56 protein-coding genes (1 of these 56 cut by a window edge) are annotated in these 54,895 nt (G+C 65.7%); 28 read left to right on the top strand and 28 right to left on the bottom strand.

The window, feature by feature from the left end; translation table 11 throughout:
- Positions 1-540, bottom strand: the 5' portion of a protein-coding gene (locus tag GGC30_RS09235) for a DnaJ C-terminal domain-containing protein (RefSeq protein ID WP_153923579.1). It extends 207 nt beyond the left edge of the window; the window shows 540 of its 747 coding nt (coding positions 1-540); its start codon is at positions 538-540; its stop codon lies beyond the left edge, outside the window.
- Positions 541-650: 110 nt separating this feature from the next.
- On the opposite strand from GGC30_RS09235, the gene pdxH reads away from it, so the two are divergent.
- A complete protein-coding gene (gene pdxH / locus GGC30_RS09230) occupies positions 651-1,325 on the top strand; it encodes a pyridoxamine 5'-phosphate oxidase (protein ID WP_153923602.1) in 675 nt (224 codons plus the stop codon).
- 7 nt (positions 1,326-1,332) lie between these two features.
- On the opposite strand, the gene queA is transcribed toward pdxH, so the two are convergent.
- Both queA and GGC30_RS09220 read right to left on the bottom strand, forming a co-directional pair.
- Entirely contained in the window at positions 1,333-2,418 is a 1,086-nt protein-coding gene (gene queA, locus GGC30_RS09225) for a tRNA preQ1(34) S-adenosylmethionine ribosyltransferase-isomerase QueA (protein WP_153923578.1), read from the bottom strand.
- A 345-nt stretch (positions 2,419-2,763) separates the two neighbouring features.
- Entirely contained in the window at positions 2,764-4,050 is a 1,287-nt protein-coding gene (locus GGC30_RS09220; protein WP_153923577.1) for a D-amino acid dehydrogenase, read from the bottom strand.
- Positions 4,051-4,185: 135 nt separating this feature from the next.
- Between GGC30_RS09220 and GGC30_RS09215 the strand changes: the two genes are divergently transcribed.
- From GGC30_RS09215 to GGC30_RS09190, 6 genes are all read left to right on the top strand, one after another.
- The gene (locus GGC30_RS09215; protein ID WP_039246401.1) at positions 4,186-4,635 is read left to right on the top strand and encodes an Lrp/AsnC family transcriptional regulator; all 450 of its coding nucleotides are present in this window, start codon (positions 4,186-4,188) and stop codon (positions 4,633-4,635) included.
- A gap of 41 nt (positions 4,636-4,676) precedes the next feature.
- Entirely contained in the window at positions 4,677-5,153 is a 477-nt protein-coding gene (locus tag GGC30_RS09210) for a hypothetical protein (protein WP_091747886.1), read from the top strand.
- Between the two features lie 61 nt (positions 5,154-5,214).
- Entirely contained in the window at positions 5,215-5,559 is a 345-nt protein-coding gene (locus tag GGC30_RS09205) for a RidA family protein (RefSeq protein WP_017504571.1), read from the top strand.
- A gap of 41 nt (positions 5,560-5,600) precedes the next feature.
- Positions 5,601-7,283 (top strand): lysine--tRNA ligase, encoded by a 1,683-nt coding sequence (locus tag GGC30_RS09200; RefSeq protein WP_153923576.1) that lies wholly within the window; start codon positions 5,601-5,603, stop codon positions 7,281-7,283.
- Positions 7,284-7,343: 60 nt separating this feature from the next.
- Positions 7,344-7,733: a hypothetical protein gene (locus tag GGC30_RS09195; protein ID WP_153923575.1), complete on the top strand. Its 390-nt coding sequence runs from the start codon at positions 7,344-7,346 to the stop codon at positions 7,731-7,733.
- Between the two features lie 77 nt (positions 7,734-7,810).
- Positions 7,811-8,284: an SH3 domain-containing protein gene (locus GGC30_RS09190; RefSeq protein ID WP_153923574.1), complete on the top strand. Its 474-nt coding sequence runs from the start codon at positions 7,811-7,813 to the stop codon at positions 8,282-8,284.
- 61 nt (positions 8,285-8,345) lie between these two features.
- Here GGC30_RS09190 and GGC30_RS09185 read toward each other — a convergent pair whose 3' ends face one another.
- From GGC30_RS09185 to GGC30_RS09165, 5 genes are all read right to left on the bottom strand, one after another.
- Entirely contained in the window at positions 8,346-8,981 is a 636-nt protein-coding gene (locus GGC30_RS09185; RefSeq protein ID WP_153923573.1) for a helix-turn-helix transcriptional regulator, read from the bottom strand.
- 42 nt (positions 8,982-9,023) lie between these two features.
- Positions 9,024-9,464, bottom strand: coding sequence for a hypothetical protein (locus tag GGC30_RS09180; protein WP_153923572.1), 441 nt, complete (start codon positions 9,462-9,464; stop codon positions 9,024-9,026).
- A gap of 90 nt (positions 9,465-9,554) precedes the next feature.
- Positions 9,555-9,905 carry a hypothetical protein gene (locus GGC30_RS09175; RefSeq protein WP_153923571.1) on the bottom strand — a complete coding sequence of 117 codons (351 nt, stop codon included), beginning with the start codon at positions 9,903-9,905 and terminating at the stop codon, positions 9,555-9,557.
- A 176-nt stretch (positions 9,906-10,081) separates the two neighbouring features.
- Positions 10,082-10,477 (bottom strand): PaaI family thioesterase, encoded by a 396-nt coding sequence (locus GGC30_RS09170; RefSeq protein ID WP_153923570.1) that lies wholly within the window; start codon positions 10,475-10,477, stop codon positions 10,082-10,084.
- Entirely contained in the window at positions 10,474-10,974 is a 501-nt protein-coding gene (locus GGC30_RS09165; RefSeq protein ID WP_228763689.1) for a PaaI family thioesterase, read from the bottom strand. The genes GGC30_RS09170 and GGC30_RS09165 overlap by 4 nt, the downstream gene beginning before the upstream one ends.
- A 46-nt stretch (positions 10,975-11,020) precedes the next feature.
- On the opposite strand from GGC30_RS09165, the gene GGC30_RS09160 reads away from it, so the two are divergent.
- Positions 11,021-12,052, top strand: coding sequence for a ligase-associated DNA damage response exonuclease (locus GGC30_RS09160; RefSeq protein ID WP_153923569.1), 1,032 nt, complete (start codon positions 11,021-11,023; stop codon positions 12,050-12,052).
- Between the two features lie 3 nt (positions 12,053-12,055).
- Here GGC30_RS09160 and GGC30_RS09155 read toward each other — a convergent pair whose 3' ends face one another.
- On the bottom strand, positions 12,056-13,678 hold the full coding sequence (locus GGC30_RS09155) for a response regulator (RefSeq protein ID WP_153923568.1): 1,623 nt from the start codon (positions 13,676-13,678) through the stop codon (positions 12,056-12,058).
- Positions 13,679-13,870: 192 nt separating this feature from the next.
- Between GGC30_RS09155 and queC the strand changes: the two genes are divergently transcribed.
- The 3 genes from queC to GGC30_RS09140 are packed head-to-tail and all read left to right on the top strand — an operon-like array spanning position 13,871 to position 15,602.
- Entirely contained in the window at positions 13,871-14,602 is a 732-nt protein-coding gene (queC, locus tag GGC30_RS09150; protein WP_153923567.1) for a 7-cyano-7-deazaguanine synthase QueC, read from the top strand.
- The gene (gene queE / locus GGC30_RS09145) at positions 14,599-15,234 is read left to right on the top strand and encodes a 7-carboxy-7-deazaguanine synthase (RefSeq protein WP_066554954.1); all 636 of its coding nucleotides are present in this window, start codon (positions 14,599-14,601) and stop codon (positions 15,232-15,234) included. Before queC ends, queE begins: the two co-directional genes overlap by 4 nt.
- On the top strand, positions 15,234-15,602 hold the full coding sequence (locus GGC30_RS09140) for a 6-carboxytetrahydropterin synthase (RefSeq protein WP_153923566.1): 369 nt from the start codon (positions 15,234-15,236) through the stop codon (positions 15,600-15,602). The genes queE and GGC30_RS09140 overlap by 1 nt, the downstream gene beginning before the upstream one ends.
- A 1-nt stretch (position 15,603) precedes the next feature.
- Here GGC30_RS09140 and GGC30_RS09135 read toward each other — a convergent pair whose 3' ends face one another.
- Both GGC30_RS09135 and GGC30_RS09130 read right to left on the bottom strand, forming a co-directional pair.
- The gene (locus GGC30_RS09135; RefSeq protein ID WP_153923565.1) at positions 15,604-15,882 is read right to left on the bottom strand and encodes a hypothetical protein; all 279 of its coding nucleotides are present in this window, start codon (positions 15,880-15,882) and stop codon (positions 15,604-15,606) included.
- 55 nt (positions 15,883-15,937) lie between these two features.
- Entirely contained in the window at positions 15,938-16,786 is an 849-nt protein-coding gene (locus GGC30_RS09130) for a thioesterase family protein (RefSeq protein WP_066552004.1), read from the bottom strand.
- Positions 16,787-16,966: 180 nt separating this feature from the next.
- Here GGC30_RS09130 and GGC30_RS09125 point away from each other — a divergent pair, with 180 nt between their 5' ends.
- From GGC30_RS09125 to GGC30_RS09115, 3 genes are all read left to right on the top strand, one after another.
- On the top strand, positions 16,967-17,455 hold the full coding sequence (locus GGC30_RS09125; RefSeq protein ID WP_153923564.1) for a helix-turn-helix domain-containing protein: 489 nt from the start codon (positions 16,967-16,969) through the stop codon (positions 17,453-17,455).
- 49 nt (positions 17,456-17,504) lie between these two features.
- Entirely contained in the window at positions 17,505-18,206 is a 702-nt protein-coding gene (locus GGC30_RS09120; RefSeq protein WP_370451934.1) for a helix-turn-helix transcriptional regulator, read from the top strand.
- 61 nt (positions 18,207-18,267) lie between these two features.
- Positions 18,268-18,618 carry a VOC family protein gene (locus GGC30_RS09115; protein WP_153923563.1) on the top strand — a complete coding sequence of 117 codons (351 nt, stop codon included), beginning with the start codon at positions 18,268-18,270 and terminating at the stop codon, positions 18,616-18,618.
- A gap of 6 nt (positions 18,619-18,624) precedes the next feature.
- On the opposite strand, the gene GGC30_RS09110 is transcribed toward GGC30_RS09115, so the two are convergent.
- From GGC30_RS09110 to GGC30_RS16555, 8 genes are all read right to left on the bottom strand, one after another.
- Positions 18,625-19,314, bottom strand: a complete 690-nt coding sequence (locus GGC30_RS09110) for a response regulator (protein ID WP_194943569.1) — start codon at positions 19,312-19,314, stop codon at positions 18,625-18,627.
- Positions 19,315-19,478: 164 nt separating this feature from the next.
- Positions 19,479-21,812 (bottom strand): TonB-dependent receptor, encoded by a 2,334-nt coding sequence (locus tag GGC30_RS09105; RefSeq protein WP_153923561.1) that lies wholly within the window; start codon positions 21,810-21,812, stop codon positions 19,479-19,481.
- Positions 21,813-22,005: 193 nt separating this feature from the next.
- Positions 22,006-23,931, bottom strand: a complete 1,926-nt coding sequence (locus GGC30_RS09100; RefSeq protein WP_153923560.1) for a S9 family peptidase — start codon at positions 23,929-23,931, stop codon at positions 22,006-22,008.
- An 85-nt stretch (positions 23,932-24,016) separates the two neighbouring features.
- Positions 24,017-25,228 carry a tRNA 2-thiouridine(34) synthase MnmA gene (gene mnmA, locus GGC30_RS09095; RefSeq protein WP_153923559.1) on the bottom strand — a complete coding sequence of 404 codons (1,212 nt, stop codon included), beginning with the start codon at positions 25,226-25,228 and terminating at the stop codon, positions 24,017-24,019.
- 91 nt (positions 25,229-25,319) lie between these two features.
- Positions 25,320-25,604: a DUF1153 domain-containing protein gene (locus tag GGC30_RS09090; RefSeq protein ID WP_026108337.1), complete on the bottom strand. Its 285-nt coding sequence runs from the start codon at positions 25,602-25,604 to the stop codon at positions 25,320-25,322.
- A gap of 172 nt (positions 25,605-25,776) precedes the next feature.
- Entirely contained in the window at positions 25,777-27,534 is a 1,758-nt protein-coding gene (gene flgE / locus GGC30_RS09085) for a flagellar hook protein FlgE (RefSeq protein WP_194943568.1), read from the bottom strand.
- A 48-nt stretch (positions 27,535-27,582) separates the two neighbouring features.
- Complete coding sequence (locus GGC30_RS09080) at positions 27,583-28,311, bottom strand: flagellar hook assembly protein FlgD (protein ID WP_153923558.1); 729 nt, start codon at positions 28,309-28,311, stop codon at positions 27,583-27,585.
- Between the two features lie 4 nt (positions 28,312-28,315).
- A complete protein-coding gene (locus GGC30_RS16555; RefSeq protein WP_228763688.1) occupies positions 28,316-30,226 on the bottom strand; it encodes a flagellar hook-length control protein FliK in 1,911 nt (636 codons plus the stop codon).
- Between the two features lie 407 nt (positions 30,227-30,633).
- On the opposite strand from GGC30_RS16555, the gene flgK reads away from it, so the two are divergent.
- The 9 genes from flgK (at position 30,634) to GGC30_RS09030 (ending at position 41,166) form a co-directional block, all read left to right on the top strand.
- A complete protein-coding gene (flgK, locus tag GGC30_RS09070; RefSeq protein WP_228763687.1) occupies positions 30,634-32,733 on the top strand; it encodes a flagellar hook-associated protein FlgK in 2,100 nt (699 codons plus the stop codon).
- Positions 32,730-33,695, top strand: a complete 966-nt coding sequence (locus tag GGC30_RS09065) for a flagellin (RefSeq protein WP_153923556.1) — start codon at positions 32,730-32,732, stop codon at positions 33,693-33,695. The genes flgK and GGC30_RS09065 overlap by 4 nt, the downstream gene beginning before the upstream one ends.
- Positions 33,696-33,761: 66 nt before the next feature.
- Positions 33,762-35,000 carry a putative DNA modification/repair radical SAM protein gene (locus tag GGC30_RS09060; protein ID WP_153923555.1) on the top strand — a complete coding sequence of 413 codons (1,239 nt, stop codon included), beginning with the start codon at positions 33,762-33,764 and terminating at the stop codon, positions 34,998-35,000.
- Entirely contained in the window at positions 35,000-36,454 is a 1,455-nt protein-coding gene (locus GGC30_RS09055; RefSeq protein WP_153923554.1) for a UdgX family uracil-DNA binding protein, read from the top strand. Before GGC30_RS09060 ends, GGC30_RS09055 begins: the two co-directional genes overlap by 1 nt.
- A gap of 228 nt (positions 36,455-36,682) precedes the next feature.
- Positions 36,683-37,798: an ABC transporter permease gene (locus tag GGC30_RS09050; protein WP_153923553.1), complete on the top strand. Its 1,116-nt coding sequence runs from the start codon at positions 36,683-36,685 to the stop codon at positions 37,796-37,798.
- On the top strand, positions 37,795-38,571 hold the full coding sequence (locus tag GGC30_RS09045) for an ABC transporter ATP-binding protein (RefSeq protein WP_153923552.1): 777 nt from the start codon (positions 37,795-37,797) through the stop codon (positions 38,569-38,571). Before GGC30_RS09050 ends, GGC30_RS09045 begins: the two co-directional genes overlap by 4 nt.
- Positions 38,572-38,583: 12 nt before the next feature.
- Entirely contained in the window at positions 38,584-39,522 is a 939-nt protein-coding gene (locus GGC30_RS09040; protein WP_039246448.1) for an MlaD family protein, read from the top strand.
- Positions 39,519-40,169, top strand: coding sequence for an ABC-type transport auxiliary lipoprotein family protein (locus tag GGC30_RS09035; protein ID WP_370451933.1), 651 nt, complete (start codon positions 39,519-39,521; stop codon positions 40,167-40,169). The genes GGC30_RS09040 and GGC30_RS09035 overlap by 4 nt, the downstream gene beginning before the upstream one ends.
- Before the next feature lie 94 nt (positions 40,170-40,263).
- Entirely contained in the window at positions 40,264-41,166 is a 903-nt protein-coding gene (locus tag GGC30_RS09030; protein WP_153923551.1) for a hypothetical protein, read from the top strand.
- Positions 41,167-41,169: 3 nt separating this feature from the next.
- Here the strand turns inward: GGC30_RS09030 and uvrA are convergent, their stop codons facing one another.
- From uvrA to GGC30_RS09015, 3 genes are all read right to left on the bottom strand, one after another.
- Positions 41,170-44,115, bottom strand: coding sequence for an excinuclease ABC subunit UvrA (gene uvrA, locus GGC30_RS09025; RefSeq protein ID WP_153923550.1), 2,946 nt, complete (start codon positions 44,113-44,115; stop codon positions 41,170-41,172).
- 110 nt (positions 44,116-44,225) lie between these two features.
- Positions 44,226-44,720, bottom strand: a complete 495-nt coding sequence (locus GGC30_RS09020; protein WP_153923549.1) for a group III truncated hemoglobin — start codon at positions 44,718-44,720, stop codon at positions 44,226-44,228.
- Between the two features lie 25 nt (positions 44,721-44,745).
- Positions 44,746-45,180, bottom strand: a complete 435-nt coding sequence (locus GGC30_RS09015) for a hypothetical protein (RefSeq protein WP_153923548.1) — start codon at positions 45,178-45,180, stop codon at positions 44,746-44,748.
- Positions 45,181-45,355: 175 nt separating this feature from the next.
- Between GGC30_RS09015 and GGC30_RS09010 the strand changes: the two genes are divergently transcribed.
- Positions 45,356-46,966: an ABC-F family ATP-binding cassette domain-containing protein gene (locus GGC30_RS09010; protein ID WP_153923547.1), complete on the top strand. Its 1,611-nt coding sequence runs from the start codon at positions 45,356-45,358 to the stop codon at positions 46,964-46,966.
- 6 nt (positions 46,967-46,972) lie between these two features.
- On the opposite strand, the gene GGC30_RS09005 is transcribed toward GGC30_RS09010, so the two are convergent.
- The 4 genes from GGC30_RS09005 to GGC30_RS08990 form a co-directional block, all read right to left on the bottom strand.
- Positions 46,973-48,550 carry an EAL domain-containing protein gene (locus GGC30_RS09005; RefSeq protein WP_153923546.1) on the bottom strand — a complete coding sequence of 526 codons (1,578 nt, stop codon included), beginning with the start codon at positions 48,548-48,550 and terminating at the stop codon, positions 46,973-46,975.
- 90 nt (positions 48,551-48,640) lie between these two features.
- On the bottom strand, positions 48,641-49,078 hold the full coding sequence (locus GGC30_RS09000; protein WP_153923545.1) for a flagellar basal-body protein FlbY: 438 nt from the start codon (positions 49,076-49,078) through the stop codon (positions 48,641-48,643).
- Entirely contained in the window at positions 49,075-49,377 is a 303-nt protein-coding gene (locus GGC30_RS08995; protein WP_153923544.1) for a rod-binding protein, read from the bottom strand. The genes GGC30_RS09000 and GGC30_RS08995 overlap by 4 nt, the downstream gene beginning before the upstream one ends.
- A 2-nt stretch (positions 49,378-49,379) precedes the next feature.
- Complete coding sequence (locus GGC30_RS08990; RefSeq protein WP_091747795.1) at positions 49,380-50,501, bottom strand: flagellar basal body P-ring protein FlgI; 1,122 nt, start codon at positions 50,499-50,501, stop codon at positions 49,380-49,382.
- Positions 50,502-50,684: 183 nt separating this feature from the next.
- On the opposite strand from GGC30_RS08990, the gene GGC30_RS08985 reads away from it, so the two are divergent.
- The 3 genes from GGC30_RS08985 (at position 50,685) to gltX (ending at position 53,135) form a co-directional block, all read left to right on the top strand.
- Entirely contained in the window at positions 50,685-51,110 is a 426-nt protein-coding gene (locus GGC30_RS08985) for a flagellar assembly protein FliX (protein WP_153923543.1), read from the top strand.
- Positions 51,111-51,289: 179 nt separating this feature from the next.
- Positions 51,290-51,724 (top strand): RNA polymerase-binding protein DksA, encoded by a 435-nt coding sequence (gene dksA, locus GGC30_RS08980; protein WP_017504616.1) that lies wholly within the window; start codon positions 51,290-51,292, stop codon positions 51,722-51,724.
- Positions 51,725-51,800: 76 nt separating this feature from the next.
- On the top strand, positions 51,801-53,135 hold the full coding sequence (gene gltX, locus GGC30_RS08975; RefSeq protein WP_153923542.1) for a glutamate--tRNA ligase: 1,335 nt from the start codon (positions 51,801-51,803) through the stop codon (positions 53,133-53,135).
- A 15-nt stretch (positions 53,136-53,150) separates the two neighbouring features.
- On the opposite strand, the gene GGC30_RS08970 is transcribed toward gltX, so the two are convergent.
- A complete protein-coding gene (locus GGC30_RS08970; protein WP_017504618.1) occupies positions 53,151-53,444 on the bottom strand; it encodes a hypothetical protein in 294 nt (97 codons plus the stop codon).
- A 105-nt stretch (positions 53,445-53,549) separates the two neighbouring features.
- Positions 53,550-54,155, bottom strand: coding sequence for a TIGR00730 family Rossman fold protein (locus GGC30_RS08965; RefSeq protein ID WP_153923541.1), 606 nt, complete (start codon positions 54,153-54,155; stop codon positions 53,550-53,552).
- A 111-nt stretch (positions 54,156-54,266) separates the two neighbouring features.
- Between GGC30_RS08965 and GGC30_RS08960 the strand changes: the two genes are divergently transcribed.
- Positions 54,267-54,895 (top strand): hypothetical protein (locus GGC30_RS08960; protein WP_194943567.1); only part of this gene is annotated, 629 nt, incomplete at its 3' end.

Raw genomic sequence — 54,895 nt, 5'->3', positions numbered from 1 at the left:
AGGGGTCTCGATCTCCACCCGCCCCCCGTCGGCCATCAGGCGACGCTCGACGGCCCAGGTCATGAACAGGTCGTCGCCGACGACCGACAGCCCGTCCTCGGGTCGGATCAGCACCGACAGATAGAGATCGCTCCCGTCCGCCGCCCCGCGCCTGAGCCGCAGATGATCGCCGCTGCGCAGGCCCTTGGGCGCCGTGACCCGCACCACCCGCGCGCCCAGCCGGACCTCGACCTGACCACCGGCCAGGGCCTGCATCGGCGACAAAACCAGAACCGGCGTCGGCGCGGGCCGCGCGGCGGGCGCCGACAGGGCGGGGCGGGGGGGCTGGTGCGCCTGGATCAGCCGATAGGCCGCAATCACGCGCCGGAACCGCTCGGCGTCCCCGCCGGCCTGATCCGGCCGCGCTGCCTTCACCGCCGTTCGGAAGGCGGCCTTCAGCGTCGACGCATCGACATCGCCGCGCACATCCGTTTCCAGGCCCAGGATCGAGAGGGCCTCGCGGACGCCGGACACATCTGAAGTCGGAACAGGCGCGCTCATGCCGTCACCGTTCGCGCATCAGGGTCAATGGGCGGTTAACCCTGACGGCGACACGCCCGTTTTTGACCTCGATCATTTCCAGCCGCGCCCGCACCGACTACATCACTCGCATGACCGCATCCGTGATCCCGCCCAGCCCGTCGCGTGAAGAATACGCCCGCGATTATGCCGCCGCCCTGGCCGCCAATGGCGACGAGACCATCTTCGACCGGCCCGAACCGATCGGCCTGTTCGTCGAATGGCTGGCGGACGCGAGGGCGCACGAGCCGAACGATCCCAACGCCATGACCCTGTCGACCATCGACGCCGACGGCCTGCCCGATGCGCGGATCGTTCTGCTGAAGGACGTCGATGCGCGGGGCTTCACCTTCTACTCGAACAGCGAGAGCGCCAAGGGCGTCGAACTGGCCGGTTGCGCGGCCGCCGCCCTGACCTTCCACTGGAAATCCCTGCGCCGCCAGGTGCGGGTCCGCGGCGCGGTCGAGCCGGTCACGCCGGCCGAGGCCGACGCCTATTTCGCCAGCCGCGCGCGCGAAAGCCGCATCGGCGCCTGGGCCTCGGACCAGTCCCGCCCCCTGTCGGATCGCACGGTGCTGGAAGAGGCCGTGGGCCGCGAAACCGCGCGTTTCGATGGTCAGGAGGTGCCGCGCCCGTCCCACTGGACCGGTTGGCGCGTCGTGCCGCGCTCGGTCGAGTTCTGGCGCGATCGCCCGTTCCGTCTGCATGACCGACTGCGTTTCGACCGCGACGGCGAGGCCTGGCGCTCAGGCCGCCTCTGGCCCTGACCCGCGATCAGTCGCGGAACAGCAGCGATCCGTCGCCGTAGGAATAGAAGCGATAGCCGTCGGCGACCGCATGGGCATAGGCCGCCTTCATCGTCGCCGTGCCCGCAAAGGCGCTGACCAGCATGAACAGCGTCGACTTCGGCAGGTGGAAGTTGGTCATCAGCACATCGACCGCCCGGAACCGATAGCCCGGCGTGATGAAGATGGCCGTGTCGCCGTGGAACGGTTTGATCTCTCCGTCCTCGGCCGTCGCGCTTTCCAGCAGCCGCAGGGAGGTGGTGCCGACGCAGACGATGCGCCCGCCCTTTGCATGGACGGCGTTCAGGGCGGCGGCGGTTTCAGGCGACACCTCGCCCCACTCGCTGTGCATCTTGTGGTCGGCCAGGTCGTCGGCCTTGACCGGCAGGAAGGTGCCGGCCCCGACATGCAGCGTCACCGCATGGGTCGAGACGTCCTTGGCTCGAATGGCGTCCAGCAGGGCCGGGGTGAAATGCAGCCCCGCCGTCGGCGCCGCAACCGACCCGTCATGCTCTGCGAACACAGTCTGATAGTCCGACCGGTCGCGGTCGTCCTCGGGCCGTTTGGCGGCGATGTAGGGCGGCAGGGGCATGACCCCGACATCACGGATCGCGTCGTCTAGCGCCGGTCCCGCCAGGTCGAAGCTCAGGGTGATCAGGCCGTCTTCACCCTTTGCCGTGACCGTCGCGTCCAGTCGACCGAGGTCGCAGGCGGCGGCGCTCGCATTTCCAAAACGAACCCGATCACCCGGCTTGATCCGCTTGCCCGGCTTCATGAAGGCGGACCAGACGTCGGGCGCATCGCGGTGATGCAGCGTCGCCTCCACCTCGACCGTCAGGGTTTCGCCCGCGGCCCCGATCCGCTGACGCACGCCCGACAGACGGGCGGGAATGACCCGCGTATCGTTGAACACCAGGGCGTCGCCCGGCTCCAGGAAGTCCGGCAGATCGCGAATGATCCGGTCTTCCAGCGCGCCGCCTTTCACCACCAGCAGCCGCGCGGAATCCCGCGGATCGGCCGGGCGCAACGCAATCCGGTCTTCGGGCAGGTCGAAATCGAAATCGGCGGTCTTCATCGCGCGCTCTATAGGGCGCTCCGACGCGCCGCGCCACGTCGCGGCGTGCTGCCAGCGCATCGTCGGCGCGCCGCTGCCTGATTCACAACGGGTTTTCGCGCCCGAACGTCGTCTAACCGACCGCGCCCCGGCCGCATGCTAGACTGGCGTGGATCTTTGACAGCGTAAGTTCAGGCGGAAGGGATGGCGAAATCCCGCCTGCGCCTCACCGGGATGACGCCGGCGGATTAGACGAATTAGACACTTTAGACGGTGAATTCCCGTCCGCGGCCCAAGGGCTCACAGCGCGAGCAATTAGACGAACTAGACTCTTTAGACGGTAAAATTCCCCGCAGACGTCTGATCTCAGCTGTAGCCCGGCGCGAACGCCCCCGCCCACGCGCCATAGCGGTTCAGCGACAGGTCGCGGGTCTCGATCTCGGGCGCCTTGCCGTCGACCATGTCGGCCAGAACCCGCGCCGAGCCGCACGCCATGGTCCAACCCAGGGTGCCGTGGCCGGTATTCAGATAAAGTCCCGGAACCTTGGTCGCGCCGATCACCGGCGTGCCGTCCGGCGTCATCGGACGCAGGCCCGACCAGTAACTGGCCCCCGCCAGGTCGCCGCCGCCCGGAAACAGGCTGCCGACCGAATGGGCCAGGGTCTCGCGACGCAGGGCGGGCAGGGTGTTGTTGTAGCCCGACAGTTCGGCCATGCCGCCCACGCGGATGCGGTCGCCCAGGCGCGTGATCGCCACCTTGTAGCTCTCGTCCATGACGGTGGAGACCGGCGCGCGGTCTTCGTTCACGATCTTGGCCGTGATCGAATAGCCCTTCACCGGATAGACCGGCAGATCGAGACCCAGCGGCTTGGCCATCATCGGCGAATAGGAGCCGAGCGCCAGGATCACCAGATCGGCCGTCATGGCGCCCTTGCTGGTCAGGGCGCCCGTCGCGCGGCCGTCCGTCATGGTGATCGACTGGATCTCGGTCCCGGTATGGAAGACCACGCCGCGCTCCGCCGCCAGCTTCGCCAGGGCGTTGGTGAACAGGAAGCAGTCGCCGGTCTCGTCATGCGGCAGACGAAGACCCCCGACGAAATCGACGTCGGAGGCGGCCAGGCCCGGCTCGGCCGCGATACAGCCCGCGCGGTCCAGAATTTCGCACGGCACGCCGGCGGCCTTCAGCACATCGACGTCCTTGTGCACGTCGGCCAGCTGCTTTTCGGTACGGAACAGCTGCAGCGTGCCCTGCTGGCGACCGTCATAGGTGATGCCGGTTTCGCGGCGCAGCATGTCGATCTGGTCGCGGCTGTATTCGGCCAGACGCACCATACGGCTCTTGTTCAGCGCATAGCGGTCGTGGGTGCAGTTGCGCAGCATGGCGACGGTCCAGCGCACCATAGCCATGTCCAGACGCGGGCGCACGATCAGCGGGGCGTGCCGCATCAGCAGCCACTTCATCGCCTTGACCGGGATCGACGGCGCAGCCCAGGGCGCGGAATAACCCGGCGAAATCTGCGCGGCGTTGGCGAAGCTGGTTTCCAGCGCCGGACCGGCCTGCCGATCCACCACCGTGACCTCATGCCCGGCCTGGCTGAGATACCAGGCGGTGGTGACGCCGATGACGCCCGACCCAAGCACCAGAACCCGCATGTGACGTTCCCAAGCCCAATGTTGTTATTCGTCGCAAGCTAGCGCCGCATGGATCGACGATCCTGCCTGTTTGCGCAACGATCGGTCGCTGATAGAAGTCTGACGCAATAATCTGCGGCTGAATGGCGGAAACTTGTGTCCCTGCTTGATCCCCTCGACCAACGCCTCCTTCAACGGCTCCGCGCCGATGGGCGCATCAGCAATGCGGACCTGGCCTCCGCCGTCGGTCTGTCGCCTTCCGCCTGCCTGCGGCGCGTGCGGCGGCTGGAAGAGCGCGGGGTGATCCGGGGCTATGCCGCCGTCCTGGCCAACGACAGCGACGACGGCGTCGTCGCCTATGTCGAGATCACGCTGGAGAAGCAGACTGACGACCACATGCGCCGGTTCGAGGCGGCCGTCCGCAACCACCCGGAAATCCGCGACTGCTATCTGATGGCGGGCGAGGCCGACTACATCGTCCGCGCGGTCGCGCCCGACATCGCCGCCTATGAGGTGATCCACAAGGACGTCCTGTCGCGTCTCCCGGGCGTGTCGCGCATCCACTCCAGCCTGGCGATCCGCAATGTCCTGGCGGCCCGCGGCTGAAACGGGCTGAACCTTCCGCCCCGGTCGGGTGTTGTGGCGGCATGAAAGCCCTCGACCTCCTCCCGTCCGCCCTCATCGGCGCTGTCGCCAGCGCCCGCTCCATGACCCCGATGGCGGCCCTCGCCACCGCCGAACTGGCGCACAAGCCCTTGCCCGGCCGCGTCTTCCTGCTGAACCGGCCGCTGTTCAAGTTCGGCGCCCTGGCCATGGGTGTCGGCGAACTGCTGGGCGACAAGATGAAGACCGCGCCCGATCGCACCGTCTTCCTCGGCCTATTGGCCCGGGTCATGAGCGCGGGCATCGCCGGCGCCGCCCTGGCACCTCGCGGCAAGGAGAAGTTGGGCGCAGGCCTGGCGGTCGGCACGGCCGTGCCGCTGGCCTATCTGACCCTTTCGGGGCGCAAGAAGGCCATGGCCCGCATCGGCCAGACCAAGAGCGGCTTGATCGAGGACGCCCTGATCGTCGGCGCCGGCGCCCTGGTCGTCGGCCTGACCGTCTCGCGGTTCAACCGCCGCTAGCCGCTCGACAGCCGGGCCCCGGCGGCGATAGGTGAGGGACGTTTTCGAAGGACCCTAGCCCATGATCACCCGCATCCAGCCCGGCGCCCGCATGAGCGAGGCCGTCGTCCACGGCGACACCATCTATCTGTCGGGCCAGGTCGGCGAACCCGGCGACGACGTGGCGACGCAGACCCGAACGGCGCTGGCCGAGATCGAGGCGCTGCTGGCCGAAGCCGGCAGCGACAAGTCCAAGATCCTGATGGCCCAGATCTGGCTGGCGGATATCGCCGACTTCGAGGCGATGAACGGCGTATGGGACGCCTGGGTCGACACCGCCAACCCGCCGGCCCGCGCCACGGGCGAAAGCCGGCTGGCTTCCCCCGACTACAAGGTTGAGATCATCGTAATCGCCGCCAAAGCCTGATCGCGGTTGACCGGGCGGGATGCAGACTGCAAACCGCCGCCATGCTTCAGAACCTCGAAACCCTCGCCCGCGAGGCCAAGTCCTGGCCCTTCGAACAAGCCCGCAACCTGCTGGCCCATGTTCTGAAGAAACGGCTGGGCGAGACCGAGCGAGCCGAAGCGCGCGCCCTGATCGACGCCGGCAAGGCGGATCAAGCCTTGGTGGCCTTTCCCGCCTTGCAGCGCCCAGTGATCCTGGAGACCGGCTATGGCCCGTCGGGCCTGCCGCACATGGGCACCTTCGGCGAGGTCGCCCGCACCACCATGGTGCGCAACGCCTTTCGCGCCCTGACCGGCGACCACTGGCCCACGCGCCTGATCGCCTTCTCCGACGACATGGACGGCCTGCGCAAGGTGCCGGAGGGCGTGCCGAACCCGGAGATGCTGCGCGAGGACCTGCATCTGTCGCTGACGCGGGTGCGCGATCCCTTCGGCACGCACGACAGCTTCGGCGCGCACAACAACGCCCGCCTGCGCGCCTTCCTCGACAGCTTCGGCTTCGACTATGAGTTCATGTCATCGACCGAGACCTACAAGTCGGGCCGGTTTGACGCGACGCTGCTGACGCTTCTGGAACGGTTCGACGCGGTCCAGGCCATCATGCTGCCGACCCTGGGCGAGGAGCGCCGCGCCACCTATTCGCCCTTCCTGCCTATCAGCCCGATCACCGGCCATGTGCTGCAGGTCCCGACCCTGGCGCGCGACGTCGAGAAGGGCACGATCACCTTCGAAGACCCCGCCGGCGAACCGGGCAACCGCACCGAGGTGCCGGTCACGGGCGGCCATGTGAAGCTGCAATGGAAGCCCGACTGGGCCATGCGCTGGGTCGCGCTGGATATCGACTACGAGATGTCGGGCAAGGACCTGATCGAGAGCGTGCGCGAAAGCTCAAAGGTCTGCCGCGCCCTGGGCGGCACCCCGCCTGAGGGCTTCAACTACGAGCTCTTCCTCGACATCGAGGGCAAGAAGATCTCCAAGTCCAAGGGCAATGGCCTGACGATGGACGAGTGGTTGCGCTACGGTACGCCCGAGAGCCTGTCGTGGTACATGTTCCAGTCGCCGAAGTCGGCCAAGAGCCTGCACTTCAACGTCATTCCGCGCGCCATCGACGACTATCTGGCCTTCATCGAAAGCTACAAGACCCAGGAGCCGGCCAAGCGGATCGACAACGCCGTCTGGTCGATCCACGCGGGCGATCCGCCGACCCACACGTCGCCGGTGTCCTTCGCTTTGCTGCTGAACCTGGTCGGCGTGGCCAACGCCTCGACCAAGGACCAGCTGTGGGCCTATTTCGCCAAATACCTGCCTGACGCCACGCCGCAGAACGAGCCGTTGCTGGACCGGCTGATGGACCACGCGCTGAACTACTACGATGACTTCGTGAAGCCCTCGAAGTCCTATCGCCTGCCGGATGACAAGGAGAAGGCGGCGCTGCTGGACTTGGCCGAACGACTGAAGGCGCTGCCGGTCGACACCACCGATGGCGAACTGATCCAGAACGAGGTCTATGCCGTCGGCAAGGCGCATGCGTTCGAGCCGCTGCGGGCGTGGTTCGGCGCGCTCTACGAGGTGCTGCTGGGCGCCAGCCAGGGGCCGCGCTTCGGTTCGTTCGCCGCTATCTACGGCCTGCCGCAGACGATCGCCCTGATTGAGGCGGGCGCAAACGGAGAACTGGCGCAACCTTGACCTTGCGTCAGGGTTGTTGCGTGATGCCAGCCTGAAGGGACGTAGCCGGGGGAGGCGAGGTTGCGTTACGAGATCGACGAGGCGAACAGGGTCCTGATGCTCGACCTGGTCTCGGCCGGGTCAGCCGACCGCGTGCTGAAAGCCACGGTCGATCTGATCACGCAAAGGTCTGAGCTCTGCAACTGGGACTGGATCGTCGAATGCGAACCCATGACCGACGATGCCACGGTCCAGCATCTGGCGAAGCTGGCTGAGGCCTGGGGGCCGCCGCCGCCGGTCGAGGCGGTGACGGTTTTCGTAACCCACGACCGCATGCTCCATCTGTGGGCGCGCGTGCTGGACTTCCAGTTCGTGCGCCGGAAACACTTCATCGAACGCGACATCGATATCGCCAGACGATTTGTCGCTCGCCGCCAGTCCGCGCGCATGGCCAAGATGAACGGAAAATAACGGCGAAGCTCCGGGAGCCTTCAGGTTCGTCCGTGCATTCTCTCCTCATCGGCAAACGCGCTGACAGGAGAAGAGTTATGTCGAACAAGATTTTCAAGATCGGTCTGGCCACCGCTGCCGCCTTGGCCGCCATGGTGACCGCCGCCCCGATGTCCGCCCAGGCTCAGGCCAACGGCGTGACAAACTGTGACGCGCCTGGCGGTCGCCAACGTGCAGGCGCCCTGATCGGCGCCGTCGTCGGCGGCGTGGTCGGCTCGAACCTCGCCCGCAACGAGCGCACGGCCGGCACCATCGTCGGCGCCGGCGCCGGCGCCGCCGCCGGTTCCTATATCGGCTGCAACCAGCAACGCGCCCGTGCGGCATCGGCTTCTAGCGGCGCCCAGTATCGCGCTTCGTCGAACCTGCGCATCCGCAGCGGTCCCGGCACCAACTATCGCCAAGCCGGCACGCTGTCGGCCGGCCAGCCCTTCACCGCCATTGGTTCTCAGGGTGAATGGGTGCAGATCGCAGGCGGCGGTTGGGTGAACGCCCACTACGTCACGGCCAACTGAGTTCAGTTCGCCGTTAATCGAAAGCCCCGTCCGGTTCGCCGAGCGGGGTTTTTGCTGTGCGTTACTGGCTGACCCAGAGGATGCGGGCCATCCATTCGATCTCACGTCGGGGCACAACCCTTGGCGGATAGTCGGGATTGATCGAGGCCAGGGTGACGGCGCGGCTGGTCAGGCTGGTGACCTCCTTGGCCACGGTTTCTCCGCTGGTCAGGCGAGCGACAACGCGGTCGCCCCGCCGCACCTGCGTCGCTTCCTGATCGACGATGACGCGGTCGCCTTCGCGATAGAGGGGCGACATCGAATCGCCAGTGATCTGAAGGCTGAACAGGGTGTCCTTGGCGCGCGGCAGGTCGGTCTGATCCCAGCCTTCGCCGACCGGCAGGCCAGCGTCGTCGAAGAACCCGTCCTGACCCGCCTTGGCCAGACCCAGCAAGGGCACGCTCGTCGTCGCCTCCGGCGCGTCCTCTGCCAGCACCGCAAACTCCGACAGCGACAGGCCCGTCGCCTGAAGCACCAGCGTCATGCTCTCCGTCGAGGGCCAGCGCGGACGCGGCGGATCGCCGGGCCCGAAGCGCTTTGAAGGATTGAAAGTCGTCGCATCCAGACCGGCCCGTCGCGCCAAGCCCGACGGTGTCAGACTCTCACGCCGCGCCAAGGCGTCGACGGCCTTCCAGAGCTTGGCGTGGGATAGCGGCATGGACTTCCAGCGACCGATTCGTCGCTAGAATACGATCGGATGCTAGGAATTTCTACCTATCAACGTCGCCGCGCGGCGCTCTTGCCAAGCATAAAATGTGCCAACAACGATGCAGCCGATGATCAGATAGCCGTTGAGATTCATGACTGTAATCAATGAACTCACCAAGCCGGGTCGATCAGTTATCATCATTAGATGAGACATGACCGTGATAAGTTGGATCCCGCTTGCCCAAACGGGCCAAGATCGTCGATGTCTCCAAGCTATCCCGATGAACATGCCTAAGACTGCAAGATCGATCAGGAACAAGCCTGCCGGCAATCCACGAAAACCGGTACCTTCCTGAAGCGCGATGGATGCAAACCAAGCTGAAAGGTAGGCACCAGCGCCGATGCGCTCGGCATTGCCGCCCTTCAAGAACGCGAATAGCGCCATGCAGACCATGAATACGGCACCGACAATGGCGTAAGCGACATTGACCATAACAAATCGCCCCCGAGCGGATTGCGCGGGGGCGATAATGACCGAAGTCAGTTAAAACTAAAATGTCGATCAGCCAAGCTTACTGCGAATTCACGCGACGCGGTGGAGATGCGGAGCCGCCGAGGCGACTTTAGGGTCCAACCAATCGTCGGGCTTGGCGATCGGGCCTGCGGCATAGGTGCCGAAGCCGAGGCGCCGGTGATCTTTTTGCAGTTCGGCGTGGCAGGCCACGATGGATTCACGCGCGGCCGAGAGGGCGGCGATCGTTTCCATGGCCTTGGCTTGCGACATCGTGCCCGAGACCGGCGACAGCGACAGAGCGGCTCTAGCGCCGATGAAGGATTGAACCAGCGTGGTCGCCTGGGTGATCGCGGCGTCAATCGCGAGTTCGGTAGCATGCAGATCGCCAGCAACGCTGGTGACGACTTCAGTGCGGTCCATGAAAGCCCCTCAAAGACAGGTTTACAAGAACCGTATGGTTATCACGTCTTAACCCTGTTTGGTAGAGCAATCTTTACCATATCGACAATCGCGCGTTGAAGCGCCGCCATAAGCACGGCGTTGAAAGCCAATCATAGCAAGAAGTCGGCGCGAATCAGCGCGCTAGGGCGCGGTGATCAGTCCTGGTTGTCCAGCAGGAAGTGTGCGGTAAGGGACGCAATAGGCTGTTGACGTTCTTCCTGCCAGGCCTCCGCGTGCACATGGGCGACGCGACGACCCGCCCGGCTGATGCGAGCACGCGCGAAGACGTCGATCGGTCTGCCGGTGCGTAGATAGGCGACCGTGACATTGATCGGGCGAGGCAGTCGCGGACCAGGAAAGCTGAGCGCCACCTGAGCCATCGCCGTCATTTCCAGAAGGGCGGCCGTCGACCCGCCGTGCAGGGCGGGCAGCATCGGATTGCCGATCAGCTTGTCGTCGAAGGGCATGATGACGGTAACTTCGTCGCCGCTGACCAAGGTCTGAAGGCCAAGAAAGCGAGCGTAGGGCATGCGGTTCAGGATGTCGGTCATGCCGCCGCTCCTTTTGCATGGGGCGCCCGCTCGCGGGTCTGGTTGAGGATATAGGCGGCTTGCGCTGCGGCGACCGGATCGGCGGGATCGTCCTCGAAAGCCCAGGCGCGCACGAAGGCGATGCTGGGCGTCAGTCGGAAACATAGGCCCTGCGCCAGCAGGTCCTGACGCGGCCTTGCCGCGCGCATGTAGTCGACGCGCAAATCCAGGGTGGCGATGGGCTGGAAGGCGTCCATCGCAGTCCACACCGCCAAGCCGCCGATATGATCCAGCAAGGTCGTCACCAGACCGCCCGCGAAGACGCCGCTGTCGGGATCGCCGACCAGATCCTCACGCCACGGCACGCGGATCCGGGGCTCGCCGTCGTGAAGGCCGTCGAAGGTGAAGCCCAGGGCGCCGGTGTGGGCGGCGCCGGCGGCCAGTTGCGGCAGGATGGTGGTCAGGAAACTCTCGTGCATCGTGCGGACTGAACCTGTTGCGCCGATTTTCGGGGTCATCCTCTATGGGGCGGCGACCCGACGGCGTCGAGAGCGTTACCGCAAGATGATCCGCCCCGAAGACCTGCTGCATCCCACGCCCGCTGGCCTCTACTGCCCGCCGGGAGATTTCTACATCGACCCGGTTCGGCCGGTGGATCGCGCCGTCATCACGCACGGCCATGCCGACCACGCGCGCGCCGGTCACGGGGCGGTGCTCGCGACGCGCCAGACCCTGGCGATCATGGCTGAACGTTATGGCGCGGATTTCACGCTGCAGCCCCAATCGGTGGAATACGGCGAGGCGACCGCGATCAATGGGGTCGATCTCAGACTGGCGCCCGCCGGCCATGTGCTGGGCTCGGCCCAGGTCGAGGTGCGCTGGAAGGGGCTGATCATGGTCGTGTCCGGCGACTATAAGCGCCGCCGCGATCCGACCTGTGCGCCATTCGAACCTTTGCCCTGCCACGTCTTCATCTCGGAGGCGACGTTCGGCCTGCCGGTCTTCAGCCATCCGCCGGCGGAGGAGGAGGTCGGGCGGCTGGTGCGTTCGCTGGGACAGTTTCCCGAGCGGGCGCATCTGGTCGGCGCCTATGCGCTGGGCAAGGCGCAGCGGATCATCCGTCTGCTGCGCGAGGCCGGATGGGACCGCACCATCTATGTCCACGGTGCGCTGGAACGGCTGAACGCCTTGTACGAAAAAGAAGGGGTCGATCTGGGCCCGCTGGCGCCGACCCGCGATCTGCCGAAGAATGCACTGGGCGGCGAGGTCGCCATCGCACCGCCATCCGCCATCCAGGATCGATGGGCGCGTCGGTTCGCCGATCCGGTCACGGCCTTCGCTTCAGGGTGGATGGGGGTGAAGGCGCGGGCGCGCCAGCGCGGCGTGGAACTGCCGTTGGTCGTGTCGGATCATGCCGACTGGAACGAACTGACCGCGACCTTTACCGAGATCAGGCCAGAGGAAATCTGGATCACCCACGGCCGCGAAGAGGGTCTGCTGCGTTGGGCCGAGATCAATGGGCAAAAGGCGAGGGCGCTGCGTCTGGTCGGCTACGACGAAGAGGACGAGGAGGCGCTGGACGTTCGTCCCGACTGAGGATCAGGCGACGGCGCGACCGGATTGGTCCTGTTCTTCTGCGTCTTCGTGAGCGGCGGAGATGGCGGCGTTCATCGCCATACGCAGGCGTTCGGGCTTGATGGGCTTTTCGACGACGGCGGCCATGCCGATCGAGAGATAGTGTTTGGCGTCTTCGGGGTCCGCATTCGCGGTCAGAGCCACGATCGGCACGCGGCCGACGGCGCCGGGCAGGGCGCGAATGGCCTGCGTGGCCTGAACCCCGTCCATCCGGGGCATCTTGATGTCCATCAGGACCAGGTCGTAGCGGCTTTCCTGAACGGCCTGAAGCGCCTCCAGGCCGTCCTCGGCCAGTTCCGAGCTGCACCCGAACATCTCGCACAGCGCCTGGGCGACGACGCGGTTGGTGGCGTTGTCGTCGACGATCAGGATGTGCGGCGCGGATTTCAGGTCTAGGCCCGACAGATCCGACACGTTCGATTGCGCTTCCGCCTCGACCACAGCGCGGGGCGCGGTCAGGTCGAAGGCGAAGGTGGCACCGCGTCCCTTGTTGTTCTCGGCCCAGATCCGGCCGTCCATCCGGTCGATGACCTGACGACAGATCGAAAGGCCCAGGCCGGCGCCGTCGGGACCGGATCCGTGGACGAAGGGTTCGAAGATGGAATCGACGCGTTCCGGCTCGACGCCTGGGCCGTCGTCGCGAATGCGGGCTTCCATACGAATGCGGTCGCCCTCGACCCAGGCCTTGAGACCCGCCTCGACCACGCCGTTGCGGGCAAACTTCAGCGCATTGCCGATCAGGTTGTTGAACACCTGCTTCAGGCGCATGCCGTCGATGACGGCCGCCAGTTCGGTGTCGCCTTCGTAGCCGACGAGCAGGGTCACGCCGTCCTGAGAGGCGCGCGGCTCCCACATCGACTGGATATCGTCCATGATGGCGCGCAGAGCGGTCGGCTCGGTCTTCAGCTCCAGTTCGCCGGCCTCGGCCTTGGACAGGTCCACTGCGTCCTGGAGGATGCGCAGCAGGGTCTCGGACGAATCCACGATGGTCTGGACGTGCGCCTGAGCCGCCGTATTCAACGGCTGGCGGCGGAGCAGTTCGGCGACAGCCAGGACGCCGTTCATCGGCGTGCGCAGTTCGTGGCTCATGATGGCCAGGAACTGGCTCTTGGCGCGGGCCGCGGCGATGGCCTGGGCGCGGGTGTCGCTGAGGATCGCGGCCTGTTCGGCCAGTTCCGCATTTTGCTCGCGCTGACGCGTGTTGACGGCCTGCAACAGGGTGGCGGCGGTGCCTACGCCCCAATAGGCGCCGTTCTTCGTGACGATGAATCCGCGCAACAGGGCGGCCGGACCGCCCTTCAGCATGATGTCGCAAAAGGCGTCGATGCGGACGCCGGCCTCGACCACGGCCGGCTCAGGGTCCATCGCGAAGGTGATGGGGCGAAGGTCGTAAAGGGCGTGGCCGAAGCGGGCGGCGATTTTCTGAAGGAAGGCGGTGCGTTCGACTAAACCGACGGGACGGTCGCCATCGACCACGGGAATGACCAGCGTATCCGGCTCGCATTCAAAACGCGCCAGAACCTCGCAGCCGAGAGTCGTCGGCGCAACCGGCTTTGGACGCTCGGAAAGGGTCTCGATGGTCGGCATACTGCCTGGAACTCCTACTCATTGTGAGTAAAAGCCCAAATCGCTTGCGGATTAGTTAAGCGGCGTCATCCACGACGCAAATCCGCCTTCTTTGCTCACGGGCGGGGTCTGGTGTATGAGCCCCGCCCGACCCATCTGGGTCTCCATCTCTTTGTGCATGCGCGCGGCCAAACGGCCGACCGCAGATTCGTCATGAGCGTCATCCTGGAAAAGACCTCCCCCACCGCTAGCAAGACGGCCCTGGTTCTGTTCTCCGGCGGGCAGGACAGCGCGACCTGCCTGGCCTGGGCGCTGGAGCGGTTCGAGCGGGTGGAGACGGTCGGGTTCGACTATGGCCAGCGCCATCTGGTGGAAATGCAGGCGCGTCAGTCCGTGCGCGACGGAATGAAGGCGGCCCTGCCGCAGTGGGCCGATCGCCTGGGCGATGACCATGTGGTGGACCTGACCGGATACGGCCGGATCGCCGAGAGCGCCCTGACCGCCGACCGCAAAATTGAAATGGACGCGCGGGGCCTGCCGACCACGTTCGTGCCGGGTCGCAATCTGATCTTCTTGGTCGCAGCGGCGGCGCTGGCGGATCGGCGAGGGCTGGAAGTCCTGGTCGGCGGCATGTGCGAGACGGACTACTCGGGTTATCCGGACTGTCGTCACGAGACGATGGAGGCGATGGCGCAGGCGCTGTCGCTGGGGCTGGATAAGCCGGTCGTCATCGACACGCCTTTGATGTGGTTGACCAAGGCCCAGACTTGGGAACTGGCCAATAGGATCGGCGGCCATCGGCTGATCGCGCTGATCATCGAGGAAAGCCACACCTGCTATCAGGGCGACCGGACGCATCGGCACGCCTGGGGCTATGGCTGCGGGTCTTGCCCGGCCTGCGAACTGCGCGCGGCCGGCTATGACGAATGGGCGTCGCGGCGATGACCTATTCGGCCAAGGAAGTGTTCCTGACGGTTCAGGGCGAGGGCGGACAGGCGGGGCGGCCGGCGGTCTTCCTGCGATTCGCCGGTTGCAATCTGTGGAGCGGTCGCGAGCAGGATCGGGCCAGCGCCGTTTGCACCTTCTGCGACACCGACTTTGTGGGCGTCGACGGCGATGGGGGCGGCAAGTTCGCCACGCCGGACCTGCTGGCCAATCACGTCGCGGCGATGTGGCGCGGGCGTGAAGGCGATCCGAAACTGGTGGTCTGCACCGGCGGAGAGCCCTTGCTGCAGTTGGATGCGCCGCTGATCAACGCGCTGCATGCGCGCGGTTTCGAGATCGCCATCGAGTCGAACGGAACGATTGCAGCGCCAGACGGCGTCGACTGGATCTGCATCAGTCCAAAGGCTGATGCGGATGTGGTGCAGGCGCGCGGGGCCGAGTTGAAGCTGGTCTTCCCCCAGCCCAAGGCCATGCCGGATCGGTTCGAGCATCTGGATTTCGAGCGGTTCTGGCTTCAGCCGATGGACGGTCCGGACCAAGTGCAAAACACCGCCGCCGCCATCGAATACTGCCTGACCCACCCGCAGTGGCGCCTGAGCGTCCAGACCCACAAATACATCGGCGTCCGCTAATGTCCGTCTTCGAAATCACCAAACAGGCGACCTTCGACGCCGCCCACCACTTCCCGAACGAGCCCGAGGGCAGCATCTATCGCCGCGTCCACGGCCATTCCTTCACGGTCGAAGCGACGGTGCGGTCCGAGGTGCTGGATGTCGAACACTGCTGGGTCGCGGACTTGGGCGCGCTGGACCGGGCGCTGAAGGCGGCGGCCGAGACGCTTGATCACGGCATGCTGAACGAGCACGAGGGACTGGAGCTGCCCAGTCTGGAAAACCTGTGCCTGTGGTTCGCCAAGACTCTGAAACCCGAATGGCCGGGCCTTTGCCGGATTCAGGTGGCGCGGCCGACGATCAACGAGCGGTGCGTTCTAAGTCTCTGACTTAGCAGCGTTTGCCCTGACGCTGGCGCTGTTCGCAGCGGCGTTGTTCGCGTTCATAGTCGCGCTGTTCACGCTCGCGACGCAGTTTGGTTTCCTCGTCCGAGGTGGTGAAGGCGTCGAAACCGGCACCGACGACCGCGCCAGTGGCTTTCGCCGTCCCGCCGACGACCGCAGCGGTCCCGCCGACGACGGCGCCGACAAGGCAGCCCTGCAGCATCAGACAACCGCCCAGCACGACGACGACTTGGGATACGGAAACGAGGCGATTTCGACGACGCATGGCGACACTCCAGAGATTTGGAATAGTCGTCGATAATGATGAATGAGGGCTGACTTCAGGCGGGACGTTGCGGCAGCAGCTTGCGGCGTTGGCGCGACAGGGCCAGCGGCGTTCCATCAGCGCCCCAGGCGATCGCCTCGTCCACCGTCCAGCCCAGGCCGAGGTCCAGCATCCTGAACTCGAAGAAGGCCCAGCCGTCCGGCGCGGTCTGGGGCGTTTGATCGGTCAGGATGTCGATGCGCAGATCGACGGTGGTCATGGCGGCTGGCGTTTTGGACGCGGTCCAGGCGGGCGGATACAGCGCGTCCAGCAGGTAGCACAGGCCGACCTCATCCAAGGGGCGGCCGTCCGCCATCCGCATCCAGGTGCGCTCGATCACCGGTTTACCCTCATTGCCGCCCAGGATGTTGGGGCCGCCGTCGAAGCGGTATTCGACGTGCTGGGCGAAGTGCGGCGACATCGGCCCGCGTATGGTGGCCTTCGGGTCCAGCCTGTCCAGCGGCGGGGGCGGCGCGTGCAACGGCGTCAGCGGTGCCGGCGCGGCGTCCAGCCCATAGGTGCCGGTGGCGTGGTGGGTCATTCGCCCGTCCTGCTCGGCCTCGACCGCGGCATACAGGACGTTGCGGCCGCCGCGCAGCAGGCGAGGGCGAAAGGCGACCTGTTCGCCGAACCTTGCCGCTGACAGATATTGGACCGACAGGGTCCGAAGGGGCGCGGTCAGCGCCAGTCCCTGTCGCATCGACTGAGCGCACAGGGCCGCCAGCAGCCCGCCGAACGGAAAGCCCTTCTCCGACGCCATGCTCGATGGGCCGTTCGAGAAATGACCCGGCACGGGCGCGGACAGACCGCCGTCGTCGAGGATCTGGAAGGTAAGGGCGGCGTCGAGGGAAATGGGCGGCGTCATTGCGCAATCCTGCGTCAGGCGAACAAGCGGCGGAAGACCTGATGAAGATCTCCCGCCGAAGTCCAAGGAACAAGGCGGCGAACCGGGAGGCTCGCACGTCCGTTGCGAAACAAGACTGACTTGGAGCGTTCGGATTTGCAACCCTTGCCAAATGCCTGACGCGGCGTCACTTTCGCGCCTATGGGACGCACCGCCGACTACAGCCGCCAAAGCTGCTCCATCGCCGCCACGCTTGAGGTGATCGGCGATCCCTGGACCCTGTTAGTCATTCGCGACGCCTTCAACGGGGTCAGCCGGTTCGAACAGTGGCAAGACAATCTGGGCGTGGCGCGCAATGTCCTTGCCGCCCGGCTCAAAAGCCTGGTCCAGCATGGCGTGCTGGAGCCGCGCCTGTATTCCGAACGCCCACCGCGCAACGAATATGTCCTGACCGCCAAGGGCAAGGATTTGTACGGCGTTCTGGTCACCCTGCATGGCTGGGGCAACAAGCACGTCTATGGCGACGCCGACAGCGGCATCGACATGATCCACAAGACCTGCGGTCACTCCCTGAGCCCGCGCATCGCCTGCGGCTGCTGCGGCGAGATCGTCAAACCCAGAGATATGGTCCTGACCCGCGCGGAGAACCGGCCGACGGTCGGCGACGTGATGCCGAAGGAAGCGGCCTAGGTCTGTTCCTGCTGACGCTTTCTGGCAGCAGGGCTGCTAGGATCGCGGGGTGTCACGCTCCGAACGCCTTCTCGATCTGCTGAACGTCCTGCGCCGGCATCGTCGGCCGGTGAGCGGGCAGGTGTTGGCCGCGGAGATGGGCGTCAGTCTGCGGACGCTTTATCGCGACATCGCCAGCCTGCAGGCGCAAGGCGCGACGATCGAGGGAGAGGCGGGGGTCGGCTATGTGTTGAAGCCGGGCTTCATGCTGCCGCCGTTGATGTTCACGGCGGAAGAGATCGAGGCCCTGGTGCTGGGGTCGCGCTGGGTGGCGGATCGCGCCGATCCGCGCATGCGCGATGCGGCGCTGGCGGCGCTGGGACGGATTTCGGCGGTGTTGCCGCCCGACCTGCGCGACGAGATGGACACGTCGGCCCTGCTGGTCGTGCCGGGCCAGCCGTTTCCGACGGATTTGGTCGATCCGGCCTTGCTCAGGAAGGCGATCCGTACGGAGCGACGGCTGAAGCTGTGTTACCGCGACGAGGCGGGGTCGGCATCCGAGCGTGTCGTCTGGCCGTTCGCCCTGGCCTTCTTCGATCGGGTGCGATTGCTGATCGCCTGGTGCGAACTGCGCGGTGATTTCCGCAGTTTCCGCACCGACCGCATCGTCGAGGCGGAGGTGATGGAGGCGCGCTATCCAACGCGTCGTCAGGCGCTGATGAAGACCTGGCGCGAGGCGCATGAAAGATCGAGATCGGGCGACGGCTGCTGACGGAAACTGGCAGCAGCGAAGGCTAGGATCCGGCGTGTTGGAAACACAAGGGGCTGGGCTGATGCGTGAGATCGAGGACATTCTTTTGGCCGTCGCGGACCCGGAAATCAGCGCGCGCTTCTATGCCAACCTGCTGGGTTGTCGGCCGGTGATGGCGGGACCGGACCGGGCCTTGTTCAAGCTGACGTCGGGGCGGGCGCTGGGGCTGCTGCGGCGTGCCGGCGGTCGGCGCGAGGTATGCGAAGTCGACTTTCCGCTGGAGGGCGCCGAGGCGGTGGATCAGGCGCATATCGACTGGTGGGATCGCGGGGCGCGCATTCTGACGCCGCCAACGAACGCCGCGCCGATCCGCAGCTTCGTGGCAGGCGATCCGGACGGCCATCGGCTGAGGGTCTACGCCGTCGCGGCGTGAGCGCGATCAGACCTCGGCTTCGAGTCGGTATCCGACGCCGCGCACATTGGTCAGCAGGCCGGCGGCGTCTGCGGCGTCCAGCTTGCGGCGCAGGTGGCTGACGTGGCTGTCAATCGTGCGCTCCAGAACCGCCTGATTGGGGAAGCAGGCTTGCATGATCTCGCTGCGGCTGAAGACGCGCAGGGGCGTGCGGGCCATGTGGGCCAGGATGCGGAACTCGGTCAGGGTCAGGTCGAGACGGCGCTTGCCCGAAGGCGTCAGGATCGCCGCCAGATAGTTCTCCAACTGCACTTCCAGGGGACCGACGCGCAGGGTCTTGGCGGCCCGACCGCCGCCGCTGCGTCGCAGGATGGTCTGGATCGAGGCTGTGACCTCGGCCGGTTTGAACGGCTTGGCGATATAGTCGTCCGCCCCGATCCGCAGCGCCTGCAGCTTGTCTGTTGCCTCGTCCCGTTCGCCGACCATGATGACGGGCGTCTCGCCGCGCCGACGCAGTTCGCCCAGCACATCCCAGCCGTCGCGCACGGGCAGGCGGACGCTGAGCAGGGCGAGATCGGGTTTGAGCGACGCATGCAGGTCGGCCGCCTGCTGGCCGTCGGCGGCGACGACAGTGCGAAAGCCGTCCCGACGCAGGGCCGCGTCCAGGATTTCGACGCCCTCGGCGGCGTCATCGGCGATCAGGATCAGGCTGCTCATGGCGTCTCCGAAAGCCGCCATCGCGCCAGATCGTCGCGTCGTCCAGCAAAACCAGACGGCTGCGGTGAAGTTTCATATCGCCGTCGCAAAGCCTTCACGCAGACGAAGAAAAACCCCCTCCCGCCAAGGCGGAAGGGGGCCAGTCGGTCGTTTGGGAGGAACGCTTAGTAGGAGGCGCGCAGCTCGATGCCGAAGGTGCGCGGGTTGTTGAAGTTGCCGTAGTCGCCCAGGGTGTTCCGGTTCGACGGATCGCGGCGATAGACGTAGGTCTCGTCCAGCAGGTTGCGCGACCACAGGGCCACTTCCAGCAGCGGACCGCCGTCGCGGGTCGTGATGTCGGCGATGGCGACGCGGGCGTTCACAACGAAGGACGAGTCGGCCTTGATGGCGAACTGCTCGAAGCTGTGGGCCGCATCGGCGTAGTTGGCGTCGATGTGCGCCTTCAGGGTCGCGCCCATGAAGGGCGAGTTCCAGTCGGCGGCGACGCTGCCGGCGTTCTCAGGCGTATAGGCGATGAAGACCTGCTGCACCTGGCCGTTGAACGGGTTCACCGTGTCCGGCACCTTGGCGTCCGTATAGGCGTAGGAAGCCGACAGGGTCAGGTTGTCGGTCGCCCGGAACTGACCTTCCAGCTCCACGCCGCGGATTTTCGTGGTGCCCGGGGCGTTGATCGTTTCCAGCGTGTTGCGGGTCGAGGCGCCCTGGACGGTTACCAGGCTGAAGTCGATCTGGCTGTCCGTGCGGTCCATGGCGTAGACGGCGGCGTTCAGGCGGACGCGACGATCGAACAGGTCGCTCTTTACGCCGATTTCGTAGGCCTTGACCTCTTCGGGATCGAACGAGCGATAGGTCAGCGAGCGCGAGGAGGCGCCGCCGGCGCGGTAGCCGGTCGAATACTTGCCGTAGACGTTGATGTTGTTGCTGACGTCATAGGCCAGAGTGACCAGCGGGTCGAAGCGATCGACCTTGGAGTTGAAGGTCAGGTTGGTGGCGGCGTTGTTGACGACCTCCAGCTTGCCGTCCTTGTCGTCCCAGGTGTAGCGGCCGCCGACCGTCAGGTGCAGGGCGTCCATGCTGGCCGGGGTCCAGGTCGCCTGTCCGTAGATGGCCTTGGATTCCGAATGGGCGGTCGATTTGCGGTCCAGCGAGCGGAAGCCGCGGATCGTCGGGGTGGGGTCCAGGATGGTGTAGCCCGTGCCGTCGGCGTTCCACTGGTTCGTCGAGGGCGTGGCGGCGTCGTCGGACACCGTTTCCTTGAAGTAGAAGACGCCGCCGACATAGTCGATGCTGTCGCCCAGCGAACCGACGGCCTGCAGTTCCTGGCTGAACTGATGCTGCCAGAATCCGGCCAGCGAATAGCGGCTGAAGCGGCCGTTCGGGCCGACGACCGGCGGACGGTGGGCGCCGGCGATGTTGTCGTACTGTTCGACGTCCAGATCGCGGTAGGCCGTGATCGAGCGGATTTCCAGCGAGTCGGTCGGGTGATACGACAGGTGTAGGTCCATGCCGCGCGTGTCGTCGACGCTAAACTGCTGAGGCACGCCGATGTCGGCCTGCGTCATGCGGTTGGAGCCCTCGACCTGCACCAGGGGAGACAGGGCGCGGATGCTGCCCGAGGGAACCGTAGCCGAGGTGAATGGCACGACGGTCAGGCCGTTCGGGTTGAAGTTCAGCAGCTGGCTGTAGAACGGGGTGTTCTTGTCCTTGCTGATGTCCGCCGCCAGGGTGGCGGTGAAGTTTTCGGCGGGCGTCCAGCGCGTCTGGAAGCGAAGGCCCCGACGGTCATACTCGCCAAAGCCCGTCTGTCCCGGCAGGATGTTCTCGGTCACCGGACCCTGGACCGAAATGATGCCGTCGACCTTGAAGGCGAAGTCGCCGAGAGCGGGGAAGTCGACGTGCAGTTCGGAGTTGTAGGACTCCAGATTGCCCACGCCGGCGATGGCGCGCATGCCGAACACGCCCGTGGGCTTCTTGGTCACCAGCGACAGGGCGCCGCCTTCGGTGTTGCGGCCGAACAGGGTGCCTTGCGGACCCTTCAGGACTTCGACGCGCTCGATGTCGAGCAGGGCGGCGGCCAGGCCGTGCTGGCGGGCCAGATAGACGCCGTCGACATAGACGCCGACGCCCTGCTCGCGGGCCGGCTGATTGGCGTCGTTCGGCACGATGCCGCGGATGCCGATGGTCAAGGCGGACTGACGGGCCTCGAAGGTGGCGATGCGCAGGCTGGGGACGCTGCCGTCGGCCAGGTCCATCAGGCTCTGCACGTGGCGATCGGCCAGGGCTTCGGCGTTGACGACCGAGATCGAGATCGGCGTGTCCTGCAGGTTGGTTTCCCGCTTGGTGGCGGTCACGACGATGTCGTCAAGACCGGCCGGCTCGGCGCTGGCGGCCGTAGGCGCGGTCTGGACCGGAACGGTCTGGGCGAAGGCGGAAACGGGCGCGGCGAGAAGGGCGGTCCCCAGCAGCAGCTGAAGGCGCAGTTTGGTCTGACGATGCATTTTTATCCCCTGCTTAGTCGGGGCGGGGATTACGCCGTCATTGCGATGCGCAGTTTACAGCCGTGCAACAGCCCGATGCATCTTTGATGTCCGAGGACGCGTCAAATCTTCGATGCAAGTACACGATAATTCCACATCGTCTCCACAATCGAACAAACGGAGCGTCGGGCAACGCGCTCCGTCCTCGTGAAAGCTATTTCCTCACGTATTTGTCGAGGAAGGTCAGATACGCGTCCTGGGCGGTGATGCGGTTGTCGCGGCGGCTGAAGCCGTGCCCTTCGTTGGGGAAGACGACATAGTCGACCGGCACGCCGTTGGCGCGGACGGCGGCGACCAGTTCGTCGCTTTCGACCTTCAGCACGCGCGGATCGTTCTCGCCCTGCACGACCAAGAGGGGCTTGTTGATCCCTTCGGTGTGGAACAGGGGCGAGATGCGGCGGTGGCGCTCGGCGTCGGTCGCTGGATCGCCCATCTCGTCATAAAGGGCGATGCGCTGGGCGCCCCACCAGGGCGGAATGGACTCAAGCGTTCGAACCCAGTTGGTCACACCGAAGATGTCCACCCCGGCCGCAAAGGCGTCGGGATGGAAGGCGAGGGCGGCGGCGGTAATGTATCCGCCATAGGATCCGCCCATCACTGCGACCTGATCGTCGGCGACCCAGTCCTGCTGTCTCAGCCAGTCGCCGCCGGCGACGATGTCGCGCAGATCCGCCTCGCCGTGCTTCTTGTCGTCCAGATGGAAGAAGGTCTTGCCGTAGCCGGAGGAGCCCCGGTTGTTGGCACCCAACACAGCATAGCCATGGTTCACCAGGTGCTGGACCATCGCCGAATAGCCGCGTCGGGTCTGGCCGCCGGGACCGCCGTGGACCAGCACGATGGCCGGAGCCGGATTGGCCGCGGACGCGTCCTTGGGCTTGTAAAGCACAGCGGGGATCATGACGCCGCCCTCGCCAGGGTATCGGACGATGGTGGCCTCGACGAGCGCATTTTCGTCGATTGCGGGGTTGAGGGCATGGGTCAAACGTGTGGCCCGCCCGGTGGTCAGGTCGGCGACGAAGACGTCGGCCGGCGAGGTGTCGGACGAGACGGTGAAGGCGATGGTCTTCTCGTCCTCGCTGAACCGGACATTGCCGATATCGCCGTCAGGCAGGCCGGTCATGGCGACAGGCTGGCTGGTCGTGGCGTCCAGCAGGGTCAGTTCGGTCTTGGCGTCGGCGTTCAAGCCCGAGACGCGGTAGCGGCCGCTCGGCGAATAGAAGACGAAGCTGACATCCCAACTCGCTTGGATAAGCGGCGTGTTCGCGCCGCTCGCCAGATCGTGGCGAATGGCCTGCTGAAACTCGCCGTTCTGGTCCGTGCCGATCAGCACGGCCTTCGAGTCTGGCGTGAAGTCGAAGGCGGTGTAGGCGACATTGCCTTCGTGCGGGGTCAGCAGCTTGGGCTCGCCCGGTGCGGTCAGATCGACCAGATAGAGGTCGTTGTTGGCGCTGGTCAGGGCCTTGTCCAGCACCAGCCACCGGCCATCCGGCGACAGGGCGGCCGGTGAGAAACCGCCGGTGTTCTCGAAGACCGTCCGATGCGCATAGGTGGTCGCATCATAGGCGATGACATCAAAGGCCGAGGCGTCGCGTGCATTGGACGTGACGAAGAACGTCTTGCCGTCCTGGCTCCAGCTCAGGAAGTCGGCCTTGACCTTGTCGCCAGGCGTCAGGTCCGTAACTGCGCCGTCCGGCGTCCGCACGAAAAGATGGCTTAACTCGTCGCCGCCGCCGTCCTGAGTGAACAGGATGCGGGCGTCGGAGGGGAAGTAGCTGACGGGATTGATCGCGCTCGTGGTCGAGGTGGTCAGCGGAATCGGATCGCCGCCGGCGACGGGCAGGGCGTAAACATTGAAGACGCCCGTCTTGTCCGACCGGATCAGCACGGACTCGCCGTCCGGTGAGAACGCCTTGGCCCCGCCGTAGCCCAGACCATACGAGACGGTGTCGAAGAACTGGGCCGCCGTATAGGTCGGCGCCGCCGGGCTTGTCGCTGCGGTCGTGGCGGCTTGCGCCCTGGCTGCGGCGGGAAGGGCGGCCATCAGGGCCAGTACGGAAACCAGGCAGGCGGTGGTGCGCATCGGAGCCTCTCATCGGTGGGATGACCGTAGGAGGCGACAGAACACCACGTCGGATGCAAACTGTCTTCGATTTAATGGATCGTCGTTAGGCGACGACCGCCGTCGTGTCGCGAATGAAGCCGCCGCCCAGGACGCGTTCGGTGTCCGTCGGGTCGTACAGGGCGCAGGCCTGGCCCGGCGCGACGCCTTCTTCGCCATCGTTGAAGACGACTCGGATATCGCCGTCGATCAGGGCGAGGCGGGCTGGCGAGGGCTGGCGGGTCGAGCGGACACGGGCTAGGACCGGGATGTTGGCCTCGGCCGCCTCGGTGATGGTCGCCTCGTCGCCCAGCCAGTTGGTTTCTTCCAGCGTCAGACTGGCCGTCAGCAGGGCTTCGCGCGGGCCGACGATGACGCGACGGGTTTCGGGCTCCAGGCTGGTCACGAACAGCGGCTCGCCCACGGCGACGTTCAAGCCGCGGCGCTGCCCGATCGTGTAGTCAGTGATGCCCGCATGCCGGCCCAGCACCCGGCCGTCCATATGCACGATCTCACCGGCCTCACGCCCTTGCGGACGCAGGCGGTCGATCAGGGTGCGATAGTCGCCGGAAGGCACGAAGCAGATGTCTTGGCTGTCCGGCTTGGCGGCGATCTTCAGTCCCAGTTCGGCGGCGACGCCGCGCACCTGTGGCTTTTCCAGATCGGCTAGGGGGAAGCGCAGATAGTCCAGCTGGTCCTGGGTGGTGGCGAACAGGAAGTAGGATTGGTCGCGCGAATGGTCGATCGCCTTGCGCATCTGCGAGCGGTTGCCGGCGACGGCGCGGCGGACGTAGTGACCCGTGGCCATCGCCTCGGCGCCCAGGTCGCGCGCCACGTCCAGCAGGTCGCGGAACTTGACGGTCTGATTACAGCGGATGCAGGGGACCGGCGTCTGGCCCTTCAGATAGCTGTCGGCGAACTGGTCGATGACCGCATCCTTGAACCGGCTCTCATAGTCCAGGACGTAGTGCGGAATGCCGATCATGTCGGCGGCCAGACGGGCGTCGTGAATGTCCTGGCCCGCGCAGCAGGCGCCCTTCTTCTTTAACGCCGCGCCGTGGTCGTAGAGCTGCAGCGTCACGCCGACGACGTCATAGCCGGCCTTGTGCAGCAGGGCCGCGACGACGGTGGAATCCACACCGCCCGACATGGCTGCCACCACGCGCGCGCCGACCGGCAGGCCGACCGCCGCCCGCGCGCTCTCGACCGCCGCATCCATGTCGGTGCGGGCGATGTCGGGAACGGGGCAGAAATCTTCGACCAGGGTCATCGCGGCCATTTAGTGCGGAACCGGCGCGATTTCGAGGCCCGCAAAAGAAAAGGGCCGCACCCGTCGCCGGATGCGGCCCTTAACGTCTTCGGGGAAACCCTCAGGAGCGGTAGCTCTGGATCCGCGTCGTGCGCAGGCCCTGCATGCCCCATTTGTCGATGGCCTTCTGCCAGGCCAGGAACTCTTCGGCCGTCAGGCGATATTTCGCCAGGGCGTCGTCGAGGCTGAGCAGGCCGCCGCGAACGGCGGCGACGACCTCGGCCTTGCGCCGGATCACCCACCGGTCCGTGTTGGACGGCGGCAGGTCGTTGAGGGTCAGGGGCGTGCCAGTCGGTCCGACCACGTATTGTTCGCCTTTGCTATTAAGGCGTCGCTCTTGCAACATGGGCTTATGCCTCTTTCACCAACACCGTAGTGTCATGAAGGTAGGCGTCCCCGACTAAGGTCCGTTTAAGGGTCGTGGTGAAGGAACGGATAACTTCCGCCCCTCCCTGAACGACTCTGTAAACCTTGCTTGCGCGACGATTCATCGAGACTAACGCTTACTTACTCGCCGATCAGCGTTTGATGTTGATCAGCTCGGCCAGCATTTCATCGGCCGTGGTGATGATTTTGGACGAGGCGGAATAGGCGCGCTGGGTGGTGATCAGGCCCGTGAACTCGGCCGACAGATCGACGGTCGAGGACTCCAGCTGCTTGGCTGCGATCTCGCCCGCGCCGCCCGTTCCCGCCGCCTTCAGGTTAAAGGTGCCCGACTGGAGGCTGACGGCATAGGCGTTGCCGGACACTTCACGCAGACTGTCGGGGCTGGGGAAGGTGGCGACCGCGACCTGGGCGATGCGGCGCATGACGCCGTTGTCGAAGATGGCGGTGACGAAGCCGCCTTCGTCGATCTTGATCTCGCTCAGATTGCCGAACGCCGTGCCGTTGGTGACCGTCGACTGCACGACCGAGGCCGTGTTCAGCTGGCTGAGGCCACCGGCCGAGGTGTTGAGGTCCAGCGTGACGGCTTGGGCGGCGATGCCCAGACCGTCAGCCCACGCCACCTGACCGGCCGGCATGGTCAGATTGTTCGGATCGGACTTGCCGAAGTCCAGCGTCGCCATGGTGGGGTCGTCGAACAGACCCGTGCCTGCTGGCCAGGCCTTCATCGTGTCGACGTCCAGGCGACCCGACGGCGTGAAGGCGATCTTGCCGGTCTTGATCTGGCCGTTGGCGTAGGGTGCGCCCGCGATCACGTCGCTGGCCGGCACGGAAACGATTTCCGCATACCAGATGTTCGGTTCGTCGCTCTTCAGGAAGCGGAGTTCCAGGTTGCGCTGGCCGCCCTTGGAGTCCGAAACCGGAATGTTCATCTTGAAGTCGGGCTTCACGCCGACAGGGTTGTCGTCGTCAGCGTTGTACATCGCCATGGAGTTGACCGACGGGTCGTACTTCGTCTTGGCGACGTTTTCGTTGCCCAGGCCGACGTCCGAAAGGTTGAGCGTATAGGCGGGGCCGCTGGCCGGCGTGAACTGGATCTGGGTCGGCGGCGTGCCGATCGCGGTCGCCGAGCCGGCGTTCGCGCCGTTGATGGTCAGTCCAGTGATGGCGCCGGTGGTCGGGTCGAAGGTCGCCGAGGCGTCGACCTTCTGCGAACCGGACTTGATCACCAGATCATGGCTGTTGGCGCCGGTGCGGGTGTAGCGGACCAACACGTCGTGGGTTACGGCCGGCGTCGCCGTATCGGACACGCCCTTGTAGGACTGGGCGCTGGCCGCGGAGGACGATTCCTGGCTCGAACGCAGGTTGGCGTTGATCTGGACGCGAGTGGTCGGTTCGGCGGTGCCGCCGACCGAGCCGATGTTGATCGAGCGCAGGCGCGACAGATCGGACGGATCGGTCGAGATCTCGCCGTTGGAGTCCACTGGCCAGCCTTGAAGATACAGGCCGGCGCTGTTCTTCAGATAGCCCTGCTTGTCGACGGTGAAGGCGCCGGCGCGGGTGAATAGGCGGGTGTCGGTCGCGCCGACGTTCTCGGCCTGGGTCGTGGTGACGAAGAAGCCCTGACCGTTGACGGCGAGGTCGGTGCTGGAGGTCGTGCGCTGAAGCTGACCTTCCTGGCTGACATAGGAGCGGGTGTTGGTGGTCACGCCGCCGGCCGAGTAGCTGCCGCCCGATGCGGTCTGGCTGTTGACCAGGGTCTGGAACTCGCTGGCCGTGCGCTTGTAGCCGACGGTATTCACGTTGGCGATGTTCTGGGAGATCGCCGCCAGGGCGGCGGAGTTGGCGGCCAGGCCGGACACGCCGGCCAGCATTGCACTGTTGAGGCTCATGGAAGAACGCTCCTTAAATAGAGGTCATCGGGAAGGCGGCGGATCGCATCATGCGGCCGCCTCCTCGGTGGGGACGTTCGGATTCTCCGTATCGTCGGTATCGTTGGCCGCCTGGGCCTTGATCTCGTTCAGCGAGATCACGGTCGAAAGCGGAAGGATGGAGTCGCCGATCACTAGGTACGGCGCACCGTTGTACATCTCGACGCCGGTGACCCGGCCCTGGATCAGGGCTTGGGCGTCGACCTTGGCGCCGGCAGCGTCGGTAGCGGCGACCTTGAGGGTATAGACGCCGCCGTCCTCGGCCGTGCCGCCGTCCTTCAGCTTGCCGTCCCAGGAGAAGGTGTGCAGGCCGGACTTCTTGTCGGGCGCCGGGCCTTCCCAGACGACGGCGCCCTTGCTGTCCACGACTTGCAATGTGGCCTTGTCGGCGTCGGCGCCCAGTTCGTAGGCCCAGGTGGCCTTGCCGTCGTTGAATTCGGTCGCGGTCCAGGCGGCGGTGACGCTCTTGCCGATGTAGTTGGCGGCGTTGTCCAGCCCGCCTCCGGCCTGTGCGGCCAGCAGGCTGGTCAGCAGGTCGTTGGTCAGCAGTTGCTGCTCCACGCCGGCCATCTGGGTCAGCTGGGCCGTGAACTGGTTAGAGTCCAGCGGCGACAGCGGATCCTGGTTCTTCATCTGGGTGGTCAGCAGGGTCAGGAAGGTCTCGAAGTTCGAGGCCAAGGCCTTGGTGCCGCCGGTGATGCGGCCCGCTGCGGCGGAGGTTGTGACGGCGTCGACCATGGGGTCAGACCTTCAGATCGACGCGGTCAGGCGTCAGGGAATGGTTGATCCAGGCGCCGGGTGCCGGGATGATGGGCATGTCGGCTTGGGCCGCCAGACGAGAGCCGCCGGCGAACAGGGCGTTGCGCTGCTGCTGGCGCTCGAAGGCGCCGCCGCCCGCAGATGGATCGCGTTGCGAGAAGTCGAGCGCGTCGCCCGCGACTTGGAAGCCGGCCTCCTGAAGCTGGCGACGCAGTTCATCGGCGCGACCCTTCAGATCGGCGGCGGCGGCGGGATTGTCGAAGGCCAGACGAGCGGACAACTGGCCGTCCTTGCCGATCTCCAGGCTGACATCGACGCGGCCCAGATCTTCGGGCGTCAGCACCATGTCGAACCGGGTCGAACGGCCTTCGAGCTTGCGGGCCATTTGCGCGGCGAGTTGGGCGGTGGTCTCGACGGTGGCGCGTGACAGGGTGGACAGGCCCTGAGCATGGCTGGACACGGCGGCCTGTGGGGAAGGCTGCGCATCAACCGGCGCGGGGCTTGCTGTAGAGGCTTCGGGCGACGCTGAATCCGACGTGGCGACGGCGGCAATCGCGGCCTCGGCTGCCTTGGCGGGTGAGGGCGTCGGTTTGGCGGCGACTTCGATCGTGGCGCTAGAAGGGGTGGCGTCTTCGGAGAAGCCCGTCTGAACCGCAGGAACGGCGGTGTCCCCGGTCTGGTCCATTACCGCTTGGAGGCTGCCGCGCAGGGGCGTGGCGGGCTGAAGCGCGATTTGCAACTTCGGCGTATCGGTCAATGCTGCCTTTGCCGGCTGATCGGACGCCTCAGCCGTTTCGACTGTCAAAGACGACGCCGCTTCGGATATCGCAGCGACGACTTCGGCGGGGACAATGATCGACGGCTTGGGCGTCGTCGACGTGACGGCGATCTGGACTTGGGCGGTCGGGATCTGAGCGGCCGCACGGGATTGAGCGATGGGCGAGGGAGCGGCCGGCTTGTCGGTGTTGGCGACAGCGGTCTGGATCGTGCTGGCCGCAGCGTCGAACGTGGCAGGCGCCGGCGGCGCTGCGTCGGTCGGACGAGGCGCTGCTTCGCCCTTTACCGTAACGGCAGGCTTGGGCGTGACTATCGGCTTCGGACCGTCGGTGGTCGTCGACGGCTGAGTGGGCGTGATCCGGGCCTCGGCGGCCTCGACTTCAGCCGGCTTCGCCGCGGCGGGAAAATAGGTCGACGCTTCGGGCGTCAGGATTTCGGAGAGTTCGGAAAGGACTGTTTTAGCGGTCGCGGCCGTCGTGGCGGTCTTCGCTTCAAGGTCTTGGTTGGCAGGCGCCGACGCAGTCTTGGCGGCCGTGTCAGTTGCAGCACGAGGATTTGTAGCGACCGTTATCGTCATCGCCTTGGGCGCAACCAATGCGACTGACGCAACATCTTTGGGAGCTTGTGGGTCGACAAGGATTTCCGCTGCGTCCTCGGAAACGGCCAGCGAGCCCGCGACGACGATCGATTGAGCGACCGGAACGGCCGGCGTCAGTTGCGCGGCTGTAAACGGCGTTGCGGCGACGAGGTCAGGGGTATCGTCATCATTCGCGGGCGTGTCCGTGCCGATCTGCTGCTCGTCGGTACGGGAAGTCTGAGCTGCGGAGTCTGCTATCTCGCCCGAGATCGTAGGGACGCTTTCGGTTGTCGGGGTCGGCGTGTCGGTGCCCGGCTCCGCCGCCATGGGCTGGGCCATGATGACGCCCAGAGACCGAGAGCCCGTCAGACGGCCGGGCGTCATCCGTTCAACAGGCGCGCCGTGGACGCCCGAATTCAGCGCATCGGCGACCTTGCTGGAGAACAGGCCCGCGTCGGCTGACTTTGCGCCCAGCGCGGCAGCCGACGTTCCGGTCGAAACCGGAGCGGCAGGCGCGAGCAGGGCGGAAGCGGTGGACATGGAAGCGCGGCGGCTTTCGTAAGGAGCGACGACGGCGCCTGCTGCGCCCAAGAGTTCGCCACCCTCGACGCAAGGGCCGGGCCAAGAAAATAAGCGAGCAAAAACAATGCAAAGAACAGGGTCGGGGTCGACGGGTCCGCGGCGCGGCGGTCGTTATTGCCGCGCTCTCGCCACTTTTTGCCCGGCTTCGCACGCTGCCGATCAGCGACACGCGGGATGCCCGCAATCCGATTGGCCCGACCTTTGCGCGTCTTTCCCATCATGACGGCCGCCCGATCAACGATCTTGTGGAAAAACAACGCTTTATGCGAGAGGGCGCGGCGCGTGGCTGGGCAAGAACTGCGCGTCGCGATGCAGCGGTTGCCGGGTAGGGCGGGGGAGACGCGTCAATGTCGCTGAACTCGATCATGAACATTGCGACCTCAGGGCTGAAGACCGCCCAGTCGCAGTTGCGTGTCACCGCCGACAATATCGCCAACGTCGATACGCCCGGATACATCCGCAAGGTCGCCGATCAGTCGGCCGCCGTCACCAATGGCTATGGTTCGGGTGTCGACGTCACGCGGGTGCGTCTGGCGACAGACCGTTTCCTGCAGGCGGCCAGCCTCAGCGCCGGGGCGGACGCCGCGCGCCAGACCGTGCGCTATGAGCTGTACGACCAGATCCAGAACCAGTTCGGCGATCCCAGCAGCGACACCAACTTCTTCGCTCAGGTCGACAAGCTGTTCGCCACCTATGCGACCCTGGCCGAAAGCCCGACATCATCGGCCGGGCGTCAGGATACCATCTACAAGACCCAGGCGATCTTCAATCAGGCCGCCGGCATCGCGTCCCAGATCCAGTCAGCGCGTCAGGAGGCGGACGGCCGGCTGCTGAGCGCGGTCGAGACGGTCAATCCTCTGCTGGAACAGATCGCCAAGCTGAACAAGACCATCGCCGCCGGCACGGTGACGAACGAGGATGTGACCGGTGCCCAGAACGCCCAGCTCGGCCTGATCAACGAACTGTCCAAATATATGGATGTGAAGGTCGAGGCGCGCTCGAACGGCGGCGTGACGCTGCGCACCAACACAGGCACGACCCTGGTGGGCGAGGGGGCGGCGACGCTGTCGTACCAGGCGGCCGGTACTGTGGACGCCATGACGGCCTTCTCGGACATCATGATCACCGAGCCCAGCGGCACGCGCTGGCCGCTGTTGGACGGCGTGTCGTCCGGTCAGATCCGGGGTCTGGTCGAGATGCGCGATGTCGATGCGCCGGCGGCCGCCGCGCGCCTGGGTGAGTTGACGGCCAAACTCGCGGACGAACTGAACCGCGCCCATAACGCAAACAGCAGCGTTCCTGCACCGACCACCTTGACGGGGCGCAACACCGGCCAGTCGCTGGAGAACGCCCTGACCGGCTTCACCGGCACGACGACCATCTCGGCGGTCAATGCGTCGGGCGTGGTGCAGGCCTCGGCCCGGATCGTCTTTTCCGGCGGCACAATGACGATCAACGGCGCCGCCGCGGATCCGACCACCTTCCTCAGCGTGCTGAACGCCCAACTGGGCGGCACGGCGACGGCGAGCTTCTCGGACGGCCAACTGCGCTTGGACGGGGCGGGCGGAAATGGCGTCGCCATAGCCGACGACGCGACCTCGCCCAGCACGAAGGGCGGGCGCGGATTTTCGCACTGGTTCGGCCTGAACGACCTGGTCGCCACGACGACGCCGACCTTCTACGAGACGGGCCTGACCCTGACGTCTCAGCATGGGTTCGATCCGGGCGGGAGCCTGACCTTGCGCTTTGCCGGCCCGTCCGGGGCGCGTCTTCGTGACATCACCGTGTCCGTGCCCGCCGGGACGGGAACGATGGGCGAGATGTTGGGCGCGCTGAACGACCCCATCACGGGCGTCGGCCGCTATGGCGCCTTCAGCCTGGATGCAGCGGGCAAGCTGTCCTTCAAAGCCTACGACCCGTCTGCGACGTCGATGAGCGTCGTGAAGGACAATACGACCCAAGATCCGTCCGGCGTTTCAATGTCGCAACTGTTCGGCCTGGGCGCGACCGGGTCGACGCGGGCGGGCGCCTATACGGTGCGCAGCGACATCCAGCAGGACCCCGGCAAGCTGGCCTTGGCGCAACTGAACCTGTCGGCAGCGTCGGGGACGCCGGCCCTGAGCAAGAACGATGGGCGTGGCGGCCTGGCGCTGGGCGATGTGGGCAAGAAGAACGTCGCCTTCGCAGCAGCCGGCGGCAATGCCGGCGGGACCAAGACCCTGTCGTCCTATGCGGCGGACTTCGCCGGCGAGATCGGCGGCAAGGCCTCGGCGGCCAAGACCCGCAGCGAAACGGCAAGCGCCCTGGTCAAGGAGGCGGACAGCCGCCGCACCTCGGCCGAAGGCGTGAACATGGACGAGGAACTGGTCAATATGACCACCTTCCAGCAAGCCTATAACGCCTCTGCGCGCCTGATCCAGGCGAGCAAGGACATGTACGACGTACTGCTCGGAATCCTGCAATGACGCGCGTCGCGACCCACGGGAACTACCAGTCGGCCTTGCTCAGCCTGATGAACGCGCAAGGCCGCGCGCAGCAGGCGCAGGAGCGGATCGATAGCGAGAAGATCGCCACCGACATGTCCGGCTACGGCCGAGGCGCAGAGCAGCTGACCAGCCTGACGTCGACCCAGGCGCGACTGGAGGGCTTCATCTCCACCGGCGAGGCCGTGAAGGCGCGGCTGAGCGCCCAGGATCTGGCCATGAGCCGCATCTACGAGGGCGGCAATGCGGCGCGCGAGGCCATTGCAAACAGCCTGGCCGCCGGGCGGATCGACAATCTGATGGTCGAGCTCGGTCTGAACTATCAGACTGTGCAGGGGGGACTGAATGCGGAACACCAGGGCTCATACCTGTTTGCGGGCGGCCAGAGCGACATCGCTCCCGCCACAGCCGCGACCATGGCTGATTTGACGGCGGCGCCGTCTACCGCCGCGACCTTCGCCAACGACATTTTGAAGCAGAAGTCGCGCATCGACGAGAAGACCACGGTCGAGACCGGGTTTCTGGCCAGCGAGATCGGCGGGCCGCTGACTGAGGTGTTTCGCAACATTCAGGCCTTCCAGAACGGCACGGCTGTGACCGTCGGCGGCGTGACCTATACGCCAGCCGGCGCGGGCACGCTGACGGGACAGCCGGACGCCAACGTCACCGCGTTTTTGAAGGCGCAGATGGGCGAACTGGACAAGGCGAATGCGGGACTGACGAACCAGACGGCCAAAAACGGTCTGATCCAGAACCACGTCGAGACGGCGCTGGACGCCCAGGAAAATCAGAAGACCGCCCTGCAGAAGATGATGCAGGACAAGTCCGGCTATGATCCGGCACGGGCGATCACCGATCTGCAGATGGCGCAGGTGGCGATCGAGGCTTCGGCCCAGATCATCAACTCGCTGAAGAGCACGTCGCTGCTCAATCTGCTGCGTTAAGTCGTCGTTTCAAAAAAGAAAACGGCAACGCTGGACCAAACATCGTTCTGGAACGTATCATGAACGATGGCCCGTCTCGATCTGCGTCGAAAACTCTCCGTTCTGGCTGACGCCGCCAAGTATGACGCCTCGTGTTCGTCGTCGGGAACGTCGAAACGAAACTCCGTTGGCGGCAAGGGGATCGGCTCGACCGAAGGCATGGGCATCTGTCACGCCTATACGCCGGACGGTCGATGCATCAGTCTGCTCAAGATCTTGCTGACCAACTTCTGCATCTACGACTGCGCCTATTGCATCAATCGCGTGTCGTCGAACATGGAACGCGCGCGCTTCGATGTCGACGAGGTGGTCGACCTGACGCTCAACTTCTACAAGCGCAACTATATCGAGGGTCTGTTCCTGTCGTCGGGCATCATTCGATCCGGCGACTATACGATGGAGCAGCTGGTCCTAGTGGCCAAGACGCTGCGGGAAGTCCACGATTTCCGGGGCTACATTCATCTGAAGCTGATCCCGGAGGCGGATCCGAAGCTGGTGGAGATGGCGGGGCTGTATGCCGATCGCCTGTCGGCCAATATCGAACTTCCGCGCGACGAGGCGCTGGCGCGACTGGCGCCGCAAAAGGATGTTGGGGTCATCAAGAAGGCGATGAGCCAGGTGCGCCTTGGCGTCGAGGCGGCCAAGCCGGCCAAACGTGAAAAGATCAAACCGCCGAAGTTCGCGCCGGGCGGCCAGAGCACCCAGCTGATCATCGGCGCCGACGGCGCGCCGGATACGGAAATCCTGGATCGCAGCGCCTCGCTCTACTGCGGTTACGGCCTGCGCCGCGTCTACTATTCGGCGTTCAGCCCAATCCCGGACTCTAGTTCGATCCTGCCGCTATCCAAGCCCCCGCTGATGCGCGAGCATCGGCTGTATCAGGCCGATTGGCTGATGCGGTTCTATGGCTTCTCCGCGCCGGAGATCGGCGAGGGCACATCGAACGGCATGCTCGATCTGGCGGTCGACCCCAAACTGGCTTGGGCTCTGAACAAGCGCGAGCAATTTCCCGTCGATGTGAACCGCGCGCCGCGCGAGATGCTGCTCCGTGTGCCGGGGCTGGGCGTGAAGGCGGTGGACCGGATTGTCTCGGTGCGCCGCTATCGGACCCTGCGGCTGGAGGACGTCGGACGGCTGACGCGATCGGTGGCGAAGATCCGGCCCTTCATTACGGCGCTGGACTGGACGCCAGGCGGTCTGACGGATGCGGCGGACCTCAAGGCGCGCGTGACCAGCCGAACGCCCGAGCAGTTGAGCCTGTTCTGATGGCGGTGGCGACGCTGGACGGTGAGACCGACTTCGACGGCTGGCGGAAAGCGGCGCGCGCGCTTCGATTGGCGGGTGTGGAGCCTGCGGCGGCGCGGTTCGTCGTGGTGGGGGCGGTGGAACAGGGCGGGCTGTTCGATCAGCCGATTGCCGAAGAAACGTCGCCGACGCCGGATGACCGCAGAGCTTTCAACGTCCCGAAAGAGTTCGTGGATCTGGCCCAGAACCTGATCCTGCATCGATCCGCTGACCGTTTTGATCTGATGTACCGGCTGCTATGGCGGCTGAAGGATGAGCCGGACCTGATCAAGGTCATTTCGGACCGGGACGTCGCCGACGCGCTGGGGCGGGTCAAGAACGTCAGCCGCGCCTCGCACAAGATGAAGGCCTTCGTTCGCTTTCGCCAAGTGCATGACGATTTGGGCGAAGCTTGGGTCGCATGGTTCGAGCCGCCGCATCGGGTTCTGGAAAAGACCGCGCCGTTTTTCCAACGGCGGTTTACGACCATGCGCTGGTCGATCCTGACGCCGGATGGTTCGGCCTTCTGGGATGGAGAAGCCCTGCGGTTCGGGCCGCCGGCGACCCGCGACATGGCGCCGGCCGAAGACGAGATCGAGGATTTCTGGAAGACCTACTACGCCTCGACCTTCAATCCAGCGCGGCTCAAGGTGAAGACGATGCAGGGTGAGATGGCCAAGTCCTACTGGAAGAACCTGCCGGAAGCCGCCCTGATCCCGGAACTGGTCGCGGCGTCGTCGGTTCGAACCGAAACCATGGTCGCTACGCCGTCTCCTCAGCCCAATTCGCGCTTCGCGCGCGCCGTCGCGCCAGACCTGCATCTGGCGCGTCCCGACGCCGAGGCCGTGCCCGAAAACCTCGACGATGTCGCCAGCGGCGTTCAGGCCTGCCGCCGCTGCCCGCTATACCGCGACGCGACGCAAGGCGTGTGCGGGGAGGGGCCGAAGTCGGCGCGTCTGATGATCGTCGGCGAACAGCCGGGCGATCAGGAGGATCTGGCAGGCCGCGCCTTCATAGGGCCGGCTGGACAGGTGCTGAACGCCGCCTTGGCCGAGGCCGGTATTGATCGATCCGACGTCTATGTCACCAACGCGGTCAAACACTTCAAACACGAGCCTCGCGGCAAACGTCGCCTGCACAAGACGCCGAATGCGGGCGAGGTTCAGGCCTGCCGCTGGTGGCTGGACTCGGAGCGAAGGCTGATCAAGCCGCAGGTCGTGCTGGCCCTGGGGGCGACGGCGGGTCTGGCGTTGCTAGGTCGCAAGACCGCCGTGATGCAGGAACGCGGCGCGCCGATCGACCTGAGCGATGGATCGACCGCCGTACTGACGGTTCACCCCTCCTATCTGCTGCGTCTGCCGGACGAGGCGGCGAAGTCCGAGGCGAGACGGTTGTTCATTGAGGATCTGGAGGCCGTGCAGCGTCGTATGAGGTGACGCGAGAACGAATCCCGTTCGGCCGCGTTTGGCATCAGCGCCAGCGTGACCGTTGGACGTTTCATCGGGGGAGGCGATCTCGACACGGTCGATCGACAAACATCCGCGCGAATGTCATCGCGCGTTGACATCGAATGCCGGCTTGACCATTAGCGCGGCAGGGATTTCGGCTGTCTGTTCAGAGGGTCAAGGGAAAATCGCGATGTCAGACCGGTCTTCAGGGGCGCGATGAACACGGCCGCATACGAAATCGTCGATAGAGATGGCGAGGCCCGTCTGCGCCTGACCGGCGACTGGACGACCACGGCGCTGGGTCGTCTGCCGACGGAACTGAGCCGCGATCTGGAAGGCCGCGATATCGCCAGCATCGACACCTCCGATCTCGGTCGCTTCGATACCGCCGGCGCGCTGGCTCTGGTGCAGGCTTCAAGCGGCCGCCTGGCCAAGAGCCAGTGGAAGGATCGACCGGAGGCCGGTCGCATCTATCACATGATCGAACTGCTGGAGCGCCAGAGCGCCCCTGCGCCGAAACGCCCCAGCGCCTTCGTGCGCACCTTCGCCAAGATCGGCCGTGGCGTTTACGATTTCGGCGGCGAGGCCATGTTGTCGCTGGCCTTTCTGGGTCGGCTGATGGCCGCCGTGGTGGAAGCCGCCAAACATCCCGGCGGCATCCGTTGGCCGGCCTGGGTCAGTCAGGCCGAGCGCGCCGGTCTGGACGCCATTCCGATCGTCATGATCACTAACTTCTTCATCGGCGCAGTCATCGCCTTCATCGGCGTGGACCTGCTGACCGACTTCGGCGCCCAAGTGTTCGCGGTTCAGCTGATCGGCGTCGCCATGTTCCGCGAGTTCGCCGTGGTCATCGCCTCGGTTCTTCTGGCGGGACGTTCGGCCTCGGCCTTTGCGGCCGAAATCGGGTCGATGCGGATGAACCAAGAGGTCGACGCCATGCAGGTCATGGGCGTCAATCCGTTCCAGGCCCTGGTGATCCCGCGCGTCGCGTCGCTGGTGCTGATGCTGCCGCTGCTGACCTTCATGGGCATGATCGGCGGTCTAGTCGGCGGTCTGGTCGTGTGCTGGAGCTCGCTGAATCTCGGTCCGTCCTTCTTCTTCCAGCGTCTGGTCGAAGATGGCACGATGGCCCAGCATCTAATGGTTGGTCTGGTGAAGGCGCCGGTCTTCGCCCTGGTGATCGCCGCCATCGGTTGCCGTCAGGGCATGTCGGTCGCTGGCGACGTCGAAAGCCTGGGCCGGCGCGTGACGGCCGCCGTGGTTCAGGCCATCTTCGCCATCATCTTCCTGGACGCCGTGTTCGCCCTGGTGTTCCTGGAGCTGAACATATGACCGAAGCACCAGAAAACCTGATTGAGGTGCGCGGCCTGTTGAGCCAGTTCGGCGAGCGCACCATCCACGAAAACCTCGACCTCGACCTGGTGCGCGGCGAAGTCATGGGCGTCGTCGGCGGATCGGGCGCGGGCAAGACCGTACTGCTGAACACCATCATCGGACTGAAAGAGCCCGAGGGCGGGTCGGTGAAGGTGCTGGGCTACGACCGTGCGACCCTGACCGACGATCAGTCGGCGGACATCGAGCGCCGCACCGGCATCCTGTTTCAGCAGGGCGCGCTGTTCTCGTCGCTGAGCGTGCTGGAGAACGTTGCCTCGCCCTTGGTCGAGCACACCAAACTGCCCAAAGCGATCATCTATGAACTGGCCGAACTCAAGATCGCCATGGTGGGCCTCAAACCCGAGCACCACCACCTGAAGCCCGCCGAGCTGTCGGGCGGCATGAAGAAGCGCGCCGGCCTGGCGCGTGCGCTGGCGCTGGACCCGGAACTGGTGTTTCTGGACGAGCCGACGGCGGGTCTGGACCCCATCGGCGCGGCCGCCTTCGACGATTTGATCCGGCAACTGGCGGACGACCTGGGTCTGTCCGTCTTCATGATCACCCATGACCTCGATACGCTCTACGCCATCTGTGACAAGGTGGCGGTGCTGGCGGACAAGCGGGTCGTGGAAAAGGCCACGGTGCAGGAGCTGGAAGGCTCCGACCATCCGTGGATCAAGGAATATTTCCTGGGGCCACGCGGACGCGCAGCCACCAAGTCTGCCGCCTGAGGAGAGCGGATCATGGAAAGAGACGCACATTACGCCGCCGTCGGCATCGCCACAGTCGCCCTTCTGGCGGCTCTGGCGGTGTTCACCATCTGGCTGGCCCGGCTGCAGTTCAACAGCGACTACGACATGTACGACATCGTCTTCTATGGGCCGGTGAACGGCCTGTCCGAAGGCGGCGAGGTCCATTTCAACGGCATCCGCGTCGGCGAGGTGACCGACCTGAACATCGACACCAAGCGCGGCGACCAGGTGATCGCCCGTGTCCGCGTGGACGGCACGACGCCGGTGCGCGTCACCTCGCGCGCGCAGCTGGAGCCGCAAGGCATCACCGGCTTGAACTACATCCAGATCACTGCCGGTTCGCCCAACAGCGCCCTGCTGAAAGAGCAGTATCCGGACAATGTCGTGCCCGTGCTGCAAAGCCAGCCGTCGCCGATCGCTGAACTGTTAAGTGGTTCGGGCACGGTTCTGGCCCAGACCGTGGATGCGCTGAACCGGATCAACCGCGTCATGTCCGATGACAATATCCGCAGCTTCTCCACCAGCGTGAAGAACGTCGAGGCGCTGACGACGGAACTGGAAGCCCGCAAGGCCATCTTCCAGCAGTTGGAAGAGGCCGTGACCAACGCCAACGCGGCGGTGAAGGAATACCAGGCCCTGGCCGTCGACACGCGTCAGATCATCAATACGGACGGTCGCCAAGCCATCGCCAATATCAACTCGGCGACGGCGGAAGCCCGCACGGCGATCGCCTCGGCCAACCGTTCGATCACGGGTCTGGAGCGTCCGCTGGGTGACTTTGCGACGACCAGCCTGCCGCAATTGACCGGCACGATTGAAGAGCTGCAAGACGCCACCCGGTCTCTGCAATCCCTGATCGACGACGTCCGCGCCAGCCCGCGCGACTTTATCGGTCGTCCGAAATCCAAAGAGCTGGAGGTGCAGCCGTGATCCTTCGTCCTGTCCTTCGACTGGCGGCGTCCGCCGCTGTCCTGACCGCGCTGAGCGGATGCGCTCTGCTGTCGTCGCCGGACCCGGTGCAGAACTATCGGTTCGGCCTGCCGATGGCCGCGCCGTCGTCGGTGGGCGACACGCCTGCGCCTCTAACGGTCTCGATCCGCCGCATCGAGTTCCCGCAGGCGACCGGCGACGACAAAATCCTGGGCGTCACGGGTCTAGAGACGGCCTATATTGGCGGCGCACGCTGGGTGTCGCCGGCCTCGACCCTGTTCGACGACAGCTTGAAGGCGGCCTTCGCCAACCGAGCGGATCGCATTCGCGTGCTGGGTCGCCGCGAGCCGGGGACGCCGCCGCTGATCCTGCAAGTCACGGTCACGACGTTCGAGGCGCGATACGCCGCGCCGGGAGCCGTGCCGGATGTCGTCGTGACCGCGCGGGCGCAGCTGCGCTCCACCCCGGAACGGCGCGCTGGCGGCGGGACCATTCGTCCCGAGGAAGGGCGCTCGGTCGAGCGGGTGTTCACGGTGACCCAGCCTGCCGGCGACAATCGCGTGTCCGCCATTGTTGCAGCTTTCGACACGGCGACGCGCGACATCAACACCCAGATCGCGGACTGGACGATCGCCTCCGCGAACTGAGGCGGTCGAACGTATGACGCCGTGACGGCGGCGGTGCGGGACGTAGGCTTGCGTATGCGCTAGGGTAAGCCGCGAATCTGCTCACGGAGTTGTCATGAGTTTTTCCGCCACCGACGCGGCCTTCGAAGGCTTCCGGGTCGTTCGCCGGCATCCGATCGTCGCGGTCGCCTGGGGCCTGGTCTATCTGGCCGTCTATGTCGCCATGTTCGGCCTGGGCGCAGACAAGTGGGCCAGCCTGATGGCGGCGGGTGAAGCGCTGGAACAGTCGGCCAACCCGTCGATGGCGGAGTTTCAGGCCCTGGGCCAGACCTATGCCGGAGCCCTGATCTGGGCCGCGCCCATCGGCCTGCTGGTTGGCGCGGTGCTCAGCGCCGCGGTGGCGCGCTCGGTCTTGCGGCCGGACGACTCGTCGTGGGGCTATCTGCGGCTCGGCATGGATGAGGTCCGTGTTCTGGCGGTCAGTCTGATCGTCAGCCTGGCTGTCGGTCTGGCGTCGGGCGTCGGCATGATGGTGGTCGGTGCGGCGATCGGTTTCGGCGCGGCGTCGGACCAGGCGCTGCTGATCTTGGCCGGCGTGCTGCTGATCTTCGCCGTCTTCGCCCTGATCGTGTGGCTGGCGATCAAGTTCAGCCTTGCGGTGCCGATGACGATCGATCGTCGCAAGATCACCATCTTGGAATCGTTCGCCGCCACCAAGGGACATTTCTGGTCGCTGCTGGGCATGGCCGTGATCGCCATCATCATGTCCCTGATCGTCAGCATCCTGGGCATGATCATCGGCGCAGCGGCAGACCTCGCCACCGGCGGCATCCAGACGCTGGCGCGCTTCGACGGCGAGGGACTGGGTCAGATCCTGATGCAGGCCTGGCCGGCGATCCTGGTGTCGTCGATCGTCAACGCCTTCCTCGCCGCGCTGCAACTCGCGGTCCTGTATGCCCCGTTCGCAGCGGCCTGGAATGGGCTTCGAGGCGGTCAGTCGACCGACGTCTTTTCCTGACGATCAGGCCGACGCCTTCACCCTTTTCTTTTTGGCCGGAGCATCGACGGACCCGCCCAGGGCCGCCACACGCGCCTTGCGGCGGTCTTCGTGCCGATCCAGCACCTCCTTGAGGTATTTGCCGGTCCAGCTGGCCTTGTTGTCCGCGACCTGTTCGGGCGTGCCGACCGCGACGATCTCGCCGCCGCCGTCGCCGCCCTCGGGACCGAAGTCGAGCAGATAGTCGGCGACCTTGATGACATCGAGATTATGCTCGATCACCACGATGGTGTTCCCGGCCTCGACCAGTTCCTGAAGCACTTCCAGCAGCTTGCGCGTATCTTCGAAGTGCAGGCCGGTGGTCGGCTCGTCGAGGATGTACAGGGTGCGGCCCGTCGCGCGCTTGGACAGCTCTTTGGACAGTTTGACACGCTGGGCCTCGCCGCCCGACAGGGTGGTGGCGGGCTGGCCGACCTTGACGTAGCCCAGGCCGACCCGTTCGAGCGTCAGCATCTTGTCGCGGATCGGCGGCACGGCCTTGAAGAAGCTGGCGGCCTCCTCGACGGTCATGTCCAGCACGTCCGAAATGGACTTGCCCTTGAACACGATCTCCAGCGTCTCGCGGTTGTAGCGTTTGCCCTTGCAGACGTCGCAAGTGACATAGACGTCGGGCAGGAAGTGCATCTCGATCTTGATGACGCCGTCGCCTTGGCAGGCTTCGCAACGCCCGCCCTTGACGTTGAAGCTGAACCGGCCGGGGCCGTAGCCGCGCGCCTTGGATTCCGGCAGGCCGGCGTACCAGTCGCGGATAGGGCCGAAGGCGCCGGTGTAGGTCGCGGGGTTCGAGCGCGGGGTGCGGCCGATGGGCGACTGGTCGATATCGATGACCTTGTCGAAATGCTCCAGGCCTTCGATCCGATCGAAGGGGGCAGGAGCTTCCGAGGCATTATTCAGCCGACGCGCGGCGGCCTTGTACAGGGTCTCGATGGTGAAGGTGGACTTGCCGCCGCCCGAGACGCCGGTGATGCAGGTGAAGACGCCGACCGGGATTTCGCCGGTGACGCTCTTCAGATTGTTGCCGCTGGCGCCGCTGATCTTCAGCATCCGCTTGCGGTTGATGGGGCGGCGACCCTCGGCGGGGATTTCGATCTCGCGCTCGCCGGTCAGGTATTTGCCGGTCAGGGACTTGGGGTTGGCCATGACTTGGGCCGGCGTGCCCTCGGCGCAGACCTGGCCGCCATGAACACCGGCGGCCGGGCCCATGTCGATGACGTAGTCCGCAGTCAGGATGGCTTCTTCGTCATGCTCGACCACGAGGACCGAGTTGCCGAGATCGCGCAGCCCCTTCAGGCTTTCCAGCAGGCGGGTATTGTCGCGTTGGTGCAGGCCGATGGACGGCTCGTCCAGCACATAGAGGACGCCGGTGAGGCCCGAGCCAATCTGCGACGCCAGGCGGATGCGCTGGCTCTCGCCGCCCGACAGGGTGCCGGAGGATCGCGACAGGTTCAGATAGTCCAGGCCGACGTTGTTCAGGAACCGCAGCCGGTCGCAAATCTCCTTCAGGATTCGCCGGGCGATCTCCATCTGCTTTTCGGTCAGGTTCTCTTCCAGCGTCGAGAACCACAGATAGGCCTTGGAGATCGACAGGGTGGAGATGTCGGCGATGTCCTCGCCGCCGACCTTGACCGCCAGGGCCTCGGGCTTCAGACGCTTGCCGTGACACGCGTCGCAGGGCGTCTCGGACTGATAGCGAGCCAGTTCCTCGCGCACCCAGGCGCTGTCGGTCTCGCGCCAGCGGCGCTCCAGGTTCGGCAGGACGCCCTCGAACGGTTTGGAGACCTCGTATTTGCGGGCGTTGTCGTCATAGACGAACTTGATCTTCTCGGACCCCGTGCCATGAAGAATGGCCTTGTGCGCCTGGGCGGGCAGGTCGCGCCACGGCTTGTCCATCGAGAAGCCGTAGTGGAGGCTCAGCGACTGCAGCGTTTGAGTGTAAAGCGGCGACGGCCCACGCGCCCACGGCGCGACGGCGCCCTTGTGCAGGGTCTTGTCGCGGTCCGGGATCACCAGATCGGCATCAAAGGCCAGCTTGACCCCCAGGCCGTCGCAGACCGGGCAGGCGCCGAAGGGGTTGTTGAATGAGAACAGTCGCGGCTCGATCTCGCTGATGGTGAAACCGGACACCGGACAGGCGAACCGCTCCGAGAACAGCAGGCTGCGCGGCGCGGTCTCGCCTTCCGCCGTCGAGGCCCATTCAGCGTTGGCGATGCCGTCGGCCAGACCCAGCGCCGTCTGTAGGCTGTCGGCGTAGCGCGCTTCCTGATCCGGCTTGGTGACGATCCGATCCACGACGATGTCGATGTCGTGCTTGAACTTCTTGTCCAGCGTGGGCGCTTCGTCGATTGGATAGAACTGGCCGTCGATCTTCAGGCGCTGGAAGCCCTGCCGCTGCCACTCGGCGATTTCCTTCCTGTACTCGCCCTTACGGCCGCGAACGACGGGGGCGAGCAGCAGGATGCGCTCACCATCGGGCAGGGCGACCAGCTTGTCGACCATCTGGCTGACGGTCTGGCTCTCGATGGGCAGGCCGGTCGCCGGCGAATAGGGCACGCCGACCCGCGCCCACAGCAGACGCATATAGTCGTGGATCTCCGTCACCGTGCCGACGGTCGAGCGCGGATTCTTGGACGTTGTCTTCTGTTCGATGGAGATGGCCGGGGACAGGCCTTCGATCAGATCCACGTCCGGCTTGCCCATCAGCTCCAGGAATTGGCGGGCATAGGCCGACAAGCTCTCGACATAGCGCCGCTGGCCTTCGGCATAGATGGTGTCGAACGCCAGCGAGGATTTGCCCGACCCCGACAGGCCGGTCATCACCACCAGCTGTTCACGCGGAATGTCGAGATCCACGCCCTTGAGGTTATGCTCGCGGGCGCCGCGAACGCGGATGAAGTTGTGCTTTTCGGTCATGCTGTCCGGAGAACGCGGAGGAGGGCCGGCGGGTCCGGCGCGACATCGCTATATGGGGACGAATTGCGTGATTGAAGCAAGAACAATGTAGGAACATTGCGGCCGGTGCATCAATCCGGCGTCCACACCTGCGTGGGCCGCACGAAACGCTCGCCCTTGGCCAGAAGCACGCCGCTGGCGTTTGCGACACCCAGTTCAAGGCTTTCGGCGATGCGGCGGGCGCGTTCAATGAAGTGGTCGGCGGCGATGGGCGGGCACAGGGCACGCGCAGTTTCGGCGAACAACTCCAGCCAGCGATCGAAATGCCGCGCATCGATGGGAAGGGGTAGGTGTTTCGGCATCGGCCGGCCCTGATAGACGCCCGTGGACAGGGCGACGGACGACCAGAACAGCTTCATCTGCGCTAAGTGCGGCGCCCAGTCGGTGATCCGGTCCGCGAAAATCGGGCCGATCAGCGCATCGTCGCGGACGCGGGCGTAGAAGTCTTCGACCAAGGCGTCGATCATGGCTTCGTCTATGCCCGTTTCGTCCCGCAGGCGCTGGACGGCGGCCTCGCGCCGCGCGGCGGCGCCGGCGGGGTCTTCGATGCGGAAACGGGTTTGCATGACGGCTGGTCTAGCCGTCGCCATCCTATTGGTCGAGGAAGTCGCCGGCGTTGAATGACAGGATGCAGATGGCGTCTCCGCCCGTCGCATCGGTCGAGCAGGAATCGACTCCGAACAGGTCGGCCTCGACCTTTGCGGTCGAGCGGAACGTGCGGCCGTCACGCTGGAATGTCGATCCGATCTTCTCGCTCCAAGGGATCAAGGCCTTGGCGAAGGCGGCGGCCGGCGCACCCGTGCAGGTAAACAGGATATATTCTGCGCCGTCCCCGTTGTCCGCGCGGCGATAGGCGTCGGCTGCGGCGGCCTGCTCCAGGCAGGCGGCATAGAGCCGCGCGTTGGGCGTCGACGCCTGGGTCGGAACGGCGCTGTAATCCGGGGCTGACGGCGGCCGGTCCGGCGCAGTCGCGCATGCGGCGCAAGCCAGTGTGGAGACGATGGCGAGGGTGATGACGGTCTTCATGATTGTCTCCTCAACGCCAAGCTTCTCACGCGGCCGTGTTCGACGCCAGACTTGCGCATTGCGGGATTACGACCCATCCTCTCTGTTCTGACGCGTTTTGCAGAAGGTTTGACGATCATGATCATCGCATTGGCCACCGGTTCCGCCCTGTCCGCCATGCTGCTCGTGATCCTCAATGCTAATCAGCCCAAGCCGAAACCCGTCCCCGTCCGCACTCGCGACACTCGACAAGGTCGCCGCTAGGACGCCGGACGGTGCCACATTATTCGACAATCTGAGCCTGACGTTCGGGCCTGAGCGCACCGGCGCCGTCGGTCGCAATGGCGCGGGCAAGAGCACGCTGTTGCGTCTGATTTCGGGCGAAGCCGCGCCGGCTGAGGGGGCTGTCGCGCGAGCTGGAACGATCGGCGTGCTGGATCAGCGTTATGAGCCGGCGCCAGACGAAACCGTCGCGCGAACCCTCGGTGTAGAATCTGCGCTGGCTGTTGTGGCGCGGGTTTTGGCGGGGCAGGGAACGGCCGAGGATTTGGCCGAGGCGGACTGGACGCTGGAGACGCGTCTTGACGAGGCCTTGCGAGAGATCGGGCTGCCTGACCTGGACCTCGAACGCCTGACGTGCAGTCTCAGCGGGGGCGAGCAGACGCGGTTGCGGCTGGCGGGTTTGAGGCTGGCCCAGCCCGATCTGATCCTGCTGGACGAGCCGACCAATCATCTGGATGCACAGGCGCGGGCGCTGGTCGCCGATGTCATCGCGCGTTGGGACGGCGGGGTCGTGGTGGTCAGCCATGATCGCAACCTGTTGCGCCGCATGGACCGAATCCTTGAGGTGTCGAGCTTGGGCGTCGCCAGCTATGGCGGCGGCTATGACGCCTATGTCGAGCGAAAAGCGCTGGAACGCGAGGCGGCGACGCGGGATCTGGCCGAAGCCCAACGCGAACTCACGCGTGTCGGCGCGGAGGCTCAACAACGCGCGGAGGCTCAGTCGCGCCGCGACGCCGCCGGCCGTCGCAAGGCCGCCAAGGGCGATATGCCGAAAATCCTGCTGGGCGCCCGGGCCGAGCGCGCTGAGAACACGGGCGGGCGCGGCGGCTTGCTGGCCGAACGTCAGGCCGCGGCCGCGCAGGATGCCTTGGCCTCAGCCCAGGCGCGCGTAGAGCGAACGCGGACGCTGGCGATCCCGATGCCGACGACCGGCCTGCCAACGGGACGGACGGTGCTGACGATGGACCAGGCGGGCTGGGCGACACCTGAGGGGCGGACGATCGTCGGGCCGGTCGACCTGAAGCTGGTCGGGCCCGAACGGGTCGCGATCACGGGACGGAACGGCGCGGGCAAGACGACCCTGCTGCGGCTGATCACCGGCGATCTTTCACCGACCACGGGCGCCGTCGATCGGCCTGTGCGTGCGGTGTTGCTGGACCAAGAGGTCAAGATCCTGCACCCGGACGAAACCTTGGTGGAAGCGTGGCGGCGGTTGAACCCGAAAGGCTCGGTCAATGACGCCCAGGCAGCGCTGGCGCGGTTTCTGTTTCGCAATACTGCGGCGCAGCGCCACGTCGGCGACCTGTCAGGCGGGGAGCGGCTGAGGGCGGGTCTGGCCTGCGTCATGACAGGCGCGACGCCGCCGCAGTTGCTGGTGTTGGACGAGCCGACCAACCATCTCGACCTGGACGCCATCGCGGCGGTCGAAGAGGCGCTGAACGCCTATGACGGCGCGTTGATCGTGGTGAGCCACGACGTGGATTTCCTTGAGGCGCTGAAGATCACGCGCACGATCAAACTCTGAAGTCGGTCAGCCCCAGGCCTCGACGGCGCCCTTGCGACGGACCATCGACGGGCTGGACAGTTGGGTTCGCGGCTCGGCTTCGGCGCGACCGAACAGCCAGCCTTGGCCGTATTCAACACCCGCCGCCTTGAGCTCGGCTGCGACGCCGTCGGTTTCGATCATCTCGGCGATGGTTTCCAGCTTCATCGAACGGCACAGTTCAACGATGCTGTGCAGCATGGCCTTGGAGCGTTGGTCGGTCTGGATGTCGCGCACGATGGCTCCGTCGATCTTGACCGAATCCACGGACAGTTTGCGTAGATAGTCGAAGGCGGCGGCCCCTGCACCGAAATCGTCGATGCAGACCTTGATACCGGCTTCGCGCAGCGCGGCCAGGCGACGGTCGGCGGCTTCGATGTCTGCAACGGCGGAGGTTTCGGTCACCTCGACCATCAGGCGACGGCGTTCCTCGGGCGCGCCGGCGGTCATGCGCAGCAACTGCTCGACGTAGGTGTCATCGCCCAGCGAGGCGCCCGAAACATTGATCGCCATCTTCAGAAGGCCGGCGCCGGGCTGGCGCATCCGCTTCAGCACCTTCTCCGCCACGGCGAGGTCGAACGACTCGATCATGTCCAACTCCTCGGCCATGCGAATGGCCTCGGCGGGTCCATTGTTGCCGTTGAAGCGGGTCAGGGCCTCGAAGTGGTGGACCGCGCGGGAGTCCAGATGGACGATGGGCTGATAATGGACCTGGAACTCGCGCGACTTGACCAGGCTGCGGAACGTTTCAGCGTCGCGGAAGGTGCGCTTTAGCGAGTCCGCGAAGGCGATTTGCGGATTGGCGAGGCCGTCGCCCTTCAGACAGCCTTCGATGGCGAACCGCATGGCGCGCAGCACGCACAGGGAATCCGATCCGGGCGGCACGGGCGAGCTGAACGCCTCCGCGCCCAGCGACAGGCCTTCGGCCCGACCGGCTTCCACGATTTCGGCGGCGATGTCGCGACGGTCGTTGGCCGGGCGCAGCAGGGCGAAGCGGACGCCGGTGACCTGCGACGCGCTCGACCCTTCGACGGCGGCGGACTGAAGCGTGGCCTCGATACGGCGGTTCAGACGGTCGGCGGCGTCGCCGGTGACGTTCTCAAGCCCCGTGATGTCAAGGAAAGACAGGGCCAGGTCGGGATTAGACTCCAGTACGCGCCCTGCGTCGGCCAGGAAATCTTCCGGCTCAAGAAGCGGGCGGGTTTCCAGATCCTCCAGCGCGAAGGCCGGGCCTTCGTAGGATATGGCGCAGGAGACGGCGGGCGCCATCTGCGGCAGGACGAAGGCGCGGAACGAGGCGCGGCGCACGCGGTCAGGTCCGGCCGCCACCAGGATCGATGTCGCGGGAATACGCACGCCGGCCTTCATGCCTTGCAGGGCGGTCAGGGTGGATGCGCCGTCGTGCAGCAGATCGAGCAGGGGACGGCCCGTCCAGGTCGCGCCTGCGTCTTCGCCGGCCACGGCGCCCGCGCCGATCGCAAAGGCGACCACGCCTTTCGGATCCACCTCCACCAGGGTGTCGGCGGAAGCGAAGGCCAGGCCTAGGAGGCGAGTGGTCAGCGTCATGAGGCCATGCTGGCACACAGTCGCTTAAAAAATAGGCAATGACCCTTAGGACGCGAACCGTGATCTGCGAACGGCGAAGGACCGTCCCGTTCAGGCCATGCGGTTCAGGGCGACAGCGCGTCCGTCGCCCAGCGAGGCGCGGCCGTCGGCGGCATAGGCGGAGGCGGGGGGGCGGGCGGCGGTGACCTCCGCCGCGATGGCGCGGACTAGGCCCTCGGAAATTTGACGCGCGGCGTCGACGGCGCGGCTGTGACGAGTCAGGACGGCGTCGAACTCACGCGTGGCGTCGACCAGTGTCCTGCGGTCTTCGAGTGGAGCGCCGCTTAGCAGCGACGGATTGGCCTTCACATGGGCGGAATCGCGACGGTAGAGATTGGCCATCTCCTGGGTTTCCGACAGACCGGCCGCCACATCCTGAGGACGGCCATCGGCGAAGGCGGCTGTTTCGGCCTTCAGCCGCTCGGTCAGGCGCAAGGTCAAGGTCGTCAACTGACGAACCCGCGCCTGGGCCAGTTCGGTGTCGCTCATGGCCGGCCCTCCTGCATCTTCAGCATTTCGGCCATGACGGTGTTGCTCAGGCCGATGCCGCCGGCCTTCACCGTGGACTTGGCCATTTCGTCCAACATGAAGCTGCGCCATGTCGCCTCGCCCTGACCGCCGCCGAACAGGCCGTCGGTCGACAGGCCTTCGAACATCGGCTTCAGCATCTGGGAGATGAAGGTGGCCTCGAAGGCCTTGGCGGTTTCCTCGATCTTGTCACGGTTCACGGCCGTGGGCGCGGCCGCGGCGGGGCGCAGCAGATCGGCGGAGACGGTCAGGTCGGTCATGCTCACATCACCTCGATGTCGGCCTGCAGGGCGCCGGCGGCCTTGATGGCCTGCAGGATGCTGATCATGTCGCGCGGGCTTACGCCCAAGGCGTTCAGGCCGTTGACCAGGGTGGACAGGTTGGCCCCGCCGCCGACCAGCCGCATCTGGGTGCCCAGATCCTCCTCGACGTTCACCTGGGTCGAGGGCACGACGGCGGTCTGGCCTCGGCTGAAGGGCGCCGGCTGACTGACCTGCGGCTGTTCGTCCACCGATATGGTCAGATTGCCCTGGGCGATGGCGACGCGAGAGATGCGCACGGCGTCGCCCATGACGATGACGCCGTTGACCTCGTCGATGATGACCTTGGCGGGGGTGTCGACGCTGACGGCCAGGTTTTCGATCCGGCTGATGAAGCCCGCCATGCCCAGTTCACCAGGCGCGCGCAGGGCGACGACCGTGCCGTTCTCAGCCAAAGCCGACCCTGGATAGGCGGCGTTCACGACGGCGGCGACACGCTGGGCGGTGGTGAAGTCGGGGTTGCGCAGATTCAGGCGCACCTCGTTCATATTGGCCATCTGGAAGCCGGTCTCGCGCTCGACCAGGGCGCCCGAGGCGATGCGGCCGGCGGTCGGCACGCCGCGCGTCACCGACGACCCAGAACCGCCCGACGCCGAGACGGCCCCGGTCTGGACCGAGCCTTGCGCCACCGCATAGACCTGACCGTCCGCGCCTTGCAGGCTGGTGACGACCAGCGAACCGCCCAGCAGGCTCTTGGCGTCGCACATGGAGGCGACCGACACGTCGATGCGCGAGCCGGGCGTGGCGAATGCGGGCAGGTCGGCCGTGACCATGACGGCGGCCATATTCTTGGTGTTGGCGTTGGCGCCGCGAATGTTGACGCCCAGCCGCTCGGTCATGCCTTCCAGCGATTGGCGGGTGAAGGGGCAGTTGCGTAAGGAGTCGCCCGTGCCGTTCAGCCCCATGACCATGCCGTAGCCGACCAACTGGTTGCCGCGCACGCCCTCGACGGCGGCGATGTCCTTGATGCGCGACTGCGACTGGGCCAACGCCGAGGTCGCACCACCGGCGACGACGAGCGTCGCGGCGACGGAGGCGATCAGGCGGGCAAGCAGATTTTGCATCGGTCAGGCGTCCACGCAACGTTACGCCGTCATCAGTGCGAGGATCGTGCCGGAGAATTAACGACGTGAATTCAATGTCGGTCGGCCTTTGACGGTCAGAGAAGCGGCAGGATTTGCCGGGGCGTTAACCAAACAGTCATCGCCGCCCGTCATCCATGATTTCATGACGCGGAGCACCTGCACATGAAGGTTGTCGGCCCCAACGGCGTCAGCACGCCTGCCAGCACACGTCCGGCGCGATCTGCCAGCGGCTTCTCGCTAGGGCAGACTGCGGCGACCCCTGCGCCTGCTGCACCGACCGCCAGCGCAGCGACGGGCGGGGTCTCTGACGTGTCAGCCTTGATGGCCCTTCAAGGGGTCGAGGGGCCGATGGAAAAGCGACGTCGCGCGATCCGGCGCGGCAGCGGTCTTCTGGATCGCCTTGACGAAATCAAGCTGGCCCTGCTGAACGGCGACGCCGACGAGGGGGCTCTGGATCGTCTGGCGCGGAGCCTGCGCGAGGAGCGCGCCGCCGACGACGACAAGGACTTGGGCGCCCTGCTGGATCAGATCGACCTGCGCGCCTCAGTCGAACTGGCGAAGGCGGAAATGCGCCGCAACCGCCCCTGATACGAAATAATCGTCTGACATCAGGCGGCTAAGCTTTAGCAGTGAGTGACTTTTGCCACTGTCAGGCGGTTAGTCGCCCTATTTTCATCACGGAATCGAGAACCGCGTTGCCGCGACTCGACGGGCTGATTATACGGCCATCTACGCCACAGGGGGGCGTGTTAGAGAGCGTGAGATCGATGAGCGCCTTGGCGTCCGTTGTGTCCGACGAAACCGGCCCGTATCGGCCGTCTGACAGCGAGCCGTTCATGAACGAACGGCAGCAAGCCTATTTCAAGAAGAAGCTGCTGGCCTGGAAGGATGAGATCCTTCGCGAGTCCAAGGGCACGGTCGTCAATCTGAAGGCCGAGACCGAAAACCACCCCGATCTTGTGGACCGGGCATCTTCGGAATCCGATCGCGCGCTGGAGTTGCGCACCCGCGACCGCCAACGCAAGTTGATCTCCAAGATCGACGACGCGCTGCGCCGGATCGAGGACGGCTCCTACGGCTACTGCGAGGACACGGGCGAACCCATCAGCCTGGGTCGTCTGGAAGCCCGTCCGACGGCGACCCTGTCGGTCGAAGCCCAGGAACGCCACGAACGCCGCGAACGCGTTCACCGCGACGACTGAGGTTTAAGCCTTCCGCGCCTTGACTTCGTCGGGTTGCGGGGCGACCTAGCCGCCTCGCTTTCGAGGTCGTCTATCCATGTCCGTCAAGGTTCGTTTCGCCCCGTCGCCCACGGGTAAGCTGCACGTCGGCAATGTCCGCACCGCCTTGGTGAATTGGTTGTTTGCCAAGGGGCAGGGCGGATCGTTTGTGCTGCGCATCGACGACACCGACCTGGCGCGCTCCACGCCCGAGTTCGAACAGGGGATCGAAGACGACCTGACCTGGCTGGGGATGCCGTGGGACGAGCGTTACAACCAGTCCAAGCGGTTCGAACGCTACGAAGAAGCGGCCGCTAGGCTGAAGGCGTCGGGGCGGCTTTATCCCGCCTATGAGACCGCTGACGAGCTGGACCGTCGGCGCAAGGTGCAACTGTCGCGCGGCCTGCCGCCGATCTATGACCGCGCGGCGCTGGAACTGACCGAAGAGCAGAAGGCGGCTTATGAAGCCGAAGGGCGTCGTCCGCATTGGCGCTTCAAGCTGGACGGCAAGCGCGTCGCCTGGGAAGACCTGGCGCGCGGTCATGCGGAGGTGGACACAGCCTCGATGTCGGACCCGGTGCTGATCCGCGAGGACGGCCTGTTCCTCTATACCCTGCCGTCGGTCGTCGACGACATTGACATGGCCATCACGCACATCATCCGGGGCGAGGATCACGTCACCAACACCGGCGCGCAGATCGAAATCTTCGAAGCGCTGGGCGCGACGGTCCCGGGGTTCGCCCACATGCCGTTGCTGGTCGGCGCCGACGGCGCTGCCTTGTCCAAGCGTCTCGGATCGCTGTCGATCAGCGACATGCGCGACCAAGGCTATGAGCCGATCGCGATCACCAGCCACCTCGGCCGGATCGGGACGTCTGATCCGTTGGAAGTCGGCGCCTCGGTCGAGGCTCTGGGTCAGAGCTTCGCCTTCTCTAAGATGGGCCGTTCGCCGGCGCGTTACGATACGGCCGATCTGGACCGGCTGAACGCCCAGGCGCTGCACGTCATGGACTATGCGACGGCGCAACCGCGTCTTCAGGCTCTCGGCGCCGATCTGGGTGAAACCTTCTGGAATACGGTTCGGGGCAATCTGACGAAGTTCGCCGACGTCGCGGACATGGCGCAGATCGTCCGTGGTCCGATCCAACCGGTGATCGAAGATGCGACCTTCATTGAAACAGCGCTGCGGCTGCTGCCGGAAGTGATCGACGAGAACGCTTGGTCGGCGTGGACCTCGGCCGTCAAGGCCGAGACGGGCGCGAAGGGCAAGGCGCTGTTCATGCCGTTGCGTCTGGCGCTGACGGGGCAGCAGCACGGGCCGGACATGGCGGCCATGGCGCCGCTGATCGGTCGCGAAACCATCCAGCGGCGTTTGAGAGGCGAGGCGGCCTAAGCCGCCTCACGCATTCTAGGCATTGCAGACAGCCAGTTCGTCGGCGCTCAGGGCGACACCCTTGTAGGAGAAGGCGGTCACCGGACCGAACTTCTGAACCACGCGGCGGCAGGCGCGCGTCGCGGGCTGTTCCGTGCCGCCTGCGGCGGTGCAGGTCGCGCCTTCGCAGGACCAACGAGCGCCGTCGATGATGGTGGCGCGTGCAGGCGCCTTGGCGGCGTCGGCCAGCGTCAGGCTGGTGGCGGCGGGGGCTTGGGCGACCGCAGGGGCGGCGGCGAACAGGGCGGCGGCGATCAGCAGAGCGCGCATTGAAAACTCTCCGAAATGAAGAACGGCGTCATGCCGCTGCGCTCCCATGTCAGTTTTCGATAAAAACTGTCAAGACGCGCGCAGCGGATTATGAGCGATGATCACTTATCGATGATCATGTTTCAATTGCGGCGCATCGCCGCCGGCCTGAACCTGCGTCATCGCCTCTTCGACGGTTTCGGCGACGGTCCAGGCGTCCAGGAACGACGGCGGCGTCATTCCTTCTGCGACGCTGTGCTTCATCAAGTCGAAGAAGCCGTTCCAGAAGCCGTTCAGGTTCAGGAAGACGACTGGCTTGTGATGCAGGTCCAACCGCTTCCAGGACAGCAGCTCCACAACCTCTTCCAGGGTGCCGATGCCGCCGGGCGCGACCACGAAGGCGTCGGACTGGTCGTACATCAGTTGTTTGCGTTCGTGCATCGAAGTGACGACGACGGTCTCGACCTCGTCGAACAGGCGTTCGCGGCTGCGCAGGAAGGCCGGCATGATGCCGACGACCCGGCCGCCTGCCTCATGCGCGCCGCGCGCCGAGGCCCCCATCAGGCCCACGCCGCCGCCGCCATAGACCAGCCGCCAGCCGGCCTCGGCCGCGACCTTGCCAAACGCGTAGGCCGCCTCGGTATAGGTGGGATCGGCGGTCTCGGAGGCGCCGCAGAACAGGCAGACGGAAGAGCCGTCGAACGGCAGGAACGAAACGGGGGGCAGGGACATGGAGCCTCGAAGAAAACGAATAGGCGGCCTGGCCATGGCCAAACCGACGGCGCTCAAGCTAACACAGGCTCGAGCCGCTGGGTCGCCAGTCCTATATCGTAGAGGCGCAGGATGAAACGTCGGATGATGGTCGCGTGTGTCGCCGTCCTGGCTGCCGCAGCCTGTTCCGATCAGCAGGGCGGCGTGGCGGGGCCGACGGGGGCCGACGAGGCCTCGCCCTGGGTTCGCCCGCCCCAGATTGATGGCGTGATGCGCGACGGCGGCGTTCTGGTGCTGCGCGGCGGGGCGGGGCCCAATGCGCGCGTCGTGCTGCGTGCGCCGGATACTGCGGCCGTGGCGACGACGGCGGACGGCGCGGGGCGGTTCGAACTGCGACTGCCGCCTTTGAGCGGCGATGTGCGCTTTACGCCCGAGGTGCAGGTGGGCGAGGACGCCGCCGTCTCGCCTGAGACGCTGGTGGTGATCCAGGGCGGGGCTGGTCCCGTCGCCCTGATTGCAGCAGGCCAGCCGACTGTCCGGCTCGATGGCGGCGAGGGGCTGGATGCGGTGGATTCGGACGGCGCGACTCTGATGGCTTCAGGCCGGACGAATGGAGCGGCTCCCTCGGTCAATATCAACGGCGCAGATATGGCGCCGACGGCGATCGGACGCGGCCGCTGGCGGGCCGTCATCGGACAGTCGGGTGGGGCGACGATCACGGTGAATGGAAAGCGCTTCGACTATCCCGGCGCGGGGGCGAC

The sequence above is a fragment of the Brevundimonas sp. SPF441 genome (assembly GCF_009661015.1).
Lineage (GTDB): Bacteria > Pseudomonadota > Alphaproteobacteria > Caulobacterales > Caulobacteraceae > Brevundimonas > Brevundimonas vesicularis.
This window is presented reverse-complemented; position numbering and strand designations above follow the sequence as displayed.

Excerpts from the sequence above, each read along its gene's own strand:
- GGC30_RS09060 (WP_153923555.1), top strand. The coding sequence starts at position 33,762 with ATGGCCCGTCTCGATCTGCGTCGAAAACTCTCCGTTCTGGCTGACGCC.
- GGC30_RS09045 (WP_153923552.1), top strand. The coding sequence starts at position 37,795 with ATGACCGAAGCACCAGAAAACCTGATTGAGGTGCGCGGCCTGTTGAGC.
- GGC30_RS09040 (WP_039246448.1), top strand. The coding sequence starts at position 38,584 with ATGGAAAGAGACGCACATTACGCCGCCGTCGGCATCGCCACAGTCGCC.
- uvrA (WP_153923550.1), bottom strand. The coding sequence starts at position 44,115 with ATGACCGAAAAGCACAACTTCATCCGCGTTCGCGGCGCCCGCGAGCAT.
- GGC30_RS09165 (WP_228763689.1), bottom strand. The coding sequence starts at position 10,974 with ATGACCCCGAAAATCGGCGCAACAGGTTCAGTCCGCACGATGCACGAG.
- GGC30_RS09125 (WP_153923564.1), top strand. The coding sequence starts at position 16,967 with ATGGGACGCACCGCCGACTACAGCCGCCAAAGCTGCTCCATCGCCGCC.
- flgK (WP_228763687.1), top strand. The coding sequence starts at position 30,634 with ATGAACATTGCGACCTCAGGGCTGAAGACCGCCCAGTCGCAGTTGCGT.
- GGC30_RS09050 (WP_153923553.1), top strand. The coding sequence starts at position 36,683 with ATGAACACGGCCGCATACGAAATCGTCGATAGAGATGGCGAGGCCCGT.
- GGC30_RS08985 (WP_153923543.1), top strand. The coding sequence starts at position 50,685 with ATGAAGGTTGTCGGCCCCAACGGCGTCAGCACGCCTGCCAGCACACGT.
- gltX (WP_153923542.1), top strand. The coding sequence starts at position 51,801 with ATGTCCGTCAAGGTTCGTTTCGCCCCGTCGCCCACGGGTAAGCTGCAC.
- GGC30_RS09105 (WP_153923561.1), bottom strand. The coding sequence starts at position 21,812 with ATGCATCGTCAGACCAAACTGCGCCTTCAGCTGCTGCTGGGGACCGCC.
- GGC30_RS09170 (WP_153923570.1), bottom strand. The coding sequence starts at position 10,477 with ATGACCGACATCCTGAACCGCATGCCCTACGCTCGCTTTCTTGGCCTT.
- GGC30_RS08970 (WP_017504618.1), bottom strand. The coding sequence starts at position 53,444 with ATGCGCGCTCTGCTGATCGCCGCCGCCCTGTTCGCCGCCGCCCCTGCG.
- GGC30_RS09080 (WP_153923558.1), bottom strand. The coding sequence starts at position 28,311 with ATGGTCGACGCCGTCACAACCTCCGCCGCAGCGGGCCGCATCACCGGC.
- GGC30_RS09015 (WP_153923548.1), bottom strand. The coding sequence starts at position 45,180 with ATGAAGACCGTCATCACCCTCGCCATCGTCTCCACACTGGCTTGCGCC.
- GGC30_RS09220 (WP_153923577.1), bottom strand. The coding sequence starts at position 4,050 with ATGCGGGTTCTGGTGCTTGGGTCGGGCGTCATCGGCGTCACCACCGCC.
- queC (WP_153923567.1), top strand. The coding sequence starts at position 13,871 with ATGAGCGTCATCCTGGAAAAGACCTCCCCCACCGCTAGCAAGACGGCC.
- GGC30_RS09140 (WP_153923566.1), top strand. The coding sequence starts at position 15,234 with ATGTCCGTCTTCGAAATCACCAAACAGGCGACCTTCGACGCCGCCCAC.
- GGC30_RS09000 (WP_153923545.1), bottom strand. The coding sequence starts at position 49,078 with ATGAGCGACACCGAACTGGCCCAGGCGCGGGTTCGTCAGTTGACGACC.
- GGC30_RS08995 (WP_153923544.1), bottom strand. The coding sequence starts at position 49,377 with ATGACCGACCTGACCGTCTCCGCCGATCTGCTGCGCCCCGCCGCGGCC.
- GGC30_RS09030 (WP_153923551.1), top strand. The coding sequence starts at position 40,264 with ATGAGTTTTTCCGCCACCGACGCGGCCTTCGAAGGCTTCCGGGTCGTT.
- GGC30_RS09180 (WP_153923572.1), bottom strand. The coding sequence starts at position 9,464 with ATGGTCAATGTCGCTTACGCCATTGTCGGTGCCGTATTCATGGTCTGC.
- GGC30_RS16555 (WP_228763688.1), bottom strand. The coding sequence starts at position 30,226 with ATGTCCACCGCTTCCGCCCTGCTCGCGCCTGCCGCTCCGGTTTCGACC.
- queE (WP_066554954.1), top strand. The coding sequence starts at position 14,599 with ATGACCTATTCGGCCAAGGAAGTGTTCCTGACGGTTCAGGGCGAGGGC.
- GGC30_RS09115 (WP_153923563.1), top strand. The coding sequence starts at position 18,268 with ATGCGTGAGATCGAGGACATTCTTTTGGCCGTCGCGGACCCGGAAATC.
- GGC30_RS09005 (WP_153923546.1), bottom strand. The coding sequence starts at position 48,550 with ATGACGCTGACCACTCGCCTCCTAGGCCTGGCCTTCGCTTCCGCCGAC.
- flgE (WP_194943568.1), bottom strand. The coding sequence starts at position 27,534 with ATGAGCCTCAACAGTGCAATGCTGGCCGGCGTGTCCGGCCTGGCCGCC.
- GGC30_RS09100 (WP_153923560.1), bottom strand. The coding sequence starts at position 23,931 with ATGCGCACCACCGCCTGCCTGGTTTCCGTACTGGCCCTGATGGCCGCC.
- pdxH (WP_153923602.1), top strand. The coding sequence starts at position 651 with ATGACCGCATCCGTGATCCCGCCCAGCCCGTCGCGTGAAGAATACGCC.
- GGC30_RS08965 (WP_153923541.1), bottom strand. The coding sequence starts at position 54,155 with ATGTCCCTGCCCCCCGTTTCGTTCCTGCCGTTCGACGGCTCTTCCGTC.
- GGC30_RS09185 (WP_153923573.1), bottom strand. The coding sequence starts at position 8,981 with ATGCCGCTATCCCACGCCAAGCTCTGGAAGGCCGTCGACGCCTTGGCG.
- mnmA (WP_153923559.1), bottom strand. The coding sequence starts at position 25,228 with ATGGCCGCGATGACCCTGGTCGAAGATTTCTGCCCCGTTCCCGACATC.
- GGC30_RS09020 (WP_153923549.1), bottom strand. The coding sequence starts at position 44,720 with ATGCAAACCCGTTTCCGCATCGAAGACCCCGCCGGCGCCGCCGCGCGG.
- GGC30_RS09135 (WP_153923565.1), bottom strand. The coding sequence starts at position 15,882 with ATGCGTCGTCGAAATCGCCTCGTTTCCGTATCCCAAGTCGTCGTCGTG.
- GGC30_RS09200 (WP_153923576.1), top strand. The coding sequence starts at position 5,601 with ATGCTTCAGAACCTCGAAACCCTCGCCCGCGAGGCCAAGTCCTGGCCC.
- queA (WP_153923578.1), bottom strand. The coding sequence starts at position 2,418 with ATGAAGACCGCCGATTTCGATTTCGACCTGCCCGAAGACCGGATTGCG.
- GGC30_RS09175 (WP_153923571.1), bottom strand. The coding sequence starts at position 9,905 with ATGGACCGCACTGAAGTCGTCACCAGCGTTGCTGGCGATCTGCATGCT.
- GGC30_RS09065 (WP_153923556.1), top strand. The coding sequence starts at position 32,730 with ATGACGCGCGTCGCGACCCACGGGAACTACCAGTCGGCCTTGCTCAGC.
- GGC30_RS09110 (WP_194943569.1), bottom strand. The coding sequence starts at position 19,314 with ATGAGCAGCCTGATCCTGATCGCCGATGACGCCGCCGAGGGCGTCGAA.
- GGC30_RS09130 (WP_066552004.1), bottom strand. The coding sequence starts at position 16,786 with ATGACGCCGCCCATTTCCCTCGACGCCGCCCTTACCTTCCAGATCCTC.
- GGC30_RS09210 (WP_091747886.1), top strand. The coding sequence starts at position 4,677 with ATGAAAGCCCTCGACCTCCTCCCGTCCGCCCTCATCGGCGCTGTCGCC.
- GGC30_RS09055 (WP_153923554.1), top strand. The coding sequence starts at position 35,000 with ATGGCGGTGGCGACGCTGGACGGTGAGACCGACTTCGACGGCTGGCGG.
- GGC30_RS09160 (WP_153923569.1), top strand. The coding sequence starts at position 11,021 with ATGATCCGCCCCGAAGACCTGCTGCATCCCACGCCCGCTGGCCTCTAC.
- GGC30_RS09090 (WP_026108337.1), bottom strand. The coding sequence starts at position 25,604 with ATGTTGCAAGAGCGACGCCTTAATAGCAAAGGCGAACAATACGTGGTC.
- GGC30_RS09155 (WP_153923568.1), bottom strand. The coding sequence starts at position 13,678 with ATGCCGACCATCGAGACCCTTTCCGAGCGTCCAAAGCCGGTTGCGCCG.
- GGC30_RS09190 (WP_153923574.1), top strand. The coding sequence starts at position 7,811 with ATGTCGAACAAGATTTTCAAGATCGGTCTGGCCACCGCTGCCGCCTTG.
- GGC30_RS08990 (WP_091747795.1), bottom strand. The coding sequence starts at position 50,501 with ATGCAAAATCTGCTTGCCCGCCTGATCGCCTCCGTCGCCGCGACGCTC.
- dksA (WP_017504616.1), top strand. The coding sequence starts at position 51,290 with ATGAGCGCCTTGGCGTCCGTTGTGTCCGACGAAACCGGCCCGTATCGG.
- GGC30_RS09010 (WP_153923547.1), top strand. The coding sequence starts at position 45,356 with ATGCTAATCAGCCCAAGCCGAAACCCGTCCCCGTCCGCACTCGCGACA.
- GGC30_RS09205 (WP_017504571.1), top strand. The coding sequence starts at position 5,215 with ATGATCACCCGCATCCAGCCCGGCGCCCGCATGAGCGAGGCCGTCGTC.